Origin of the sequence: Fodinicurvata sediminis DSM 21159 (assembly GCF_000420625.1) — a bacterium.
Classification (GTDB): Bacteria; Pseudomonadota; Alphaproteobacteria; order Kiloniellales; family DSM-21159; genus Fodinicurvata; species Fodinicurvata sediminis.
Genome location: NZ_ATVH01000015.1, coordinates 168,316 through 225,681 on the forward strand (window position 1 = coordinate 168,316; position 57,366 = coordinate 225,681).

The 57,366-nt window shown below is 62.1% G+C and carries 49 protein-coding genes and 1 pseudogene (2 of these 50 cut by a window edge); 34 read left to right on the forward strand and 16 right to left on the reverse strand.

What is annotated here, in order from left to right:
- Positions 1-1,470 carry the 5' end (the start) of a peptidoglycan-binding protein gene (locus tag G502_RS21510; protein WP_081649774.1) on the reverse strand. It extends 1,968 nt beyond the left edge of the window, so only the first 1,470 of its 3,438 coding nucleotides appear in the window; the start codon lies at positions 1,468-1,470; its stop codon lies beyond the left edge, outside the window.
- Between the two features lie 203 nt (positions 1,471-1,673).
- Between G502_RS21510 and G502_RS19850 the strand changes: the two genes are divergently transcribed.
- Entirely contained in the window at positions 1,674-2,447 is a 774-nt protein-coding gene (locus tag G502_RS19850) for a YdcF family protein (protein ID WP_022728770.1), read from the forward strand.
- Here the strand turns inward: G502_RS19850 and G502_RS0111270 are convergent.
- Positions 2,437-2,994 carry a L,D-transpeptidase family protein gene (locus tag G502_RS0111270; protein ID WP_022728771.1) on the reverse strand — a complete coding sequence of 186 codons (558 nt, stop codon included), beginning with the start codon at positions 2,992-2,994 and terminating at the stop codon, positions 2,437-2,439. The two genes, G502_RS19850 and G502_RS0111270, sit on opposite strands and share 11 nt — an antisense overlap.
- 163 nt (positions 2,995-3,157) lie before the next feature.
- Between G502_RS0111270 and G502_RS19855 the strand changes: the two genes are divergently transcribed.
- Both G502_RS19855 and G502_RS0111280 read left to right on the forward strand, forming a co-directional pair.
- Positions 3,158-4,258 carry an efflux RND transporter periplasmic adaptor subunit gene (locus tag G502_RS19855; RefSeq protein WP_022728772.1) on the forward strand — a complete coding sequence of 367 codons (1,101 nt, stop codon included), beginning with the start codon at positions 3,158-3,160 and terminating at the stop codon, positions 4,256-4,258.
- A gap of 24 nt (positions 4,259-4,282) precedes the next feature.
- The gene (locus tag G502_RS0111280; protein ID WP_026989372.1) at positions 4,283-7,411 is read left to right on the forward strand and encodes an efflux RND transporter permease subunit; all 3,129 of its coding nucleotides are present in this window, start codon (positions 4,283-4,285) and stop codon (positions 7,409-7,411) included.
- Positions 7,412-7,440: 29 nt separating this feature from the next.
- On the opposite strand, the gene tldD is transcribed toward G502_RS0111280, so the two are convergent.
- Positions 7,441-8,874, reverse strand: coding sequence for a metalloprotease TldD (tldD, locus tag G502_RS0111285; RefSeq protein WP_022728774.1), 1,434 nt, complete (start codon positions 8,872-8,874; stop codon positions 7,441-7,443).
- Between the two features lie 113 nt (positions 8,875-8,987).
- Here tldD and G502_RS19860 point away from each other — a divergent pair, with 113 nt between their 5' ends.
- The 9 genes from G502_RS19860 to G502_RS19870 all read left to right on the forward strand — a co-directional run bounded on the left by G502_RS19860 (position 8,988) and on the right by G502_RS19870 (position 17,003).
- On the forward strand, positions 8,988-10,349 hold the full coding sequence (locus tag G502_RS19860; RefSeq protein ID WP_022728775.1) for a DUF3422 family protein: 1,362 nt from the start codon (positions 8,988-8,990) through the stop codon (positions 10,347-10,349).
- 274 nt (positions 10,350-10,623) lie between these two features.
- A complete protein-coding gene (coxB, locus tag G502_RS0111295) occupies positions 10,624-11,490 on the forward strand; it encodes a cytochrome c oxidase subunit II (protein WP_026989373.1) in 867 nt (288 codons plus the stop codon).
- 23 nt (positions 11,491-11,513) lie between these two features.
- Positions 11,514-13,124: a cytochrome c oxidase subunit I gene (gene ctaD / locus G502_RS0111300; protein ID WP_022728777.1), complete on the forward strand. Its 1,611-nt coding sequence runs from the start codon at positions 11,514-11,516 to the stop codon at positions 13,122-13,124.
- Between the two features lie 57 nt (positions 13,125-13,181).
- Entirely contained in the window at positions 13,182-14,105 is a 924-nt protein-coding gene (locus G502_RS0111305; RefSeq protein ID WP_022728778.1) for a heme o synthase, read from the forward strand.
- A gap of 9 nt (positions 14,106-14,114) precedes the next feature.
- Positions 14,115-14,258, forward strand: a complete 144-nt coding sequence (locus G502_RS22450) for a cytochrome c oxidase system small membrane protein (protein WP_022728779.1) — start codon at positions 14,115-14,117, stop codon at positions 14,256-14,258.
- A gap of 3 nt (positions 14,259-14,261) precedes the next feature.
- Entirely contained in the window at positions 14,262-14,879 is a 618-nt protein-coding gene (locus G502_RS19865; RefSeq protein ID WP_022728780.1) for a cytochrome c oxidase assembly protein, read from the forward strand.
- Positions 14,880-14,940: 61 nt separating this feature from the next.
- Positions 14,941-15,774 (forward strand): cytochrome c oxidase subunit 3, encoded by an 834-nt coding sequence (locus tag G502_RS0111320; RefSeq protein WP_022728781.1) that lies wholly within the window; start codon positions 14,941-14,943, stop codon positions 15,772-15,774.
- A 132-nt stretch (positions 15,775-15,906) separates the two neighbouring features.
- Entirely contained in the window at positions 15,907-16,206 is a 300-nt protein-coding gene (locus G502_RS0111325; RefSeq protein WP_322098904.1) for a DUF983 domain-containing protein, read from the forward strand.
- Positions 16,207-16,211: 5 nt separating this feature from the next.
- Positions 16,212-17,003 (forward strand): SURF1 family protein, encoded by a 792-nt coding sequence (locus G502_RS19870; protein ID WP_162140974.1) that lies wholly within the window; start codon positions 16,212-16,214, stop codon positions 17,001-17,003.
- On the opposite strand, the gene G502_RS0111335 is transcribed toward G502_RS19870, so the two are convergent.
- Entirely contained in the window at positions 16,915-17,463 is a 549-nt protein-coding gene (locus G502_RS0111335; RefSeq protein ID WP_022728784.1) for a hypothetical protein, read from the reverse strand. The two genes, G502_RS19870 and G502_RS0111335, sit on opposite strands and share 89 nt — an antisense overlap.
- Positions 17,464-17,487: 24 nt before the next feature.
- Here G502_RS0111335 and G502_RS0111340 point away from each other — a divergent pair, with 24 nt between their 5' ends.
- From G502_RS0111340 to G502_RS0111355, 4 genes are all read left to right on the forward strand, one after another.
- Positions 17,488-18,999 (forward strand): carboxypeptidase M32, encoded by a 1,512-nt coding sequence (locus G502_RS0111340; protein WP_026989376.1) that lies wholly within the window; start codon positions 17,488-17,490, stop codon positions 18,997-18,999.
- Between the two features lie 106 nt (positions 19,000-19,105).
- Positions 19,106-20,512, forward strand: a complete 1,407-nt coding sequence (gene thrC, locus G502_RS0111345) for a threonine synthase (protein WP_022728786.1) — start codon at positions 19,106-19,108, stop codon at positions 20,510-20,512.
- Positions 20,509-21,807: a M16 family metallopeptidase gene (locus G502_RS19875; RefSeq protein WP_022728787.1), complete on the forward strand. Its 1,299-nt coding sequence runs from the start codon at positions 20,509-20,511 to the stop codon at positions 21,805-21,807. The genes thrC and G502_RS19875 overlap by 4 nt, the downstream gene beginning before the upstream one ends.
- An 8-nt stretch (positions 21,808-21,815) precedes the next feature.
- Positions 21,816-22,427 (forward strand): GNAT family N-acetyltransferase, encoded by a 612-nt coding sequence (locus tag G502_RS0111355; protein WP_022728788.1) that lies wholly within the window; start codon positions 21,816-21,818, stop codon positions 22,425-22,427.
- Between the two features lie 46 nt (positions 22,428-22,473).
- Here the strand turns inward: G502_RS0111355 and G502_RS0111360 are convergent, their stop codons facing one another.
- Positions 22,474-23,052 carry a YqgE/AlgH family protein gene (locus G502_RS0111360; protein ID WP_022728789.1) on the reverse strand — a complete coding sequence of 193 codons (579 nt, stop codon included), beginning with the start codon at positions 23,050-23,052 and terminating at the stop codon, positions 22,474-22,476.
- 160 nt (positions 23,053-23,212) lie between these two features.
- On the opposite strand from G502_RS0111360, the gene G502_RS0111365 reads away from it, so the two are divergent.
- A complete protein-coding gene (locus G502_RS0111365; protein ID WP_022728790.1) occupies positions 23,213-25,390 on the forward strand; it encodes a protein-disulfide reductase DsbD family protein in 2,178 nt (725 codons plus the stop codon).
- 111 nt (positions 25,391-25,501) lie between these two features.
- Positions 25,502-25,984 (forward strand): peroxiredoxin, encoded by a 483-nt coding sequence (locus tag G502_RS0111370; RefSeq protein WP_022728791.1) that lies wholly within the window; start codon positions 25,502-25,504, stop codon positions 25,982-25,984.
- A gap of 270 nt (positions 25,985-26,254) precedes the next feature.
- Here G502_RS0111370 and rnhA read toward each other — a convergent pair whose 3' ends face one another.
- From rnhA to ispH, 3 genes are read right to left on the reverse strand one after another with little or no spacing between them, the layout of a single operon-like run.
- Positions 26,255-26,722 (reverse strand): ribonuclease HI, encoded by a 468-nt coding sequence (gene rnhA / locus G502_RS0111375; protein ID WP_022728792.1) that lies wholly within the window; start codon positions 26,720-26,722, stop codon positions 26,255-26,257.
- Positions 26,719-27,684: a homoserine kinase gene (locus G502_RS0111380; RefSeq protein WP_022728793.1), complete on the reverse strand. Its 966-nt coding sequence runs from the start codon at positions 27,682-27,684 to the stop codon at positions 26,719-26,721. Before G502_RS0111380 ends, rnhA begins: the two co-directional genes overlap by 4 nt.
- 15 nt (positions 27,685-27,699) lie before the next feature.
- A complete protein-coding gene (gene ispH / locus G502_RS0111385; RefSeq protein ID WP_022728794.1) occupies positions 27,700-28,659 on the reverse strand; it encodes a 4-hydroxy-3-methylbut-2-enyl diphosphate reductase in 960 nt (319 codons plus the stop codon).
- A 211-nt stretch (positions 28,660-28,870) separates the two neighbouring features.
- Between ispH and G502_RS0111395 the strand changes: the two genes are divergently transcribed.
- Entirely contained in the window at positions 28,871-29,404 is a 534-nt protein-coding gene (locus tag G502_RS0111395; protein ID WP_022728796.1) for a hypothetical protein, read from the forward strand.
- A 70-nt stretch (positions 29,405-29,474) separates the two neighbouring features.
- Positions 29,475-30,038 (forward strand): hypothetical protein, encoded by a 564-nt coding sequence (locus G502_RS0111400; protein ID WP_022728797.1) that lies wholly within the window; start codon positions 29,475-29,477, stop codon positions 30,036-30,038.
- 41 nt (positions 30,039-30,079) lie between these two features.
- On the opposite strand, the gene G502_RS0111405 is transcribed toward G502_RS0111400, so the two are convergent.
- The 4 genes from G502_RS0111405 to G502_RS19890 all read right to left on the reverse strand — a co-directional run bounded on the left by G502_RS0111405 (position 30,080) and on the right by G502_RS19890 (position 36,870).
- Positions 30,080-30,310, reverse strand: a complete 231-nt coding sequence (locus tag G502_RS0111405) for a hypothetical protein (protein WP_022728798.1) — start codon at positions 30,308-30,310, stop codon at positions 30,080-30,082.
- A gap of 972 nt (positions 30,311-31,282) precedes the next feature.
- Positions 31,283-32,005 carry a Crp/Fnr family transcriptional regulator gene (locus tag G502_RS19885; protein ID WP_022728800.1) on the reverse strand — a complete coding sequence of 241 codons (723 nt, stop codon included), beginning with the start codon at positions 32,003-32,005 and terminating at the stop codon, positions 31,283-31,285.
- 71 nt (positions 32,006-32,076) lie between these two features.
- Positions 32,077-35,505, reverse strand: coding sequence for an adenylate/guanylate cyclase domain-containing protein (locus tag G502_RS0111415; protein ID WP_022728801.1), 3,429 nt, complete (start codon positions 35,503-35,505; stop codon positions 32,077-32,079).
- Positions 35,506-35,634: 129 nt separating this feature from the next.
- A complete protein-coding gene (locus tag G502_RS19890; protein WP_022728802.1) occupies positions 35,635-36,870 on the reverse strand; it encodes an MFS transporter in 1,236 nt (411 codons plus the stop codon).
- Positions 36,871-37,221: 351 nt separating this feature from the next.
- Between G502_RS19890 and G502_RS21515 the strand changes: the two genes are divergently transcribed.
- From G502_RS21515 to G502_RS0111440, 4 genes are all read left to right on the forward strand, one after another.
- Positions 37,222-39,258: a methyl-accepting chemotaxis protein gene (locus G502_RS21515; RefSeq protein ID WP_022728803.1), complete on the forward strand. Its 2,037-nt coding sequence runs from the start codon at positions 37,222-37,224 to the stop codon at positions 39,256-39,258.
- A gap of 223 nt (positions 39,259-39,481) precedes the next feature.
- Positions 39,482-41,518: a HAMP domain-containing methyl-accepting chemotaxis protein gene (locus tag G502_RS21520; protein WP_022728804.1), complete on the forward strand. Its 2,037-nt coding sequence runs from the start codon at positions 39,482-39,484 to the stop codon at positions 41,516-41,518.
- A gap of 240 nt (positions 41,519-41,758) precedes the next feature.
- On the forward strand, positions 41,759-41,914 hold the full coding sequence (locus tag G502_RS22455; protein ID WP_022728805.1) for a DUF5993 family protein: 156 nt from the start codon (positions 41,759-41,761) through the stop codon (positions 41,912-41,914).
- Positions 41,915-41,924: 10 nt separating this feature from the next.
- Positions 41,925-42,491, forward strand: coding sequence for a disulfide bond formation protein B (locus G502_RS0111440; RefSeq protein ID WP_022728806.1), 567 nt, complete (start codon positions 41,925-41,927; stop codon positions 42,489-42,491).
- A gap of 28 nt (positions 42,492-42,519) precedes the next feature.
- Here the strand turns inward: G502_RS0111440 and G502_RS19905 are convergent, their stop codons facing one another.
- Positions 42,520-43,626 carry an acyclic terpene utilization AtuA family protein gene (locus G502_RS19905; protein ID WP_081649795.1) on the reverse strand — a complete coding sequence of 369 codons (1,107 nt, stop codon included), beginning with the start codon at positions 43,624-43,626 and terminating at the stop codon, positions 42,520-42,522.
- On the opposite strand from G502_RS19905, the pseudogene G502_RS19910 reads away from it, so the two are divergent.
- From G502_RS19910 to G502_RS0111465, 4 genes and pseudogenes are all read left to right on the forward strand, one after another.
- Positions 43,533-45,221, forward strand: a pseudogene (locus G502_RS19910) (TRAP transporter permease); the annotation flags it as partial. The gene G502_RS19905 and the pseudogene G502_RS19910 sit on opposite strands and share 94 nt — an antisense overlap.
- 107 nt (positions 45,222-45,328) lie before the next feature.
- Positions 45,329-46,162 (forward strand): aldo/keto reductase, encoded by an 834-nt coding sequence (locus tag G502_RS0111455; RefSeq protein ID WP_022728809.1) that lies wholly within the window; start codon positions 45,329-45,331, stop codon positions 46,160-46,162.
- Between the two features lie 168 nt (positions 46,163-46,330).
- Positions 46,331-47,089, forward strand: a complete 759-nt coding sequence (locus tag G502_RS0111460; protein WP_022728810.1) for an SDR family NAD(P)-dependent oxidoreductase — start codon at positions 46,331-46,333, stop codon at positions 47,087-47,089.
- 18 nt (positions 47,090-47,107) lie between these two features.
- Positions 47,108-48,400 carry an MgtC/SapB family protein gene (locus G502_RS0111465; protein ID WP_022728811.1) on the forward strand — a complete coding sequence of 431 codons (1,293 nt, stop codon included), beginning with the start codon at positions 47,108-47,110 and terminating at the stop codon, positions 48,398-48,400.
- 78 nt (positions 48,401-48,478) lie between these two features.
- Here the strand turns inward: G502_RS0111465 and G502_RS0111470 are convergent, their stop codons facing one another.
- Positions 48,479-49,468 (reverse strand): hypothetical protein, encoded by a 990-nt coding sequence (locus tag G502_RS0111470; protein ID WP_022728812.1) that lies wholly within the window; start codon positions 49,466-49,468, stop codon positions 48,479-48,481.
- A gap of 26 nt (positions 49,469-49,494) precedes the next feature.
- Between G502_RS0111470 and G502_RS0111475 the strand changes: the two genes are divergently transcribed.
- Positions 49,495-50,463, forward strand: coding sequence for an IS5 family transposase (locus G502_RS0111475; protein ID WP_022728813.1), 969 nt, complete (start codon positions 49,495-49,497; stop codon positions 50,461-50,463).
- 370 nt (positions 50,464-50,833) lie between these two features.
- Here the strand turns inward: G502_RS0111475 and G502_RS0111485 are convergent, their stop codons facing one another.
- Positions 50,834-52,420: an APC family permease gene (locus G502_RS0111485; protein WP_022728815.1), complete on the reverse strand. Its 1,587-nt coding sequence runs from the start codon at positions 52,418-52,420 to the stop codon at positions 50,834-50,836.
- A gap of 180 nt (positions 52,421-52,600) precedes the next feature.
- Between G502_RS0111485 and G502_RS19915 the strand changes: the two genes are divergently transcribed.
- The gene (locus G502_RS19915) at positions 52,601-53,359 is read left to right on the forward strand and encodes a FadR/GntR family transcriptional regulator (protein ID WP_022728816.1); all 759 of its coding nucleotides are present in this window, start codon (positions 52,601-52,603) and stop codon (positions 53,357-53,359) included.
- On the opposite strand, the gene G502_RS0111495 is transcribed toward G502_RS19915, so the two are convergent.
- Positions 53,312-54,157 carry a sulfite exporter TauE/SafE family protein gene (locus tag G502_RS0111495; protein ID WP_022728817.1) on the reverse strand — a complete coding sequence of 282 codons (846 nt, stop codon included), beginning with the start codon at positions 54,155-54,157 and terminating at the stop codon, positions 53,312-53,314. The genes G502_RS19915 and G502_RS0111495 overlap by 48 nt on opposite strands.
- On the opposite strand from G502_RS0111495, the gene G502_RS22290 reads away from it, so the two are divergent.
- From G502_RS22290 to G502_RS0111510, 4 genes are all read left to right on the forward strand, one after another.
- Positions 54,150-54,335 (forward strand): hypothetical protein, encoded by a 186-nt coding sequence (locus tag G502_RS22290; RefSeq protein ID WP_155957843.1) that lies wholly within the window; start codon positions 54,150-54,152, stop codon positions 54,333-54,335. The genes G502_RS0111495 and G502_RS22290 overlap by 8 nt on opposite strands.
- A gap of 98 nt (positions 54,336-54,433) precedes the next feature.
- Positions 54,434-55,390: a Bug family tripartite tricarboxylate transporter substrate binding protein gene (locus G502_RS0111500; protein ID WP_026989380.1), complete on the forward strand. Its 957-nt coding sequence runs from the start codon at positions 54,434-54,436 to the stop codon at positions 55,388-55,390.
- The gene (locus tag G502_RS0111505; RefSeq protein WP_022728819.1) at positions 55,390-55,968 is read left to right on the forward strand and encodes a tripartite tricarboxylate transporter TctB family protein; all 579 of its coding nucleotides are present in this window, start codon (positions 55,390-55,392) and stop codon (positions 55,966-55,968) included. Before G502_RS0111500 ends, G502_RS0111505 begins: the two co-directional genes overlap by 1 nt.
- 62 nt (positions 55,969-56,030) lie before the next feature.
- Positions 56,031-57,366: the 5' portion of a tripartite tricarboxylate transporter permease gene (locus G502_RS0111510; protein WP_022728820.1), read on the forward strand. Its footprint extends 176 nt past the window's final position; the window shows 1,336 of its 1,512 coding nt (coding positions 1-1,336); its start codon is at positions 56,031-56,033; the stop codon falls past the right edge of the window.

Sequence of the window (57,366 nt, forward strand, 5' to 3'; positions counted from 1 at the left end):
GACAACGGGTGGCGTCAGCGCCAGATCGGCAAACGCCCTGTCCCACCTGTCGAGATATTGATCGGCCAAAAATTCCGGATCGCGGTCCCTGATTTCGTTCTCGGCGAATATCTCCGTTGCTCCGTAGTTCCCGTTTGACCGTAAGTTGCGAATGTAGCCGACGAAGGCTTCAAGCCTGTCTTCGCGCGGTGCAATTTCCAGATGCACGGGAACGTACAAGCGTCGCAACGCATCTTTGTCCTCACTGGGCGGCAGCGCTTCCAGCGGCGCGCCGGATGCCGCCGTTGCAGTGAGTTCTTCTGTACCGGTCGCCTCGGCGATCTGGGTGATTTCAAGCGAGTCTGGGTCGCCAGCGGTTTCGAGACCAAACTTCAGTTTTTTCAGGCATGTGCCTGAAGTGACTATAAACGTGTTGTCACCGTAAACTTTCAAGATGGTGGGGAGGTTACTTGCCGGAAGGAATGTTGGGCCAGTCATGTGTGCACCAAGGACTTGTTCCATGGTTGGCCGCAGGGCTTCGATTTCATCCTGTTCCAGACATGCTGCAACCGCCGGATAAGAATTCATGCCCTCCTGGAAGCGAGCCGATTTCACCAGGAATACATCCTGAGCCAGAATGGCAGACTGCATTCCATTCTCGACGGTCGGCCTGTTTGTTGTGCCGGAAATTCCTGTCGTTGCGGAGCCACTGCCGGCGGCGGGCCGTTGCCCCGAGTGAATGCTCGCGATCTGGGGCACCTTTCCGTCGAGCTTTCCTATACGCTCACGCATTTGCTGTTCGAGACAGGTCGCATTGCTTCCGCAGGTATTCCTGTCGGAAAGCCATTGCCGCTGCGCTTCGCTTAGCATATTCCGTCGGGCGTCAAGCTCCCGCCCCGAATATTCGTTTGCAAGGCTTCCTCGGTAGTTCTTGTAGGCTTGGGTGAGCGCCACATCCAGTTGCGCCAATGCCGGCGAGGCGCAGATTGCTCGTTCGCTCGGAATCATTGCTCGGGCGCAATCGAAGCTCGGCTGTGTTGCTGCTTGCGCGGGTGTTGGTGCGTTTTTTCCCGCATTCCTGAGCGCGGTCAGCAGATCGTCGTCGATCTGGCCGGTCGGGGCCAGACCGGAATCCTGTTCGAACCGACGAATGGCGCTCACCGTCTTGCTGCCCATCATTCCGTCGATTGGTCCAGGGCTATAGCCAAGATTGCTCAGGCGTTCCTGGACTTCATTTACTTCGACGGAATTATGTGCCGGTCTTGAAGGAGACGGTGTAGAGGCTGGTGCAGTGGTGTCAGGGGAAACTGATGTTGCACTCTGCGGCGTTTGCGAGGGTGCAGTCTGTGGCTGTTGCCTCTGTGGCTGCTGTGACTCGATGATCTCCTTTCCGAGGTTGAGAAAGGATCCGATGTCTCCAGAATCAAAGCTTTGTGCGAGTGCCAGTCCAGGGACCCAGAGCAATGCGCCAGCATACAGAATGGCCCTCATGTCGCATGCCCCTCTTTCTGCGAGATGTACTCTTGTGTATGTATATCACAGGAGATAGAAAAATTATGAATTCAAAAAGAAATACCCCTAAAGTGTAGTATAGATATTGTATTCTGCTGCACATGTGCGGTCTGCCTTCAGAAATATTACTACTTTCTTCGCGACCTGTTCAGCCGGATGCCGATGTTGACCTGTGAACTGCAATGTTCTTTCTGAAGAAGCTGCTGGGCGCGTTGCTGTCGCCGGTCGGGCTTGTGCTGGTGCTGTTGCTGGCCGGCGTGGTCCTGATGCTGGTGGGCGGTGCGCCGCGCCTGGCACGGGGGCTGCTGGCCTGTTCGCTGCTGCTTTTCCTGGCCTTTTCCCTGCCCTGGCTACCCAATGCCTTGCTCCGCCCGCTGGAAAGCCAAGTAGCGCCCCTTGCAGGGTTTCAGGAGGCACCGCCTCGACCGAGACCGAAAGCCATCGTGGTGCTGGGGGCCGGCCATCATGTACGGCCGGGCCAGCCGCCGGCGGACTGGCTGGGGCGTGCAGCCTCGGCGCGCTTGATGGAAGCCCTGCGCCTGCGGGGCCTGGCCGGGCTTTCGGATCTGCCGCTGATCTTCACGGGCGACACCGGGCGGGAGTCCTTGCCCGTGGCCGAGGCGATGAAGCGCGCGGCCTTGTCCCTGGGTGTGCCGGAGGCGACCATCGTTTCCGAAACGGCCCCGCGCGACACGGCGGAGGAAATGACAGTGCTGTCCCGCAGGCTGGGGAAGAGCCCCTTTGTCCTGGTGACCTCCGCCGCACACATGCCGCGGGCACTCAGGTTGGCGGAAGGGGCGGGACTGAACCCGATTCCGGCGCCAACGGACTATCGGCTGGTGCAGGCTTCTGCAGCCAGTTGGCAGGCCTGGCTGCCTTCAGCGGGAAACCTGCAGCGTGCCGACCACGCGCTGCACGAGTGGCTCGGTCTGCTGTGGCTGCGCATCAAGGCTTGATGCGGATGGGCGTACCGACCTCGACCGACTCCCAGATCTGCAGCATGTGGTGATCGCGCAGCGCGATGCAGCCGTTGGTCCAGTTGGGTTCGTTGAAGACCTCCTTGCGGTATTCCGTGTCGTTGGGCATGCCGTGCAGCATGATCTGCCCGCCCGGGCTGACGCCATAGCGTTCGGCATAGGCCTTGTCCTCTTCGTTGGGATAGGTGATGCCCAGCGAGAGGAAGAAGCTGCTTTCCGGATTGCGCCAGCCGATGCGATAGGTGCCTTCGGGTGTGCGCTTGTCGCCCTCGAAGCGTTTGTGGCCCTCGGGCCGTTTGCCGAGCTGAATCGGATAGCTGGCAAGGACCTCGCCATCACGATAGAGTTCCAGAACCCGCTCGCTCTTGCGAACCTCGATGTAATCCACCCCGGCTTCCAGGGCGGCCAACTGGCGGTCCTTCGGATTGCCCTGTCCCGCCGTTTCGCCCTGGGCCACCGCCAGGCCAGGCAGCAGACAGAGTATGATGCTGGCCAGCATCAAGCTTCTGCGCGCGACTCTGCACATGATATTCCCCCCAGAATGACTTTCCGGGTGGAATGTGTAACACATTGCCACTAGTTTTCAGCAGCGGATTTCGTCGCGTCCGGACCGATTTTTGCGGAGACTCCGCACGAAAGGGTGTTGCGGCGGAATGGTCCGAACAGGAATCGAGCTCGTAAAACACCCGATGATTCGCACAGTCTTCCAAATTCTCTTCATTCTGCTGCTGGCCGGTGGCGGATATTATGCATGGCAGAGCTTTTCTCCCGGCGACCCCGGGGGTGCGGGCGGTGGCCCGCCGGGCGGTGGTGAGGCCAGCCCTGTGGTGGTCAGCGACGTGCGAATCGGCCTTGTTGCGGAGCGCGTGGAGGCCGTAGGCACGGCCGAGGCCCGGGAATCCATCGAGGTGGTTCCCGAAGTGGCCGGGCGCATTGAAACCATTCACTTCGAACAAGGCCAGGAGGTTGCCGCCGAGGATATCCTGCTGGAACTCGACAGCACGCGCCAGCAGGCCTTGCTGCGCGAAGCCGAGGCAAATCAACGGGACATGGCGCGCCAGCTGGAGCGGGCACGCCAATTGCTGAGCAGCCAGAATGTTCCACAGGCCCGCGTGGACGAGTTGCAGGCTGGGCTGGAAGCCGCCTCGGCCCGCGCGGCCGCAATCGAGACCGATATTGCGGACCGCAAGATCAGGGCCCCCTTCGAGGGCGTGGTGGGGCTGCGGCGCGTTTCGCCGGGAGCCTACATCGACAGCCAGACCATCGTGACCACCCTGGACGACCTGTCCGAAATCAAGATGGAGTTTTCGGTTCCGGAACGCTTCATGGGGGTGCTTTCGCGCGGCCTGCCGGTGGAGGCCACCTCTGCGGCCTGGCCGGGTGAAACCTTCGAGGGCGTGGTCAGCGACGTGGACACCCGCGTGGACCCGGCCACCCGCTCCCTGCGCGTGGAGGCAACGCTGCCCAACGAGGATCGTCGCCTGCGCCCGGGCATGTTCATGGCCGTGCGCCTGCTGGTCAGCCAGCGCGAGAATGCCGTCCTGGTGCCCGAAATGGCGGTCGTGGCCGAAGGCGATCGCCCGCATGTCTATGTCCTGGAAGAAAGCGAGGATCAGGACAGCGTGCGCCGCGTCGATGTGCAGATCGGAACGCGCCTGCCCGGCGAGGTCGAGATCCAGGAAGGGCTGTCCGAGGGCGATCGTGTGGTGACCTATGGCCTGCAGCGCCTTCAGGATGGGGCAACGGTGCGTGTGGTCGGGACCGGCGACGGCCCCGATGCCGGCAGCTGACCAGGCAATGGGGCGGGCAGACTGATGTTTCTTTCCGATATCTCGATTAAGCGCCCCGTCCTGGCAACGGTGATCAGCCTGCTGATCGTGGTGCTGGGTGTTGCCTTCCTGATGCAGATGGCGGTGCGCGAGAATCCCGACATCGACCCGCCGGTGGTGTCCATCGACACGACATACACGGGAGCGGCTCCGCAGGTGGTCGACAGCGAGATTACGGAAGTGATCGAAAGCGCGATCAGCGGCGTCGAGGGCATCCGAAACATCCAGTCGGAGAGCCGCGACGGGCGCGCCGAGACGACGATCGAGTTCAACACCTCGCAGGATGTGGACCTGGCGGCCAACGATGTGCGCGATGCGGTCGGACGGGTGCTGTCGCAACTGCCAGAGGAGGCTGAAGACCCTGTTGTCCGCAAGGCCGATGCCAATGCACGGCCGATGATGTGGATTACCTTGACCAGCGATCGTCTGGATCCCTCGGAGCTGAGCGATTATGCGGAGCGGACGCTGGAGGATCGCCTGTCCATCCTGGATGGTGTGGCGCGCGTTCGTATCGGCGGCGATCGCCGCTATGCCATGCGCATCTGGTTGGACCGGCAGGCCATGGCGGCGCGTGATCTGACGGTCTCCGATGTGGAGCAGGCCTTGCGGGCTGGGAACCTGGAGCTGCCAGCCGGGCGCCTGGAATCCGAGGCGCGCGAACTGACGGTGCGCACCGAAAGCCGGCTGAGCGACCCGGAGGAGTTCGCCAGCCTGGTGGTGAAGCAGGAAGACGGCTACCAGATCCGTCTGGGCGAGGTGGCCCGCGTCGAACGGGGGGTGGAAAGCGAACGTTCCATCCTGCGCTCCAATGGCGAGAGTGCCATTGGCCTGGGCATCATCCGGCAGTCCAAGGCCAACACCATCGATGTCTCGGACCGGGTGCGTGCGGAAATCGACGCAATCCGGGGTGATTTGCCCGCAGGCGTCGAGCTGAATGCCAGCTATGACGAATCGCTGTTCATACGCGAAGCGATCAAGGAAGTGGTCAAGACCCTGCTGCTGGCCATCGGCCTGGTGGTGGTGATCATCTTCCTGTTCCTGCGCACCATCCGCGCCACCTTCATTCCCGCCGTCACCATCCCCGTCTCGCTGATCGGCGCCTTCATCATCATGGCGCCACTGGGATTCTCCATCAATGTGCTGACCCTGCTGGCCATGATCCTGGCCGTGGGCCTGGTGGTGGATGACGCCATCGTGGTGCTGGAGAATGTGCAGCGGCGTATCGAGGAGGGCGAGCCGCCCCTGGTGGCCGCTTTCCATGGCACGCGCCAGGTGGGGTTTGCCGTGATTGCCACCAGCTTGACCCTGATCGCGGTCTTCATTCCCATCGCCTTCCTGGAGGGCAGTGTCGGGCGCCTGTTCGAGGAATTCGGGCTGACCATGGCGGCGGCTGTCGCCTTTTCCAGCCTGATCGCGCTGACCCTGGCGCCCATGCTCTGCTCCAAGTGGCTGAAGGCGCCAGACCACAGTCGCCGGCCGAACCTGTTCATGCGCAGCACGGAAGCCGTCCTGGAGGGGCTGACCCGCGGCTATCGCTGGCTGCTGGAACGCGTGATCGTCCTGCCCCTGGCGGTGCTGGGCGTCGCCCTGCTGGTGGCGCTGATTGCCTTGCCGCTGTTCTCGCTGCTGCCCAACGAGTTGACGCCGACCGAGGATCGCGGCGTGATCATCATTCCCAGCACGGCGCCGGAGGGGGCGACGCCGCAGGAGACTTTCCGCAGCGTCCTGCAGGTGGAGGAAGCGATCCGCCCGGTCTATGAGCGCGGGGACGCGAACAGGATCTTCTCCATTGTCGGATGGGGCAATGTCCCCAACAGCGGCTTCACGATCCTGGGGCTAGCGCCCTGGGACGAGCGTGACATGAAGCAGCAGGAGATCACGCAGGAGATCTTCCCCAAGATCCTGTCCGTTCCGGGCTTGCGCGCCTTTGCCGTCAATCCGCCGGGTCTGGGCCAGAGCTCGTTCGAGCAGCCGGTCCAGATCGTGGTGGGCGGCTCCGATTACGAGACCGTGGGGACCTGGGCCAACCGCCTGGTGGAGCGGGCTTCCGAAAACCAGCGCATCGTGAACCTGGACAGCGATTACAAGGAAACCCGGCCGCTATTGAGCGTGTCCATCGACCGCAAGCGGGCCGCGGATCTGGGCATTCGCGTGCGGGACATCTCCACCACGCTCGAGAGCATGATCGCCTCGCGCGTGGTGGGCAGTTACCTGGATCGCGGGCGCGAATACGACGTGATCGTGCAGCTGGAGGACAGCGCCCGCATGACGCCAAACGACTTGGAGAACATCTTCGTTCGGGCCGAGAGCGACGAACTGGTGCCGCTCAGCAGTCTGGTGACCCTGACAGAGCGCGGGGCGCCGCCGTCCCTGACCCGTGTGGACCGCCTGCCGTCCGTGACGATCACGGCCTCGCTGGCGTCAGGCTACGACCTGGGCGAGGCCCTGGCCTATTTCGAGGGGCTTGCGGAGGAGGAGCTGCCCGAGGCGGCACGCCTGAGCTACCTGGGGCAATCGCAGGAGTTCCAGGATACCTCGAACGAGATCTACTTTACCTTCCTGCTGGCCCTGGTCATCGTCTTCCTGGTCCTGGCCGCCCAGTTCGAGAGCTTCGTCCATCCGGCCATCATCATGCTGGTGGTGCCCCTGGCGGTGACCGGCGCGCTTCTGGCGCTCTGGCTGACCGGCATGTCGATCAACATTTACAGCCAGATCGGGGCGATCCTGCTGATCGGCCTGATGGCGAAGAACGGCATCCTGATCGTGGAGTTCGCCAACCAGCTGCGTGACGAGGGGCGCTCCGTTCGCGAATCCATTGTCGAAGGCTCGGTCCTGCGCTTCCGGCCCATCCTGATGACGGCGATCTCGACGGTGGTGGGGGCGGTTCCTCTGGTCCTGTCCACGGGCGCCGGAGCTGAAAGCCGCGGCGCCATCGGCGTGGTGGTGATCGGCGGCCTGGTCCTGGCCACCCTGCTGACCCTCTTCGTGGTCCCCGTGCTCTATGACCTGCTGGCGCGCTTCACCACTTCACGCAATGCCGTGGCAAAGCAGCTGGAAGCACAGAGCGAGAGCGTCACGGCTACCCCCCGGGAAGAGGGGCACCCGGCCGAATAGGCCGGGTGTAGCCGTGCTTCTGCCAGAACTCAGGCGGCCGTGCCGCCCACGGTGATGGAATCGACCAGCAGGCTTGGCTGGCCGACGCCCACGGGTACGCCCTGGCCCTCCTTGCCGCAGGTGCCGATGCCGGGGTCGAGCTGCATGTCGTTGCCGACCATCTTCACCTTGGTCAGCACGTCGGGACCGTTGCCGATCAGGGTGGCGCCCTTGACCGCTGGGCCGATCTTGCCGTCCTCAATCATGTAGGCCTCGGTACAGGAGAAGGTGAACTTGCCGCTGGTAATGTCCACCTGGCCGCCGCCGAAGTTCACGGCATAGAGCCCCTTCTTCACGGAGGCGAACATCTCGCCGGGATCCTTGTCGCCGTTCAGCATCACGGTGTTTGTCATGCGCGGCATGGGGATGTGGGCATAGGATTCGCGCCGTCCGTTGCCGGTGGGCGTCATGCCCATGAGCCGCGCGTTCTGCCGGTCCTGCATGTAGCCGGTCAGGATGCCGTCCTCGATCAGGGTGGTGCGCGCGGTGGGCGTACCTTCGTCGTCGATGGTGAGCGATCCGCGCCGATCGGCCATGGTGCCGTCGTCGATGACCGTCACGCCAGGGGACGCCACGCGCTGTCCCATCAGGCCGGCGAAGGCCGAGGTCTTTTTCCGGTTGAAGTCGCCTTCCAGGCCGTGGCCGATGGCCTCGTGCAAAAGGATGCCGGGCCAGCCGGGACCCAAAATCACCGGCATCTCGCCGGCGGGGGTGTCGATGGAGCCCAGGTTGACCTCGGCCTGGCGCAAAGCCTCGTCGGCGAGCGCCTTCCAGGAACCTTCCTCAATCAGGCCGCTGTAGCCGACGCGGCCGCCACCGCCGGCACTGCCGGTTTCCATGCGGCCGTCCTCCTCCAGCGCCACCGAGACGTTCAGACGGACGAGGGGGCGGATGTCCGCCTGCCGCTCGCCGCCGGCGCGGATGATCTGGACGGCCTGCCAATTGCCGGCGAGCGAGGCGGAGACCTGCTTCACCCGCGGATCCTTGGCCCGCAGGTAGCTGTCGATCTCGCCCAGCAGGGCGACCTTAGTCTCGAACGCCACGTCGTTGAGAGGGTTGTCGCTTTCATAAAGACGCCGGTTGGTGCCCTGGGGCGGTTCCGCCATGACGCCTCCCTGTCCGCGGTGCACGGCACGCACGGTCTCGGCCGCCCGGTCCAGGGCGGCTTCCGAAAGCTCGCCGGCATGGGCATAGCCGGCGGCCTCGCCGCTGACGGAGCGCAGGCCAAAACCCTGGGAGGTGTCGAAGGACGCGCTTTTCAGCCGTCCATCGTCCCAGCCGAGTGCCTCCGACTGCCGGTATTCCAGGAACAGCTCGCCATCGTCGGCACCGTTCAGGGCCTCGTCGACCTGTCCCTGGGTGCGTGTGCGATCCATGCCGGCACGTTCGAAGAACAGCGAATCGGTTTCGGCGATCAATGACATGAAGGTTATCCTCAAACTCGGTGGAACAGTCTGCCCTTGTTGATATAGCGTTGCTAAGCGTAAATAACAGCATCGGAATCCAAGGATTCCGCAATCGGGGGGTCTTGAAAAGCATGAGCTTCGATCTGCCACTGTCGGACCATCCGCTGCGTCAGGAGCTTTCGGCCGAGGTGCACGCCCGCCCCTACATGCACCTGGACAAGAACGAGCGGGCCACGCACCTGGCGTTCCTGACCGGAGAGCGCGGTGCGGAGGAAGAACGCGCTCTGGTGGCGGAGCTTTGCCAGCAGCAGGGAGTCGAGCCCCCAGCCGAGGGCAGCAACTTCCATGCGGCCGACCTGGGGCACTATCGCCTGCGCTGGGAGCGGCACACCGAATTCACAAGTTACAGCTTCTTTGCGCGCGCCGAGGCTTTCGAAGGCAATGGCGCGCGCGAGCGCTTTGCCCGCACGGCCATGGAGTTCGTGCCGCAGGACTGGCTTTCGCGGCTGCCCGGACAGGTTTTGGCCGGCCTTCACATGGAGATGGAGGAAGGCAGTGCGGACGAAGCCGATGCAGACAAGGCCGATGCGGACGAGATCGAGCGCATCCTGGAGATACAGAACTTTGCCGGTTCGGCCGTGTCCGGTGGTGCCGCGCGGGTCTGGATGAACTTCACCATCAACTCCGACGGGTTCGGGCGTATCCTGGTGCGGGACCATTACTTGCGTCCGCGCCAGGCCGGGCGCCTGATCCAACGGCTTTTCGAGATCGAGACCTATCGCATGCTTTCGCTTCTGGCGCTGCCATTGGCGCGCCGGCATGGCGTCGAGCTGACCGAGCTCGGTCACAGCCTGATGGACATTACGGCCCAGTTCTCCGAATGCGATGCACTGGAGAGCGAGCAGCGGCTGTTGGCACAGTTGACCGACCTGTCCGCAGAGATCGAGCGGATTGCTGCGGCCACGAATTTCCGGTTCGGAGCGACGCGGGCCTACTACGAGTTGGTGCGCCGGCGAATCACGGAGCTGCGCGAGGAACGGATCGAAGGAATCCAGACCATTGGCGAGTTCATGGACCGGCGCCTGGCACCGGCCGCAAACACCTGCGTGGCCGTGGCCGAGCGCCTGGACACGTTGTCCAAGCGCGTGGCACGGGCCAGCCAGCTTCTGCGCACGCGGGTGGATATCAAGGTGGAGGCCCAGAATCGCGACCTGCTGCAGACCATGAGCCGGAGGGCCAAGCTGCAGCTCCTTTTGCAGGAGACCGTTGAGGGACTGTCCGTGGCGGCGATCACCTACTATGGCGTGGGACTGGTTTCCTATGCCGCAGAGAGCCTGAAGGCCAGCGGCCTCGCTGTGCCCGAGTCCTATCTGGAAATGACGCCGGGCGTTGCCATTCCCGTGGTGGCCGGCCTGGTCTGGTTCGGCATGCGACGGGTGCGCCGCATCATCGGGCGCGAGGTCGAGGACGAGATCCGGCACGAGGAGAATTAACCCTCTCACAGCCACTTCGTGATTTTGCGGCAAAACGCCGCATAACCTCGGGAGGGCCTGGGGCATCCGCTATAGTGAAGCAATTGTAAAACGATCTGGAAAGAGGTGCCGTAAGCCGGGAAGCCGCTTGAGAGGCGGCAGGGAGTAAGCTAGGTTGCGCACCTCGAAAGTGGGGCGGACGGCTCGTATGACGAACATCCGGGATCAATTTGCTGCAGGACTGCAGCGGGCGGTGCCGGGTCCGCACATTCAGGCGAAGACGGGAAAAGATAAGATGGCGCTTGTTTCTCGATGGGCCACTACCCTGATGGTGGCATTCTATGCACTTCTGGCACTGGCCGTGCCGGCCAATGCCCAGGGCAAGGGGCAGCCGGTGGACTGGGGTCTGGGACTGCAGGAGGCTGCGACGGTGATCAAGTCGCAGATGGAGGGCTTCCACAACATGCTGCTGGTCATCATCACGGCCATCACGCTGTTCGTGCTGGCGCTGATGATCTACGTGATGATCCGATTCCGGGCCCGGGCCAATCCGAACCCTTCCAAGACCACGCACAACACGATGATCGAGATCGTCTGGACCGTGGTTCCGGTGCTGATCCTGGTGATCATAGCGGTGCCCTCCTTCAAGCTGCTCTATGCCAGCGACCAGATCCCCGAGTCGGAGATGACCATCAAGGCCACGGGCAAGCAGTGGTTCTGGACCTATGAATACGAGCACCCCGAAGATGGACTGTTCCAGTTCGATTCCTTCATGCTGACGGACGAAGAGGCGGCCGAGGCCGACCTGCCCCGTCTGCTGGCCACCGATACGACCGTCGTGTTGCCCGTCGACACCAACATCCGGATCCTGGTGACCGCCGGAGACGTGCTGCACTCCTTTGCCGTTCCGGCCTTTGGCGTGAAGACGGACGCCGTGCCCGGGCGCATCAACGAGACCTGGGTCAATATCGAGGAAGAAGGCACCTACTATGGGCAGTGCTCGGAGATCTGCGGCCAGGGCCACGCCTACATGCCGATCATGATCAAGGCCGTTTCCAAGGAAGAGTACGAGGAATGGCTGGACGAGGCTGCCGAGGAATACGCAGCTGCGCCAGAGCAGGGCCGGTCCGTGCAGTTGGCCCAGGCCGAACGCGCAGAATGATCCGCTAGCAGGGAATGAGAGATATGGCTGAAGCCAAGACACACGATTCGCACGATCATCACGATCACAAGCCGGGTTTCATTACCCGCTGGTTCTTCTCAACGAACCACAAGGACATCGGCACGCTCTACCTGCTGTTCGCGATCATCACGGGTCTGATCGGTGGACTCTTCTCCGTCATCATGCGGATGGAGCTGCAGGATCCGGGGGTGCAGTTCCTGACCCAGGGCGGAAGTCCCGACGGGCAGCTCTGGAACGTGCTGATTTCGGCACATGGCCTGATCATGGTCTTCTTCGTGGTCATGCCGGCCTTGATCGGCGGTTTCGGCAACTGGTTCGTGCCCTTGATGATCGGGGCGCCGGACATGGCCTTCCCGCGCATGAACAACATCTCGTTCTGGCTGCTGGTTCCGGCCTTCCTTCTGGTCTTGGCCTCTGCATTCGTCGGCAGCGGCGCCGGCACGGGCTGGACGATCTATCCGCCACTTTCATCGAGTCTGGGGCATCCCGGCATGTCTGTGGACATGGCGATCTTCGGACTCCACCTGGCCGGTGCCTCCTCGATCCTGGGCGCGATCAACTTCATCACCACGATCTTCAACATGCGCGCGCCGGGCATGACGCTGCACAAGATGCCGCTGTTCGTCTGGGCCATGCTGGTGACCGCCTTCCTGCTTCTGCTGGCTCTTCCCGTTCTGGGTGGTGCCATCACCATGCTGCTGACCGACCGCAACTTCGGGACGAGTTTCTTCGATCCGGCGGGCGGGGGCGACCCGATCCTGTTCCAGCATCTCTTCTGGTTCTTCGGACACCCGGAAGTCTACATCATGATCCTGCCGGCCTTCGGCATCGTCAGCCACGTGGTCTCGACCTTCTCCAAGAAGCCGGTCTTCGGCTATCTGGGCATGGCCTATGCCATGGTCGCCATCGGCGTGGTCGGCTTCGTGGTCTGGGCGCATCACATGTTCACGGTGGGCCTGGATGTGGACACCAAGGCCTACTTCACCATGGCGACCCTGATCATCGCGGTGCCGACGGGCGTGAAGATCTTCAGCTGGATCGCCACCATGTGGGGCGGGTCCATCGAGTTCAAGACGCCCATGCTCTGGGCCCTGGGCTTCATCTTCCTGTTCACCATCGGCGGCGTGACGGGCGTCGTGCTGGCCAATGCCGGCATCGACACCGTGCTGCATGACACCTACTACGTGGTCGCCCACTTCCACTATGTGCTGAGCCTGGGGGCGGTCTTCGGCATCTTCGCCGGCATGTACTACTGGCTGGGCAAGATGAGCGGCCGGACCTATCCGGAATGGGCCGGGAAGCTGCACTTCTGGACGACCTTCATCGGCGTCAATCTGGTCTTCTTCCCGCAGCACTTCCTGGGCCTGCAGGGCATGCCGCGCCGCTATATCGACTATCCCGATGCCTATGCCGGCTGGAACTACGTCTCCTCCATCGGGGCCTACATCTCCTTTGCCTCCACCCTGTTCTTCATCGGCCTGCTGATCTGGGTGCTGGCCGCCGGCCGCAAGGTTGGCGAGAACTACTGGGGTGAGGGCGCGACGACCCTGGAGTGGACCGTCAGCTCACCGCCGCCGTTCCACACCTTCGAGGAACTGCCGCGTATCAAGTAAGGCGAATGAGGCCGTCCCTTCTGGGGGCGGCCTCGCCTAAGCGAAAGGAAAGCGTTCGTGGTGGATACAACCGTCAGCCTGGACCAGGAGACAGACGCAAAGGGGCGTGTGCAGGATTATGTTACCCTGCTGAAGCCCCGTGTCATGTCGTTGGTGGTCTTTTCCGGCCTGGCCGGGCTGCTGGTGGCACCGGGTAGCCTTCATCCCCTGATCATGGCCGTGGCCGTGCTTTGCATCGCCATTGGTGCGGGTGCGGCCGGTGCCATCAACATGTGGTATGATCGCGATATCGATTCCGTCATGGAGCGCACGCGCGGACGCCCCATTGTCCTGGGACATGTGGCTCCACCCGAAGCACTTGCCTTTGGGGTGGTGCTATCATTGTTTTCCGTGATGCTGATGGGGCTGGCCGTCAACTGGACGGCAGCGGCCCTGCTGGCGTTGGCCAATGCCTTCTATGTCTTCGTCTATACGATCTGGCTGAAGCGGCGCACGCCGCAGAACATCGTGATCGGAGGTGCCGCCGGCGCCTTCCCGCCGATGATCGGCTGGGCTGCGGTGACGGGCGGCGTATCCCTGGAATCGGTGGTGCTGTTCCTGATGATCTTCCTCTGGACCCCGCCGCATTTCTGGGCACTCGCCCTCTATCGCTCCGGCGATTATGCGCGAGCCAACGTCCCCATGATGCCCGTGGTGGCTGGCGCCGATTCCACGAAATGGCAGATGCTGCTCTATACCCTGGTGCTGCTGCCCGTGGCTGTCCTGCCCAGCATTCTGGGAACCGCCGGCTGGATCTATGGGACTGCCGCCCTGGGACTTGGCGGGCTGTTCGTCCTCTGTGCCCTGCGGGTTCTGCGCGATGAAAGCCATCGCGCAGCCAAGCAGATGTTTGCCTTTTCCATCCTGTATCTTTTCCTGCTGTTCGCTCTGCTGATCCTGGACCGCGCTCCAGGGCTTCTGAGTGGAAGCCTGCTGGCATAGGGAGCGGTCATGTCCGGAGACGACAGGAACAGGCGTCCGGGAGATTCCAAGGTGCACCGTGCCAAGCGCGGCAAGAACCTTGCGATCCTGGCGGTGCTGGTTGCCTTTATCGTGATTGTCTACTTCGTCGCCGTCGTCAGGATGGGGGGCTAGACCATGTCCGCTTCGTCCGGAAAGAACACGCGCATCGCCCTGCTGCTGTCGGGGATTGTCTTCGGCATGGTTGGCCTCTCCTTCGCCGCTGTTCCGCTCTATGAGCTGTTTTGCCAGGTGACGGGCTTCGGGGGCACGACGCAGCGCGCCGAGGCAGGCGCTGATGCTGTTTCCGAGCGGGAGATGAAGGTTCGTTTCAACGCCGACGTGAACGGTGACCTGCCCTGGAGCTTTGCCGCCGAAGAACGCGAGGTGAAGGTGCGGGTTGGCGAGAACCGGCTGACCTTCTACAAGGCACGCAATGAATCGGACCAGGCGGTTACCGGGGTGGCCACCTTCAACGTGACGCCCACCAAGGCCGGACAGTACTTCAACAAGGTGGCCTGCTTCTGCTTTGACGAACAGAAGCTGCAGCCGGGCCAGGAAATGGAAATGGGGGTCAGCTTCTTCGTCGACCCGGCGATCGAGGAGGATCCTAACCTGGACAACGTGAAGACCATTACATTGTCCTATACCTTTTTCCGCAGCCTTGACGAGATCGAGGATCCCGGCGAGGAAACGGAAATCAGCCGCCGTGAGGAGACCTCCGGCAAGACGGGCCGGGTGGCCAAAGTGAATTGAGTGAGCAACAGCGCGCGGCCTCTTGCCCAGGGGGCAGCGCCGACTGGGGGAACGAAGGAACATGAGTGAAGCACACGGCAAACCGAACCATCCCTATCACCTGGTTGATCCCAGCCCCTGGCCGCTGATCGGCGCGATCTCGGGGGGTGTCCTGGCCGTTGGGACCGTGTTCTTCATGCACGGGGAAGGGGCCTGGCTGATGGCCCTGGGGATCCTGATGGTCATTGCCACCATGGTTGGCTGGTGGGCCCAGGTCATTCGCGAGGCGGTCGTGGAAGGCCATCACACCCCGGTCGTCCAGATCGGCCTGCGCTATGGCATGCTGCTGTTCATCGCCTCGGAGGTCATGTTTTTCGCAGCCTTCTTCTGGGCTTATTTCGACGCCAGCCTTTTTGCCGGCGAGGCCGCGCAACAGGCACGCGTGCAGCATACCGGCGGTGTCTGGCCGCCGGAGGGCGTCATCACCTTCAATCCCTGGGACCTGCCCTTCCTGAACACGCTGATCCTGCTGCTGTCCGGGTGCACCGTCACCTGGGCGCACCATGCGCTGCGCGAAGGCGACCGCAAGGGGCTGCTTCAGGGCCTTGGACTGACGGTCATCCTGGGTGTTCTCTTCACCTCGCTGCAGGCCTATGAGTACAGCCATGCCGCCTTCGGCTTCAGTGACGGCATCTATTCCTCGACCTTCTACATGGCCACCGGCTTCCACGGCTTCCACGTGATCGTCGGCACGATCTTCCTAGCGGTCTGCTGGCTGCGCGCCTATCGCGGGCATTTCAAGCCGGACCACCATTTCGGCTTCGAGGCCGCGGCCTGGTACTGGCACTTCGTTGACGTTGTCTGGTTGTTCCTGTTTGTCAGCATCTACTGGTGGGGTGCCGGCGTAACCCACTAGCATCCTGATACTGCCCGTCTGCCGGAGAGATTCCTTCGTCAGACGGGCTGGAGTTTCCTTATGCATGACACGACTGTCTCTCCGCTTGGCGCAGGTCTTTCCTGCCGTTGTCCGCGGTGTGGCAGAGGGCGCTTGTTCAAAGGGTTCCTGACGGTCGTTGAGCATTGCTCCATCTGTAACCTGGACCTCAGAAAAGCCGACAGTGGCGATGGACCGGCGGTTTTCCTGACCCTTGTCCTCGGGACTCTTCTGGTCCCTTCCGCCCTGTTGCTGGAAGTCTCGACGGAACCGCCCCTGTGGGTTCATGCCCTGATCTGGCCTGTCGCGATCACGCTGGTTGCCAGCCTGTTGCTGCGCCCGTTCAAGGCCACGATGATCGCCTTGCAGTACAGGCACAGGGCCAGTGATTCCGGCACCGAGACCTACGACTGACTGCCGTGTCCTTCCGTCTTTCCCACTTGGCCTTTCGCCCGCGTCTCTGGCCCACGCTCCTGACCCTGCCGGTCTTGGCCGCGTTGCTGACCCTGGGATTCTGGCAGCTTGAGCGGCTTGCGTGGAAAGAGGCCCTGATTGCTGAACTGGCGGAACGTCGGGAAGCCGCGCCTATGCCTTTGGACGCCGCGCTGGAAGCGCCGCAGGAGCACGAATACCGCTCGGTCGCCTTGCAGGGGGAGTACCTACATGATGGTGAGCTTTACTGGCTGGCGCGCACCCACGATTCCAAAAGCGGCTACCATGTCCTGACGCCCTTGAGACTGGCCGATGGGCGCGAGATTCTGGTGGACCGTGGATGGATGCCGGGTTCCGACCCCCAGGCGACGGTAGCGGAGATTGCACGTCCCGAGGGGCCACAGGAGTTGACCGCAGTTCTGCGTCAGGGGGGCTGGGGCGGCTCGAGCTGGTTGACCGATTTCCTGCGTCCGGAGAACCGCCCGGCGGCGAACGAATGGCTCTGGTCCGACCTGCCGGCAATGGCCGAGGCGGCTGGACTGGAAGATCCGGTCACCCGCGCCTATGTCACCCTACTGCCCGAATCTTCCTCCTCGGACCGGCCGCTGGCGCAGGCCCCGCCGATCAACCTGAAGAACGACCATCTGGGTTATGCCATCACCTGGTTCATCCTGGCTGGCGCCCTGGCTGTCATCTATCTTCTGTTTCATCTTCGCCCGCGATCTCGCCCTGGTCCTCGCGACGACGGGCCTCGGCCTTCCGGGCGGCATGCTGGATGAAGCTTATGACCTGAAGCGGAGTGCCCTGGAGAAAGGTCATGTCGATGTCAGCGCGTCCGCCGTCGCTGAGCACGACCTTGACCCCGCGCATGAGAATCTGGCGCTTGGGGCTGGCCTCTTCCACCTCGTGCCAGGAAACCCAATCCCTGTCATCCAGGCGGCGATCCCGGAAGCCGTCCTGGGTCATCTCGAGGATTGGTTTTTCCAGCCGCTGGTCCAGGATCAGCTTGACGATCAGGTAGCCGGGCATGGAGATCAGGATGAGCGCGACCAGCCAACTGATCTGTTCTTCCTCGTTGCCGCCGGAGGGTCCCACGATGGCGGCTACTCCGAAGATGACCAAGGCTGTAAGGATCACGAGGTGCGAGATGACCTTCACCTGGTCGAAGTTGAGTTCGAGGCTGTAGGGTTGCGGGGCATTGCGCGCCGAAGACTTGGTGTTAAACAGCGGAAGCTCCATCTGGCTGCGTGAAAACCGAACGGGATGAGGAAAGGGTACAGCGTGTCCGCATATCAGCAATTGCAACAGCGTTTCAAGCGCCATGGCTGCCTTGATGACGTTCTGGCCGTCCTGGGCTGGGATACGGCGGCCAACATGCCGACCGGCGGCGCCGAGGTGCGTTCGGAACAATCAGCAGAGCTGGAGGTCCTGCAGCATGAACTGCTGACCGCAGCGGAAACCGGAGAATTGCTGGCCCAGGCAAAAGAGGAGCATGACCAGCTTGATGCTTGGCAGGCCGCGAATCTGCACGAAATGGAACGCCTCTGGCGCCACGCCACGGCTGTGCCGGCCGACCTGGTCGATGCCTTGTCGCGGGCGTCCCAGCGTTGCGAGATGGTCTGGCGCGAAGCGCGCCCCGCCTCGGATTTTACGCGCGTGCAGCCAGCCCTTCAGGAAGTATTGGAGCTTACCCGTCAATCGGCGCAGGCCAAGGCGCAGGCGCTTGACTGCAGCCTGTATGACGCCCTGTTGGACCAGTACGAACCGGGTGGCAGCAGTGCGGAAGTGGACACGATCTTTCAGGACCTGGCAGGCTTCCTGCCGGATTTCCTGCCCCAGGTGCTGAAACAGCAGGCCCAACAGCCCGAGGCGACCCTGCCGGACGGACCTTTCCCCCTGGACCGGCAGGAGGCCCTGGGGCGGCGTCTGATGCAGCAGGTGGGGTTCGATTTCACCCATGGCCGCCTGGACCGTTCGCTGCATCCCTTCTGCGGCGGTGTGCCCGATGACATACGCCTGACCACGCGCTATGACGAGGCCGATTTCGTCTCCTCGCTGATGGGCATCCTGCACGAGACGGGGCACGCCATGTACGAGCGGGGACTTCCCCCCGACTGGCGGCACCAGCCCGTGGGCATGGCGCGGGGTATGGCCCTGCACGAAAGCCAGAGCCTGATGGTCGAGATGCAGGCCTGCCGCAGCGATGCCTTCCTGAGCTATCTGGGGCCCTTGCTGGCCGAGACTTTCGCTGGCCCATCAGAGGTCTGGCAGACAGACAATCTGGCGCGCATCTATCGCAAGGTGGAGCCGGGCTTCATCCGTGTGGATGCGGATGAGGTGACCTATCCCGCCCATGTGATCCTGCGCTATCGCCTCGAGAAGGCGTTGATCGAGGGAGACATGTCCCTGGCCGACCTTCCGGCGGCCTGGAACGACGGCATGAGGGAACTTCTCGGAATCACCCCGCCCGAGGACCGTGTGGGCTGCCTGCAGGACATTCACTGGTATGCCGGCGAGTGGGGCTATTTCCCCACCTATACCCTGGGGGCCATGATCGCCACCCAGTTGTTCGATGCTGCACGCCAGGAGGTACCGGATGTGGAACAGTGCCTGAGGCAGGGGGATTTTGCACCGCTTATGGGATGGTTGAGACAGAACGTGCACGCCTGGGGCTCCTTCATGGAGACCGGCGCACTGCTGGAGGAAGTCACCGGCCGTCCGTTGGACCCCGAAACCTTCAAGGCGCATCTTCGCAATCGCTACCTGGAAAAATGAGGCCTTGTCTCGACAGGTCCGGACAGGCCTGCCGCGCAGGGGACAGCGTGACTCCAGGGTCCAGCGTGACTAGAGTAACCGGCATTTCAGACGGGCAGAGGGTATCTTGCGCTATTTCTCCACACGCGGCCATGCGCCGGTCCTGAGTTTCGACGACGTCCTGCTGACAGGACTGGCGCGCGACGGCGGTCTTTACCTGCCGGAGAGCTGGCCCCAGTTGTCACCCGAGATGCTGCGATCACTTTCGGGGGCGCCCTACGCCGAAGTGGCGCGACAGGTTATGGCGCCCTTCGTGGCCGGCTCCGCCATCGAGGAAGACTTCGGGCAACTGGTAGCGGAGGCCTATGCCGACTTCGAGCATGCCAGCGTGACACCCTTGCGTCAGCTGGATCCCGATCTCTGGCTGATGGAGCTTTTCAACGGGCCGACGCTCGCCTTCAAGGACGTGGCCCTGCAGTTGCTGGGGCGCTTGTTCGACGCTGTCCTTGAGGCGCGCGGCGAGCGCCTGACCATCGTGGGCGCGACGTCAGGCGACACCGGATCGGCGGCCATAGAGGCCTGCCGCGACCGGGAGCGGGTGGATATCTTCATCCTGCACCCCCATGGCCGGACTTCGGAGGTCCAGCGCCGGCAGATGACCACGGTGGAGGCGTCCAACGTCCACAACATTGCGGTCGAGGGCACCTTCGACGACTGCCAGGACCTGGTGAAGGCCATGTTCAACGATGGGTCCTTCCGCGACCGCTTGCAGCTTTCGGCGGTGAATTCCATCAACTGGGCACGGATCATGGCCCAGATCGTCTACTACGTTCAGGCGGCGGTCAGCCTTGGGGCGCCGGAGCGCCGACTTTCCTTTTCGGTGCCCACGGGCAACTTCGGAAACGTCTTCGCCGGCTATGCCGCCCGGCGCATGGGCGTTCCGATCGAACGGCTGCTCGTCGGTTCCAACAGCAACGATATCCTGACCCGCTTTTTCGACAGCGGCATCATGGCCGTGGAAGAGGTGCAGCCGACCCTGTCGCCCTCGATGGATATCCAGGTTTCCAGCAATTTCGAGCGCCTGCTCTGCGACCTTTATGAGCGCGACGGCGATCGCTTGACGCAAACGCTGGAGGGCTTTCGCAGGGAAGGACAGTTCCGGATCGATCCGGAACTGTTTGCCGCATTGCCCTTCGAAGGGCACCGTCTGGACGATACGGAAACCCTGGCCGAAATCGAACGGGCCTATCAGGTCTATGGCGAGCTGCTCGATCCGCACACCGCCATCGGCGTGGCTTCGGCCCGGACATCCGCGACCCGGCGCCCGGACATTCCCAGCGTGGCCTTGGCGACGGCGCATCCCGCCAAGTTCCCCGATGCGGTTTTCAAGGCCACCGGCAAGCGGCCCGAACTGCCGGAACGCCTGGCCGACCTTTACGAGCGGGAGGAGCGCTATGTGACCCTGCCCGGTGAACTGGACGGACTGCAGACCTATATCGAGGGGCACGCTCGAATTACAAAGGAAGTTGCATGACGGTACAGGTTTCCCGACTGGACAATGGACTGACGGTGGCCACGGACCGGATGGAAGAGGCCGAGACGGTCTCTCTCGGTGTCTGGATCGGTGTCGGCACCCGTCACGAAGTGCCCGAACAGAATGGTGTGGCGCACCTGCTGGAACACATGATGTTCAAGGGGACGAGGCGCCGCAGTGCCCGCGCCATCGCCGAGGAAATAGAGGCCGTGGGCGGCCTGCTGAATGCCTATACAGGCCGCGAGACCACAGCCTATCATGCCAAGGTCCTGACCGACGACCTGCCCCTGGCGCTCGACCTGGTCGCGGACATCCTGCAGGAGTCCCGCCATGATGCCACGGAGCTGGAACGCGAACGCTCGGTGGTGCTGCAGGAGATCGGGCAGGCCGAGGACACCCCCGATGACATCATCTTCGATCTGTTCCAGGAAACGGCCTATCCGGAGCAGGGCATAGGACGGCCGGTGCTGGGGCGGCCCGACATTGTTCAGAGCCTGCAACGGGATGACCTGGTCGGCTTCCAATCCCAGCGTTATGGAGCGGAGCGCATGGTACTTTCGGCGGCCGGGAAGGTGGATCACGAAGACTTCGTGGCCCGTGCTGCGGCTGCCTTTGGCACTTTGCCCAGCCGCAGTCATCTGCCGCATGAGGGGGCGCGCTATCAGGGCGGCGACCTGCGGATCCAGCGCGATCTCGAACAGGTTCACGTCCTGCTGGGCTTTGACGGCGTGGGCTATGCCGATCCGGATTACTACGCGGCTGCCGTCTTTTCCTCGCTGTTGGGCGGGGGCATGTCCTCGCGTTTGTTCCAGGAGGTTCGCGAAGTTCGGGGTCTGGTCTACAGCATTTTCGCCTTTCATGGCGGGCAGACGGACAGTGGTCTGTTCGGGGTTTATGCCGGGACCGGTGAATCCGAGGCCGGGGAATTGATGCCCGTGATCTGCGATGAAATCCTGAAAGCAGCCGAGGCGCCCATTGCCGACGAGGAACTGGCACGTGCCAAGGCGCAGCTGAAAGCCGGAATCCTGATGGGACGCGAGCGCAGCGACAACCGGGCCGAACACCTGGCCAGCCAGATCCTGGTCCACGGACGCCCGCTGGAGACCGAGGAGATCGTGGCCGAAGTCGAGGGTGTGACGCAGCAGGAGATCCAGCGTTTTGCCGCACGCATGCTGTCCTGCACGCCGACCCTGACGACGCTGGGGCCCATTTCGCGCATCGAAAGCCACGACAGTGTGACAGCGCGCTTGAAGCCGGCTGCCGGTCCAGTCGTGCAGCAGACTGCCGGAGTCTGAGGCTGGGCATGTTGCGGCCGTTGTTCGCCACGGACGCGCCCGGACCCGTACTTTCGTCCCGAAACCTTTTGCTGCGCTTGCCGGAGAACAAGGATTACCGTCAGTGGTCTGCCCTGCGTGAACGCAGCCGCGAATTCCTGAAGCCCTGGGAACCGAGCTGGCCGCGCGACAGCCTGACGCGCCGGGCCTATCGGGCCCGTGTACGCCAGAGCGCGATCGATGTCCGCGAGGACACTGCCTACAGTTTCCTGATTTTTCGGCGCAGGGACGAGGTGCTGCTGGGCGGGGTGACGGTCGGCCATATTCGGCGGGGTGCGGCGCAGTCCGCCAGCATTGGCTATTGGATCGGCGTTGATCACGTACGCCAGGGCTACATGTCAGAAACCCTGAGCTCGGTCCTGAAGTTCTGCTTCGATGCCCTGCGTTTGAACCGGGTCGAGGCTGCCTGCCTACCGCACAATACGGCCAGCCGTGGCTTGTTGGAGAAGGTTGGCTTCGTGGAGGAAGGCCTGGCCCGTGAATACTTCCGAATCGACGGCATCTGGCAGGACCATGTCCTCTATGCCTTCCTGGAACGCGACCGGCGGTTCAAGACTGTCCTCGAGGCCGCAACACAGTGACGCCATGGAATTTCAGGACGCCATGGCCTCCAGTACACTTTGGAATTCAGGCGTGTCCGGCCGCCCCCGACAGCTTGCTGACATCGAAGCCAAGCTTGCCGATGGCCTTGTTCCACTTTTCCTCCAGGTCAGGCTGGAAGATCAGGTCCGGGTCGGGGTCGACCGTCAGCCAGCCATTGGCCTGGAGCTCCTCGTCGAGTTGTCCGGGTCCCCAGCCCGCATAGCCGATGGCCAGCAGGCTGTGCTGCGGGCCCTGGCCATTGGCCATGTCCTTGAGAATGTCGACCGTGGCCGTCAGGGCCACTTCCTCGCGAATGCGCAGGCTGCTTTCCTGAAGGTACTCGGAACTGTGCAGCACGAAACCGCGACCGGTTTCCACGGGACCACCGAAATGCACACGGATGGTTTCGTCCGCATTGCTGCTGTCGATGCTGAGCTGCTGCAGAAGATCCGGAAAGCTCAGGCTCTCCACCAACTGATTGATGACAATCCCCATTGCGCCCTCGGCGCTATGGGCGCAGAGGTAGATGACGCTGCGCTCGAAACGCGGGTCGCTCATGCCGGGCATTGCGACGAGAAGCTGGCCTTCCAGGTAATTTGCCTGGTCTGTCTCGGAACTTGTCATGCCTGGATACCGGTCTCCTGCGCTTTTCCTGTGCCGCTTCACGCGACGCTTCGCCACGTGTCAGCTGTCTTGCTGGATAACGGCTGTAACACCATGATTATACAGATAGTGCCTCCAAGCGTTAACGCCAGGGAAAGACGTGGCAAGAACTAAATTTCTCATGCATGCCCTTAGCCGGCCATGGGCCATGCTGCCCTGGCTGCTGCTCGCCCTCCTGTTGCCCCTGTCGAATGCCTTGGCGGAAGCTGGCGATTGGGCGGAGAACGAGCACAGCCGGATTCGCCTGATTTCCGCCCAGAATGCCGTCGGCGACAGCGATGCGCTTTCGCTGGGCGTGCAGGTGGAGCTCGATCCCGGCTGGAAGACCTATTGGCGCGCGCCCGGCGATGCCGGTTATCCCATCAGCCTGGATTGGAGTGGCTCGGAGAACCTGAAGGACACCCGGCTGGACTGGCCGGTGCCGCACCGTTTCGAGCTGTTCGACCTGCAGACCTTCGGCTACGAGGAGGAAGTGGTCTTTCCGCTGAGTGTCGTGCCGGAAACGCCGGGCGAACCCGTGAAACTGCGTGCCACGGCGGATTACCTGGTCTGCGAGGAAGTCTGCATTCCCTTCGAGGAGCAGCTTTCGCTGGACCTGCTCGCCGGCGAGGCGGGCCCCGCCCGCGAATCCTTCCTGATCGAGCTTTACCGCGCGCGCGTACCCCAGGGGCCTGAGACAAGCCCGCTGCAGATCGAGCGCGCCAGTTTTGTGCAAAAAGATGGCAGCGCGCATCGCCAGTTGGTGGTTGAAGCGGCGTCCGAGCAGCCGATGGAGGCTCCGGACCTGCTGGTCGAGGGTGCAGAGGGGTACCGCTTCGGCAAGCCGGAGGTCAGCCTGCAGCAGGATCGGCACGCCGCGCGCCTGGTCCTGCCGGTGCTGGAGCGATCGGCATCGGCCGCCTCGGACCTGACGGGACGTGAGTTGACGCTGACCCTGACCGACGAGGACCATGGCCTGGAGCAGCGTCTGGTTCCGAGCCAGGCCCAGGCAGCACCCACGACAGCGGCAGGGCCGGCGACGGCGGGCGGTTCGGGTGGGAACCTGTTGCTTTATCTGGGGATCGCGCTGCTGGGGGGCCTGATCCTGAATGTCATGCCCTGTGTCCTGCCGGTGCTGTCGATCAAGCTGCTCTCGCTGGTGCGCCACGGCGGGGCCGAGCGCCACAGAATCCGACTGTCCTTCCTGGCCAGTACGGCGGGCATCCTGTCCTTCTTCCTCTTGCTGGCGCTCGGGGCCATTGCCCTGAAGCTGGCCGGCGCGTCGGTGGGCTGGGGAATCCAGTTCCAGCAGCCGCTGTTCCTTCTGGCGATCGCACTGGTTCTGGTGCTCTTCGCAGCCAACCTGTTCGGCCTGTTCGAGATCACCCTGCCGGGGCGTCTTGGTTCGGCTGCGGCTCAGGTGGGACAGGGACGCGAGGGGCTGACAGGCGCCTATCTGACGGGCGCCTTCGCCGCCGTTCTGGCCACACCCTGCTCCGCACCCTTCGTCGGTACGGCCGTGGGGTTTGCGCTGACCCGCGGCCCGCTGGAAATCCTGGCGATCTTCCTGGCACTGGGGATGGGGTTGGCCATGCCCTATCTGCTGGTTGCGGCCTGGCCGGCCCTGGCAGCCGCCTTGCCGAAACCGGGACGCTGGATGGTGATCCTGCGCCGCATCCTGGGCCTTGCCCTGCTGGCCTCTGCCTTCTGGGTGCTGATGGTCCTGTCGGTACAGCTGTCGTCCCTGGCGGCCTGGATGGCCGGCATCCTTTTCGGCCTGCTTTTGTTTGTGCTCTGGCTGCGGCACAGGCATCAGCTGTCCTATGGCCCGACGATCGGCATCGGTGGACTCATAGCCCTTGGCGCAGTGGGAATCGCCCTGCCGGGCATGCCGTTCGGTGCAGGGCCCGAGTCTCCGGCAGCAGAGTCGCGGCGTTCGATTTCCGGTGAAATTGCCTGGCGCAGCTTTGCGCCAGACGAGATTGCTCAGAAGGTCGAGCGGGGCCAGGTGGTCTTTGTCGATGTGACAGCCGAGTGGTGCATTACCTGCCAGGTCAACAAGACGCTGGTGCTTGATCGTGCACCCGTTGCCGATCTGTTGGCCAAGGAGGTGGTGGTGGCCATGCGCGGCGACTGGACGAAACCGGACCAGGAGATTTCCGACTACCTGGCTCGTTATGGCCGCTATGGGATTCCCTTCAACATCGTTTACGGCCCCGGCGCCCCTGAGGGAATCGTCCTGCCCGAGGTCCTGAGCGAAGGGGCTGTCCTTGATGCCTTCGAGGAGGCCGCCGGGGACGAGGTGGCGGCGCTGCAGTGAATGGAAACCATGGATCAGGAGCCTTGGCAGCTGGCGCCCACTCGCCTAGGGTCCCGGTGACATATCAACCGCCAGCCATGCGTGGCGCAGACAAAAAGGAATATTGATAGGATGACCATCTCTGTAGGGGAACAGCTGCCCAGCGGGAAACTCTGGATGAAGACCGAAGACGGTGTGCAGGAGATCGACACCGACGATTTCTTCGCCAACAAGAAGGTAGTGGTTTTCGCCCTGCCGGGGGCCTTCACCCCGACCTGCTCGGCCAAGCACCTGCCGGGTTACGTGGAGCATGCCCAGGAATTCTTCGACAAGGGCGTTGACGCCATCGTCTGCCTGTCGGTGAACGATGCCTTCGTCATGGATGCCTGGGGCAAGGACCAGAAGGTGAACGGCAAGGTCATGATGGTGGCCGACGGCAACGCCGACTTCTCCAAGGCGCTGGGCCTGTCCATGGACGTCAGTGCCCGGGGGATGGGCATCCGCTCGCAGCGCTATGCCATGCTGGTGGAAAACGGCGTCGTGAAACTGCTGAACGTGGAAGAACCGGGCGCTTTCGAGGTTTCCGGCGCCGAGGCGATGCTGCGGGCGCTGTAGGAGCCAGGAACGAAAAAAGGTAAGGGCGCCGCCGTTGGCCTGTGCCTACCACACCGCCCGTGCCAGGGTGCTTCGAGGCTCCGCGCTTACGCGCTCCGCACCTCAGCATGAGGGTCGTAAGTGATTGATTCAAAAACGCTCTTATCCTGAGGTGCCCTGCCAAAGGCAGGGCCTCGAAGGGGCTTTGCGCTGCCGGCGCCGTTTGCCTGTGATTACTCCGCAGTCTGTGTCGAATCTCCTGAAGTATACTTCGGTACTTTCAGGAGATGCTCAAGAAGGCGTGCCCTCCGGCTTGTAGGCCTTGAGGGCTTCGCGGGCCAGGGCGTCGCAGCGTTCGTTCTCCGCGTGGCCGCTGTGGCCCTTGATCCAGTGCCAGTCGATCTCGTGCTGTTGTGTGGCCTCCAACAGACGCTCCCAGAGGTCGCGGTTCTTCACCGCCTTCTTGCCGGCGGTCTTCCAGCCGTTGCGCTGCCAGGAATGGATCCATTTGGTGATGCCGTCGCGCAGATAGACGCTGTCGGTTGTCAGCTCCACCCTGGATGGCCGCTTGAGGGCCTCGAGCGCGGCCACGGCGGCCATCAGTTCCATGCGGTTGTTGGTGGTCTCGGGCTCGCCGCCGGAGAGTTCCTTCTCGTGGCCGCGCCAGCGCAGGACGGCGCCCCAGCCCCCGGGACCGGGATTGCCGCTGCAGGCCCCGTCCGTGAAGATCTCGATCCGGTCGCTTTCCGGCGCACTCATACCTCGAGCCCATAGGCGCCGGGACCGGAAATGTCGCGGTGGAAGCGCAGCTTGCGCCAGTATTCCAGTGGGTCCTTCGGTTCCACGAAGGCGCCGGGCGGGTGATTCAGCCAGTCATAGAGCCGGGTCAGCAGAAAGCGCAGCGCCGATCCGCGCGCCATCAGGGGCAGGGCCGTCAGCTCCTCCGCGGAGAAGGGACGGACCTTGCGATAGGCGGCTAGCAGCAGGCGCGCCTTGGTGGCGTTGAAGGCGCCGTCCGACTCGAAACACCAGGCGTTCATGCAGGTGGCCACGTCATAGGCATAGAAGTCGTTGCAGGCGAAATAGAAGTCGATCAGGCCCGAAAGCCGCTCGTCCCGGAAGAAGACATTGTCGGGGAAAAGGTCGGCATGGATGATTCCGCTGGGCAGATCCTGGGGCCAGCGTGCCTCCAGGTCCTGCAGCTCGCTTTCCAGTTCTCCGCCAAGGCCCGAGAAGACCTCGTCGGCGCGCGCCCGGCAGGTGTCCAGCAGGCCGCGCCAGCCGTCGATGGACAGGCGGTTGCGGCGATGGCCCTCGAAATCGCTTCCAGCCAGATGCAGGTGGGCCAGATGGTGGCCCACCTCCTGGCAGTGGAAGGGGTGGATGCGTCGCGGCCAGAGGCCATTCAGGAAGGTGATGACAGCGGCCGGCCGGCCGTTCAGCTCCTGCAGGGTTTCGCCGTCGCGGCTGTGGACCGGCGTGGGGCAGGGAATGCCACGCTGGGCCAGGTGCTCCATCAGGTTGACGAAGAACGGAAGCTCACTGCGTTCCACGCGCTTTTCATAGAGCGTCAGGATATAGCGCCCGCGATCGGTCTGCAGGAGGTAGTTGGAATTCTCCACGCCCTCGGCAATGCCCTTGAAAGAGAGAATCTCGCCCAGGTCATAACGCGACAGGAAAGCGCGCAGGTCGGCATCCGTAACTTCTGTGTAAACGGCCATGGGCTAAAAGGAATCTCAGGCGGCGTCGGTGTCGGCGAGGAGCCGGGGAAGCTTGAAGTGCACGTTCTCGCGCGATTGGTCGTTCAGTTCAACCTGAACGCGCTCGAACCGCGCGCGAAAAGCATCGATCACCTCTTCCACCAGAGCTTCGGGAGCCGAGGCGCCGGCCGTGATGCCGACAGTGGAGATATCCTGCAGCTTGTCCCAGGGAATGTCGCCGGCGCGCTCGATCAGGCAGGCATAGGGGCAGCCCGAGCGCTGTGCCACCTCGACAAGCCGCTGGGAATTCGAGGAGTTGGGCGCACCCACCACCAGCAGGGCATCGCATTGTCCGGCAATCTCCTTCACCGCCTGCTGGCGATTCGTGGTGGCGTAGCAGATATCCTCGCGCGCTGGCCCCTCGATATCGGGAAAGCGCGCCTGGAGCGCCTCCACGATGCCGGCCGTGTCGTCCACGGACAGGGTCGTCTGGGTGGCGTAGGCCAGTTTTTCGGGATCCTCTACCGTTATGCTGCGGGCATCCTCGATGGTTTCCACCAGCAGGATGGCGCCCTCGGGCAATTGGCCCATGGTGCCAATGACCTCCGGATGGCCGCGATGGCCGATCAGGATGACCTGGCGTCCGTTGCGATGGTGGCGCTCCGCCTCGCGATGGACCTTGCTGACCAGGGGGCAGGTGGCATCGATGTAGAGCAGTTCCCGCTCTGAGGCTTCCTCGGGCACGGCCTTGGGAACGCCGTGCGCGGAGAAGATCACGGGCACGTCGTCGGGTACTTCCGTCAGCTCGTCCACGAAGACGGCCCCCTTGGACTCGAGCGAATCCACGACGAAACGGTTGTGGACGATCTCGTGGCGCACATAGACAGGGGGGCCGTACTTGGCCAGGGCGCGCTCGACGATCTCGATGGCCCGCTCCACGCCGGCGCAGAAGCCGCGCGGGTTGGCCAGCAGCAGGGTCAGGGATGAGGTGCTCATGAATCGTGCTCGCGCCAAAGTCTTGACTGTTCCGACCCTACTCCAGGCCGGGGTTACATAAAAGAGATCATGATGATCCGGGGCTTTCGCAAGGGCGGGAAGGGAAGGCAGGCTTGCGCTGCGTTGCGGGACGTGCGAGACCAGACATCACGTTCAAGCACCCAGCGGTCGTTCAGAAGCTGCTGGCGATCCGTTATCAGGGAAGGCAAAGATGCGAAAGATCTTGAGTGCGGTTGCGATTGTTCCCCTGCTTTCGGCCTGTTCGATCCTTGGCAAGGAGGAAAACCAGGCGAGCGAGCAGGACTGCCCCGGCGTGGTGGCGCTGGAGGAGACACGGGAGCAGGTCAGTTTCGTGGGCGAAAGCCGGGACCTGACCCAGGTGGATTACAGCGCCGAGCTGGTGGACGTGCGCTATGGCTGCGAATACCGGGACGGTGGCAGCGAGATCGCCATGGAAATGGATGTGATTCTGGCCGCCAGTCGTGGGCCCGCCAATCAGGACCGTCAGGCCGAACTGAGTTATTACCTGGCGATCGGGCATCCGGGCAATCCGCCGGAGATTCTTGTGCGTGAAGCCTACAGGGCCCCGGTCAGCTTCGAGGGCAACGAGAACACCGTGGATCTGACTGACGAAGTCAGCATGACGCTGCCCCTGGCTGAGGGAGAAACTGCCAGCGACTATCGGGTTTTCGTGGGCCTGGTGCTGAGCCGCGACGAAGTGGAGTACAACCGCAACAGCCGTTGACCTGCCACGGCATGTGAGGCAACGGGTCCGCGGGTGACGACGCAAGCAACTGTCGAAGGGAAATAGGTTGATGAAAATACTCTCCTGGTCATTGAGCGCCTTTTTGCTGGCGACCCCGGCCGCCGTGGCCGCCGAGACCATGCCGCTGCCCGAAACCGACTTCGAAGGCGAATGGGCCGATCCGGGTGCAGACTCCAGCGGTATGAAGGTCCGCTATTCCAGCGACCTCGAGACCATGCGCGTCGAGGGCCAGTCCGAAGGGGCTTCCGGTGGCATGCTGCGCAACATGCGCAACGGCGAGATGACGATCTGGAGCGACCAGATGGGCGAGCAGGCCCTGCAGGGACAGATCGACGACATGGGCCTGATGGAAGGCGAGAACACCGGCGAGACCAAGACGGTGAACGGCGAGACCTGTACCATCTGGGAGGTTCAGGGCTCACAGACCTGCCTGACCGACGATCACATCCCCATGGAAGTCGAGCATCAACAGGGCCATGCCGTGCTGCGCAACCTGCAACGCACCGCCCAGGACGACAGCTATTTCTCGCCGCCGGAGGGCCTCGAGATCGTGCCGATGCCCGATGCCATGAAGAAGATGATGGAGCAGGCCGGCGAAGAGGCGCCGTTCTGAGGACCGATCCTTACAGGAACCGCTCCGCAGAGGGGCGGTTCCTAAAGTTTCCTTTGTGAAGCGATGACTTCTTGAGAGACTTGGGTGATGTCGCTTCGATCCAGGCCGATCTTCTCCAGGCTTGCATCATCGAAAGTATGCAAAACCCGCGCTGTGGCAGCGATTTGACCACGGCACAGCGCAGCTTTTGCGATTGCGATGAAGCTATAGCTTTGACGGGATGTGCTTTGTGCCAGGCCGTCAACAGAGTTGATAAAGGGGTCTGCAGTCATTGGTTTTCCCTTTCCTGCCGTTCAGATGGAGCTAAGCGGGCCGGCAACTTGCCAGGCAGGTCATCATCTGGCGTGCGGCGGCTCAGCAGCGCTCCGACTGGCAATTGTCAGGGTGCTGGGTAGATCGAGAGCAATTCCGACAAACCAACCCCTCTCCGGATAACGCCTTGAGGCACAGGAATGGGCCGCACAGGAAAAGGTCCCATTGTCTCGCACCGCAGCCAGATGATGAACTCAAGCAGGGTTGGTATTGTCGCCCCCGCCATCTCTATCGTTTCTAGAAAAGCACCTTTATGGCTTTTGAAATAAAAGCATGGCATTTGGCTGGGAACGAACGCTGTGAGATTTCTCACACTGGTTCATGAAAAAATGGCTGAATATCAGCCTGGGAAGGTGGATCAGAGTGGCTGTCGATTTTTTGTGATGCCTTCCTCCCGAGTCAGTCGTGACTCACGGCTGATGCTCAGATCTCAGAAGCCTGTACTTGGGCGTAGCTGACCCACATCGGGGCGCTTTTGCCATACGACTTGGAGAATATGCATGGTGCATGCACAAACGCGGTTCTGGAAAAACACAGCACGTGCATATGACCTGATGGTGCAGGCCAGGATTATCGTTGTTCCCCGTATAAAGTCTGTCTTCAGGGTAAAAGTCTGCCGTCAGGTTCGTTTTGACTGACTGTATAGATCCACCCTTTCCTGGTAGCGGAGTCTGGGCTTGTTGATCTGGGCTTCACAGAGGCCAATATCCTCGAGCAAATGCACGCTGAGTTTGTGCAAACCGGTTCGATTGCTGTAACGGAGTGGCGCGCTTGGAATCACGGCGTTTGCTCGCTTCGAGCGACTGTTCTCGATTTCCATCTCGATGCCTCCTTATGCTCAGAGAAGTGTCCTTGAGGACCATGAGCAGAAAGCATCACACCTAATCTTCTCTGCGCGCTGTGAGATTTAACACAGTGCTTGGAAGTTCTTCTCAACTCTTTCGTGGTGTCCCGAGAGAGGGCTCCCTGGCATTGAGAAGCAGACGGGACAGGGCCTCCACGTCGTTGATGACCAGGGCCTTCTTGCCCTGACGTTCCAGAAACCCGTGCTGCCTCAATTGGGAAAGTTCGCGTGAAACGGCTTCCCGATGGGTGGAAACGCGTGCGGCAATCTGCTCCTGGGTTGGCGCTTCAGCGATCATGGCCTTGTTATTTCTGATACCGCTCTGATGCGCCATGCGCAGCAGCTCAGCCTGGATACGCCGGTTCACCCCCAGTGTGGAGAATTCGAAAATTCGGGCTGAAAGTTGGCGTATGACGGCAGCCATCTCCTGAAGCAGATGCTCCATGATAATCGGGTAAGCATGGCAGAAAGCCCTGAAATCCGTGTGGGAAAGACAGGCAAGCTGGCAGTCGCTGCCTGCCGTTACGGAAGCCGAGCGTGGAGCGCCGTCCAGGGCGGAAAATTCACCGAATTGCTGACCCGGTCCCAATTCGCGGAAGTCCACTTGCCGGCCATCCATGCTGAAAACCAGGACAGATACAAGTCCGTGGACAATGAAGAAGACGGTTCTGGATGCATCGAACTGGCCAATGATCTCTTCGCCCGCCCGATGAGTCTGCCAGTGGCATTTATCCTCAATCTGTGTGATAACCTGCGCGGGCAGGCCACGGAACAACTTGATGTGCGATAAAGTGCGATCGGGGTCGTTCATTTTACCATCCCGCCCTTTTCATCGGGTGATGGAGCGTTGCTGCCTCGCTCGCAGATTTGCGGGCGAGTCAATCATGACAGTTTTGACAGGTACGCGGCGGCACGCTTTACGTCTTCTGTCTCTCCTCCTTCCGTAAACCAGTCGTGAAGCGGCTGCAGCAATTGCTGCGCTTGCCTGAACCTGCCCTGCCGGATCCAGAGATTCGCCAAGCGGTTTGCCGCACGGAGTTCCAGGAGTCTCGCCTGCTGGTGTCCTGCAACTGTCATGGAGTCTCGAAGCAGGTTTTCTGCGGTTTCCAGGGGTTCGTTCTGCTGCGCCAAGTACAGTTCCCCCTGCAGCCGGCGAAGATTGGCATCAAGGTGCCCAACAGCCGTCCCTTCCAGCTCGCTTTCGATTCGCTCGGCCAATTCCAGTCCTTCGGTGGTGCGTCCATCTTCGGCCAGGGCTTTGAGGAGAAGTATCTGAGAATGAAGCATCAGAAGCTTCTGGTTTTTGCCATCAAGTCTGGCAATTCCCTCGCGAATCTGTGTGATGCCGGCGTTTCGCTCACCCAGGGAGAAGCGGGCACTGCCACCAAGAACAACAGCCAAGCCTGCCCAGAGTGGCAGGCCGTATCTTGTTGCCGTCTGGAGAGCAGAGTCCGCGAATTCACAAGCCTTGGAATAGTCTCCCCTTTCGAAGGCGACCTCTGCACGCCAGGTCATGGCCTCCACGTAACTCATGGTGTGGGCGGCGTTCTCGGCATAGATTTGGGCGTGCCTAGTCCAGTCGACGGCTTGATCTAGATAGCCGAGTTGCAGGAGCGCGCGTCCTCGATAGGCAGCGCAGGTCATGCAAGCGTCATTCTCGTAGCAGGGCCCCAGATCCTGCGCGGCCTGATTTGCGTAATTATCCAAACCTCTGGAGACAAGATCATGGGCTTGCACAAAATCTCCGGCGAAATAGGCAACGACGGCAGAGGCTCTGTAGGCCTCAAGTTGGTGCCTTGGAGCACACTGGTCGGAGACGGTTTCCATAAGACGATTGGCCATTTCACTTGCCGTCTTGAGGTCGGCGCGTTCCTGGAAGTGAAGCCGTAAGCCCTGGAAAATCGGTACGGCAGCTGTGCGTACACCAAGCTTTCGCGCCAGCTCGGCGGCCTTTTCGTGTGCCGTGGCCACGGTCTTTGCGCCAGCACCTTGCGTGCTGATAAGGCTGGAGCCCAGAAGGGTCAGAAGCTCCAGTTCCTCATGGTCTCGTGGTTCGCTTTCCGGCAGATCCGCGAGGCAATCCAGGGCATTCTGGAAGTGGGCCGCGGCTTCACTTGCGGAAGAGCGCTCAGAGGCCAGCAGGCCTGCTTTCTTCCAATACAGCAAGGCTTCGCGTGTACGCTTGCCTTCGGTGAAATGCTGCGCAACCAGTTCGGGCTGCTCAGCCACAAGCTCCGGGAAGTCCTCAAGCAGGATATCTGCAAGGCGGGCATGAAGCTGCTGGCGCCGGCTTCTAAGCAGGCTCTTGTAAGCGGTGTCCTGAATAAAGGCATGCTTGAACCGAAAGCTGGCTTCCGGAGGGGTGCCGCGCGTGATGACCAGATCCGAATCCATGAGTTGCTGTGTGATGTCCAAAAGGACGGGTTCCTGATAGGGGGCAAGTTGTGCAATCAGGTCATAGGTGAACTCACGACCGATGACGGCTCCGATCTGCGCCAGCTCCTTGACGACAGGGTCACGGTCCAGACGCGCCATAAGAAGGTCCTGCAAGGTAGAAGGTATCGATAGCAGATCTGCCTGGTATGCAGCGTTCTGTCCTTCTTCGCGATGTTGCGGGTAATTCATTTCCAGCAGCATCTTGGTCAACTCTTCTATGAAGAACGGTATGCCGTCAGTCTTGACCAGGATGTGCTGTATGACCTCCTGAGGCAGCTGTCGCTCGCCACTGACCCTACGAATCATTGTCACGACTTCTTTGCGGCTGAGGCGGGTGAGGCTGATTGAGGTAAGATGGGCATGGCTGCCGATCTGGGCAGGCTCATGACTGCGTGATGTCGCCAGAAGCAAGACGGGAAGATGCTGCAGGCGATCGGCAATCTGACTGAAGAACTCGGCAGATGTCGGGTCCAACCAGTGTGAGTCTTCCAGGACCATGATCACAGGACAGCTTTTTGATAATCCGGCAATCTGCTCGAAGAGGAACTCGAAGATACGCGCTTTCTTTGCATCCGCAGAAAGCTCAAGTGAGCTGTAAGGAGGGGCAAAAGGCACTGCAAGCAAGGAAGCAAGCAGGGGAACCACTTGCGCACTGTCTGCATGAGTCTTCTGCACCATTTCCTCAAGCCGTTGGAGTTTGAGCTCCTCCGGCTCTTCGCTGGTCATGCCGGCGGCATGCTTGAGGGATTCTATGACCGGATGGAGCGCGCTGTTCGTATGATAAGGGGAGCAGTGATACTGCAGGCGGTGGAATTTTTCCTGCCCAAGTCTTTCGACCAGGGCGCCAATCAGACGTGACTTACCAATTCCTGGCGGGCCGGTCAGCAGCACGACCTGCCCCTCACCGTTCTTTGCCAGAGCCAAGCGGTTCAGCAGGAGCTCCATCTCGCTCGTGCGCCCGACCAGTGGTGTGGGCTGATACCCGTGCATGGCTTCGAAGCGGCTTCGAACATCGCTTTCGCCTGCAACTTCCCAGATATGCAGGTTCTGCGAGAAACCCTTGAGTTCATGAAGGCCCAGATCGGCCAGTTCAAATAGGCCACCCAGGAGCCGCCGTGTATGCGGACTGATCACCACTGTATCTGGGTGCGCGAGACTCTGAAGACGGGCCGCAAGATTCGGCGTTTCTCCAAAGGCGGCCTCTTCCCATGTCTCATCGCTCGTATCGCCGACGACGACGAGACCTGTTGCAATGCCAATGCGGCAACTCAACTTCTCCGTCATGTCGGGGTAAAGCATCAGGCCTCCGGAGATGATCTCCAAAGCGGCCCGCACAGCCCGTTCTCCATCATCTTCATGCACGCGCGGCCAGCCGAAATAGACCATGATTCCGTCCCCCATGTAGCTGGCGATATGTCCGTCCCAGCGCTTGATCACTTGGGCACAGGCCTTGTGATATTGCCTGATGACCTGGCGCATTTCCTCGGGATCCAGCCTGGCGGCGAGCGAACTGGATCCGACAAGGTCACAGAACATCACGGTGATCTGCCGCCTTTCGGCACGTGTGCCTTGGGATGGTCCGTCCTCGTCCTCTTGGGAGGGCGCGCTTCTGCTCTGCGCTGTTGCAATTCCATCCTGCTGCGCCAGGGCTCTCAGGAGTTTCTTTCTGGGGCCGAGCGGAAGGCCCAGGGATTTCAGGTCCTGCTCCCCGAGTTCCGGCAGGATATCCAGATCGATTTCCTGTTGCCGGAACAGACTCTCATAGTGTTCCAGTCCCAATCCCTGCAGCCAGATGCTCAGATCCAGTGTCCCCTCCCAGCCCTGTTTCTTGTTGAATAATATCTGCACACAGGCATTGAAAGAAGCTGTCGCCATGCAATTTTCAGATGCTAAAGGGAGAATCTTGCAGCCCGGAGCAAGCGATAACTATCTGTCAGCGAAGAAAAAAACCTGTACAGCTAAGCTATGCAGATTATTGGAAGATGTCTGAGATAATCGAAGTTACTACTTTTGCGTCGCTCTGAAATCCCGCCGAAAGGCGAGCCCATAAAGCGTTATGCCGACCAGGCAATAGGCGGCACAGCCGGCCAGAAGGGCGTTGACGCTGACGCCGAAGTCGATCAGCAGGCCCAGCAGGCCGGGGGCAAGGGCTGTTGAAATGACCATCAGGGCGGCCGCAACAGCACGAATGGAGCCCAGGTGGCTGGTGCCGTAGGTCTCGGCCCACATGGCCGTGGTGACGGAGGTGTTGGAGCCGGCAGTGAGGCCGGCCAGCAGCATGTAGACCAGGGCGATCCAGGGCGAATTGCCAAGCGAGATAACCAGGCAGGCCAGGGCCAGAGGAATCAGATAGAAGGGCATCAGGCGGCGCGCCGTCAGGCGGTCGATCAGGGCGCCCGAGGCCAGGTTGGCGCAGACCGAGCTGATGGCAAAGGCGACGAAGCAGGTGGCGAACCAGGCGAGTGCCCAGCCCTTCACCTCTGTGATGTGGATCTGGTGAAAGAAGACACCGGTGTTGATGAAGCCGGAGGCCATGAGACCCGGCAGCATCATCAGGAAGAGCGGCTGGCGCACGAAGGGCCCGAGCCGGAAACTGGCGCCGCCCTTCGGCTGAAAACTACCGGCCCGCCCGCCGTGCAGCAGGAACAACACCAGAGGCAGCAGCACGCAGAGCAGGAAGAGCGCGGCCAGCAGCCAGGTGGTGCGCCAGCCGACGGCCGCTGTTACCAGCACGACGGTCAGCGGGAAGACGGCTTCGCCGGCGGGATTGCCCATGGAGGCAAAGGCGATGGCCTTGCCGCGGCTGCGTTCGAAGTGGCGGGCCATACTGGTGATGGCGGCGTGCACCATCAGCCCCTGTCCACAGAGCCGCAACAGGAAAAGCGCGATGCCCAGCATGATGACGCTCTGCACCGAAAAGGTCAGCAGGCAGGCGAGTGCGAGGCCCAGGAGTGTGGCGATGACGAAGCGGCGCAGCGGCATGCGGTCGAGCTGGGCGCCCAGCTTGATCATGCAGAGTCCGCTGGCCAGCGTGGCAATGGAGTAGACCGTGCCTATGCCGCCATGGCTGAGGTCGAAGGCGGCGCGGAAATCGGCATTGAACAGCGAGATGAAGAAGGTCTGGCCGAAGCTGGAGAAGAAGGCCAGGAGGAAACCGAAGGCCAGCAACTTGAGGCGCTCGGGGAGCGCAAAGGCGGTTTCGGCCGCGCCAGTGGAGGAAGGTTCCTGTTCGAGTGACATGGGCCCTTGGTGTAGCGGGCCTGCCCCGGGGAGCCAAGGGCAATGACCCCAACAAGGGGATCACAGGAAGCTTGTTGAGGCAGGAAAGACCGTGCGTGATCGGTTTCGAATTGTTCGGACTGTAGTACTTTCAAGGCTTTATGGGTGAATGCTCACCTGCGCTATCTATGTGATGATTTAAGAGTACAACTGTTCTTTATTTGCTATTTTTTGTGTTTCACAAGAATTCAAAATTAAAAAAGCCATGTTGTTTTTGAATACGAGGTATTCGCGCAGTTTTCTTAACCAATTCAAAACGAATAAGGAGCATAAACCGGGTATCTTTAATCCCTCCTTCCCTAAGGGCATACGATGACAACGACGACAGGACGTCCCGCCGTTTCTTTCAAGAACCTGAAAGTCGGTTCGAAGATCTTCAGTGGCTTTGCCGTGATTCTGGCCTTTCTGCTTATCCTGGGTGGGGCCGCTTACTATAGCTCCATTCAGTCTTCCGAAAATCTCTCACTTTACAGGAACGAAAGCAGGATCGCGGAGTTGAGCGGTCAGGCGGATGCAGAGCTGCTGCGTGCGCGCCTTTCCGCCAGCACCTTCCTGTCTTCAGGCGGGGAAGACTATATTGAGGCTTTCCAGGAAGCGGATCGCAAGCTGAGCCAGAATTTCACCAGCGCCCGCGAGTTGATGGCGAAGGAGGAAAGTCGTGCCGCCGTCGACCAGATCCTGGATATCCAGCAGAACTACACCGGCAACTTTGAACGCCTGGTGGAACTGCGAGGTCTGCGGGAGCAACTGACCAGCGACATCATCAACGACATCGGGGCCGAAACGCGCGCCCTGATCACGAGCATTCAGGAAGCGGAACTGAATGGCGAAAACCTGCGCAACATCGCGATTGCCGCCGACATCAACAACGATTTTCAGATGCTGCGCGCTGTCGCGGCGCGTTTTCTCCAGGACCAGAATGCGGCCGCGCGCGAAGAGGTGACGTCTGGACTGCCCGATCTGCAGTCCCGCCTGAGTGGCCTTAGGGAGCAGACACTCGTTCCCGGCCAGGAGGACCGAATCGGCAAGGCCCTTGCTCTTATGGACGAATACCAGGAAGGCTTTTCCGAACTCAGTTCGACAATCGCACAGATGAATGACACGGTCGCCACCATGCTGGACCAGGGGGCGCAGGTTATTTCTTTTTCCGGAAACATCCGTGAGGTGGCGGCCAGGGAGCAGGACAGGGCGTCTGCCCAGGCCGAAAGTGCCGCGGACATGGCCGAGCAGCTTTCCCTTGGCCTTTCCGGTGGCGCCCTCGTCCTGGGCCTGCTGGTGGCCTGGCTGATTGCGCGTGCCATTACCCGGCCGGTGGTGTCCATGACCGGCGCCATGAACCGCCTTGCGAGTGGAGACGAGAGCGTCGAGATCCCGGCGGTCGGCCAGCGTGACGAGATCGGCCAGATGGCCGGAGCGGTCCAGGTCTTCAAGGACAACATGATCCGTTCGCGTGAGCAGGAAGCCAAGGCGGCTGAGCAGGAAAAGCGGGCCGAAGAGGAGCAGAAGCGTGCCATGAATGCCATGGCGGACCGTTTCGAGGAGACGGTGGGACAGATGGTTCAGGCCATCGGCTCCATGGCCAACGAGCTGGAAGCAGCGGCGCAGACCATGACCTCCTCGGCCGAGGAGACCAACTCCCAGGCGGCAAGTGTGTCGGCGTCCTCGCTGCAGGCCTCCACCAATGTACAGACCGTGGCCAGTTCGGCCGAGGAGATGGCGGCCTCCATCCGGGAGATCAGCCAACAGGTTTCCACGTCCGCCAGGACGGCCAATGCCGCGGTCGAGGACGCGGACCGTACCTCGGAAACGGTGAACGTGCTGGCCGGCTCGGCCGAGAAGATCGGCGATGTGGTGAAGCTGATCCAGGACATTGCCGAGCAGACGAACCTGCTGGCGCTGAACGCCACCATCGAAGCGGCGCGGGCCGGTGAGGCCGGCAAGGGCTTTGCCGTGGTGGCCAGCGAGGTGAAGAACCTGGCCAACCAGACCGCCAAGGCGACCGAGGAGATTTCCCAGCAGATCTCCGGCATGCAGGGAGTCACCAGCGAGACGGTCGGGGCGATCGACAAGATCAGCCAGCGCATCCGGGAGAGCCAGGAGATCGCCAGTTCCATCGCAGCCGCGATGGAGGAGCAGGATGCGGCCACCGGCGAGATTACCCGCAACGTTCAGCAGGCGGCCGAAGGCACCAACGAGGTGACCAGTGCTATCGAGCAGGTCAGCCAGGCGGCCGCCGAGGGTGGCTCTGCCGCCGAACAGGTGCTGTCCAGCGCCCGTCAGTTGGGCGAGACAGCCGGCCAATTGCAGAAGGGCGTCGATGACTTCCTGAAGAACGTCCGGGCCGCTTGACCCCGGGCTTGGATTATCCCATTGCGCCTAAGAGAAGGGGGGCTGCTGATCAGCAGCCCCCCTTCTCGTTTCCATTACCAGGTCATCTTGCAGAGGTTGCTTTGGTGGAGACAGAGCAGGGTTGCACGCAAAAGGGGAATTTCTCTCGCTTAACCTTTTCAAAAGGATTCAGGGGCATCCTTCAGTGACCTAACTCTATTATCCGTAGCAGGCTGTAAGACACATGAGTGAGAAGAAAACTTCGCGCGCAGGCTTTTTTGCAAACCTCAGGATCAGCACCAAGATCTTCACCGGCTTTGCCATCGTCCTGGTCCTGATGGCAACACTGGGTATCGTGTCATTTTTGAGTTCCAAGCAGGGTTCGGAGAACCTGGCGACTTATTCCGCGCAAGGAGAGATCGTCGAGCTGACGGGATCCGCGCAATCCGAGATTGTCCGTGCGCGCCTGGCGGTGACGAGCTTCATGAACTCGGGCGCCAGCGCTGATGTCGAGGCCTTCAGGGAAGCAAACCAGGGTGCGATCGAAGATTTCGAGGCGGCCCAGAAGCTGATGCAGACCCAGGAAAACCAGGCGACGGTCGAGCAGATCCTGAGCAACCAGCGCAGTTACAGCGACCTCTTCGAATACCTGGTTAGCCTGCGCAAGCAGCGGGAAGGCATCATCGCCGCGACCCTGAACGCCCTGGGCGCCCAAGCGCGCGCCAGCATCACGGAATTGCAGGAAGCCGAGGTTGCGGGCGAGAACTTGCGCAACATCGGGATCATCGCTGGTGTCAACAACGACTTCCAGATGCTGCGCACGGTCGCGGCGCGCTATCTTCAGGGTGAGAATACAGCCGATCGTGACGAGGTCCTGGAGCTGTTGCCGGATCTGCGTGAACGCTTGGGCCAGTTGGCGGAGACCACGCTGGTTCCAGACCAACCCCAGAAGATCAATGCCACGATCGCCATGCTGGAAAGCTATGAACGTGGCTTTGGCCGCCTGGCAGACACCCTGGACTCTCTGAACGAGCAGGCAGCCGAGATGACGGAGCTGGGACAGGAAACCCTGGCTCTGGCCACAGATATTCAGACTGTTGCCAGAGGCGAGCAGACTCAGGTTGCGGAGGCAGCCGAAACGCAGTCGACCCTGGCTGAACAGCTGGCATTGGGCTTGACGGCGGGGGCCGTTGTCCTGGGCCTGATCGTGGCTTGGCTGATTGCGCGGGTGATTACCCGGCCGGTCAAGGCCATGACGGGAACGATGGACAGCCTGGCTGATGGTGACCTTTCGGTCGAAATCCCGGCGGTGGGACAGAAGGACGAGATCGGCCAGATGGCAGAATCGGTCCAGGTCTTCAAGGACAACCTGGTTCGCACACGGGAAATGGAGGCCGAGGCCGAAGCTCAGAAGCACAAGGCCGAGGAAGAGAAGAAGCAGGCCATGAACGACATGGCGAATCGCTTCGAGGAGACGGTCGGTCAGATGGTTCAGGCCATCGGCTCCATGGCCAACGAACTGGAGGCCGCGGCACAGACCATGACGTCTTCGGCCGAGGAAACGAACTCCCAGGCCACCAGTGTCGCAGCTTCGGCAACCCAGGCCTCGACCAACGTGCAGACGGTGGCGAGTTCGGCCGAGGAGATGTCCGCCTCGATCAAGGAGATCAACCAGCAGGTCTCGACCTCGTCCAAGACGGCAGATTCGGCGGTCGAGGATGCCGATCGTACCTCCGAGACGGTGAATGTGCTGGCCGGATCGGCCGACAAGATCGGCGATGTGGTGAAGCTGATCCAGGACATTGCCGAGCAGACGAACCTGCTGGCGCTGAACGCCACCATCGAGGCGGCGCGGGCCGGTGAGGCCGGCAAGGGCTTTGCCGTGGTGGCCAGTGAAGTGAAGAATCTGGCCAACCAGACGGCCAAGGCCACCGAGGACATCTCGCAGCAGATATCCGAGATGCAGGGCGTGACCAGCGAGACGGTCGAGGCAATCCAGAAGATCAGCCAGCGCATCCGGGAGAGCCAGGAGATTGCCGGTTCCATCGCAGCCGCAATGGAGGAGCAGGATGCCGCCACTGACGAGATCTCGCGCAACGTTCAGCAGGCCGCCGAGGGTACCAATGAGGTCTCCAGTGCCATCGAGCAAGTCAGCCAGGCGGCCTCCGAGGGCGGCTCTGCCGCCGAACAGGTGCTGTCCAGCGCCCGTCAGTTGGGCGAGACGGCTGGTCAATTGCAGAAGGGCGTCGATGACTTCCTGAAGAACGTGCGGGCTGCATGATGGCAGGGCTGTGCATGATGGAAGGGCGGTTCTGAACTTGTCCAAAGGCGGGAGGGTTCGACTGGGATCCTCCCGTCCTGTTTTCGTGGCCTCCCTGCCCACAAGGCTGGAAAACGACAGGGTTAATGTTCCCCATGACAGCCACAGGGGGACTGTGTTAGGCGAAAGAGACAGCCGCCGACTCAAAATAGATGAAATACAAGAATCTAGGCTGCTCGAAACGAATGGGGATCTGATTTCATGATGGTGCTGCCGTTCCTACTGCTGTTTGCCGGGCTGGTCGCCGTGGCCGGCAACAAGCGGGAACTTGGTATGGGGTTGTGGTTCCTGAGTCTGCTGGTGACGCTGGGCCTGTTTGCCATGCATGCCACCGATACACTGTCGCTGCAGTGGTGAGGACAGCCCCATGATCACACCTGAAATGTCGCGCCAACTGAATGCGCTGATCCTGCTGGGGATTGCCGCTATCCTGGGCTTTGCCTTCCTGGATCAGTTCGTGATGGATGACCTGCCGTGTCCGCTTTGCCTGTTGCAGCGGGTCGGTTTTGTCCTGGCTGGCTTCGGTTTCGCATTGAACGTGGTGATTGGGCCGCGTCCCAGCCACTATGGCGTGGCAATCCTGGGGGCGGCCGTCGGTGCGGGTGTGGCGACGCGCCAGGTGCTGCTGCATATCGTGCCGGGAAGCGGGTCCTACGGCGATCCGCTCTTCGGCCTGCACTTCTATACCTGGGCCTTGATCGCCTTCTGCCTGATCATCGTGGTTGCAGCCCTGTTGCTGTTGTTCGAGGACCAGTTCCGGCCCACGCCCGGCATGATCAAGCGGGAAGGCTGGCGCGGCGCGACGGGACTGGGCTTGGTGGCCCTGTTTTTCTTTACGCTGCTGACCCTCGTGAACGCCGGCTCTACCTTCGTCGAGTGCGAATTGGGTCTCTGCCCGGACAATCAGGAAAGCTACCAACTGCTCCAGGAGTGAGCCTCTTCCCTTTCGGCCTATCCGGACATCACAGGAAACGGTATCCAGTCTGCACGAGATCCCGCGGCACCATGTAGGAACGGGTTTCGATGCGCGGGCTGATGCGGCTGCGCTGGCCACCGCCGCCGGCCGGGCCACAGCAGTAAAGCGCCAGGACTTCCTGAAGGGCGGCGGCCACCTGTTCACGTTCCATGGCGCTGACCGCGAGGCGTACGCGCAGGTCTTCGGGCAGGAGGTCCGGATCCTGGTGTGCAGCTTCCTGCCAGAGGGTACCTGAATCGCTGTCGAAGGCGCTGCTGATCCCGATAATGTCCAGACGATGCCGCAGGGTCAGGTTGCGCCTGGCCAGGCGTTTTTCGATGGTTTCCGCGGCCAGCCTGGCTCGCGCAAAGGCATTGGGGCCGGCATAGGAAATCTCGGCCTCGCCCAACCAGTCACCGATGAAGCCCACAGTGGTCTTCAGGCTTTCAGGGCGTTCCTGTCCGCGTGCCCCGCTGACGGCCACGCGGTCCGGGCCAAGCTGTTCCAGTGCCACATCACGGATGTCCAGGACCACATCGGGGGTCATGTAGTGGCCCGGGTCATGGATTTCATAGAGCATCTGCTCCTTGACGGTTCTGAGATCAACAAGGCCGCCTGTCCCCTCGGGCTTCGTCAGGATAAAGCGGCCGTCGGCCTCGACCTGGGCGATGGGAAAGCCGATGTTGTCTGGCTCGGGCACGTCCTTCCAGCCGGGATCCGCAAAGTAGCCGCCGGTGACCTGGGCTCCGCATTCCAACAGGTGCCCGGCCAGGGTGCCGGCGGCAAGCCGGTCGTCGTCCTGCCACGACCAGCCGAAGTGGGCCACCAGAGGGCCGAGGACCAGGGCCGGATCGGCCACCCGGCCCGTGACAACCACCTGCGCGCCGGCGTCTATCGCCTCGGCTATGGCGGCGGCGCCGATATAGGCATTGGCCGAAACCATCTCGCCCTGGGGCGAGGGCTGGTCGCGGTCCGCGTCCCAGAGCGCGTGTTGCTCCAGGTCGATGGACGCGCGGATTCGATGCCCTGCTCTGGTTGGTGAGCTGTGCAGCCTGCCTGCATGTAACCTGGACGGCCAATGAAATCCTGACGACCCTGCCCTGGGCGGAGCCATCGGACATGGTCCTGATCGGGGTTCTGGTCGTCACCATTCTGGAACTGGCCCGGCGCGCCGTCGGCATCATCTTTCCGATACTTGTCATAACCGGACTGGCCTATGCCTTTCTTGGAAACCTGCTGCCCGGGCGGCTGGGGCACAGTGGCTTCGATATCTATACCATCACCGAGACGCTCTATCTCAGCGATATCGGGCTCTGGGGCACGCTGACCGGCATTGCCGCCACGGTCATCGCGGCTTTCGTGCTGTTTGGTGCGGTGCTGCTGCATACGGGTGGCGGGCAGACCTTCATGGACCTGGCCCTGCTGATCTCGGGACGCTCTGTCGGGGGCGCCGCCAAGATGGCGACCGTGGCGTCCGCCTCGTTCGGCACGGTCAACGGCAGCGCCGTGGCCAATGTGGCGACCACGGGCACCATGACCATTCCGTTGATGCAGCGCATCGGTTATCCGGCCCCCTTTGCCGCTGCGGTGGAGGCGGTGGCCTCAACGGGCGGACAGATCACGCCGCCGATCCTGGGGGCGGCAGCCTTCATCATGGCCGAGATGATCGGCATGGAATACCTGCGCATCGCCTTGGCGGCCCTGATTCCGGCAATCCTATTCTACATCGGGGTCTTTCTGACCATCGACCTGGTGGCCCTGCGAAAGCAGGTCGGTTTCGTGCCGCGCGAGGAAATTCCTTCTGCGCGCCAGGCGCTCAATCCTGTGCGGTTGCTGCCAGTGGTTGGGGGCCTGACGGGCCTGATCTGGATGCTGGTGGCCGGGCGCTCCGTGGCCTTTTCAGCGGCGTTCGGGATGGCCTGTATCGTCGTGCCCTACATAGTATTGAATCTGGCCATCTACCGCCGGCCCAGAGAAACCCTTCGGGCGCTTCTGGATGCCCTCGTTGCAGGTGGCAACGGAGTGATCATCATCGCCCTGATGTTGGCCGGTGCACAGATACTCGTTTCGCTGATCAACATGACGGGTATTGGCGTGAAACTCTCGTCCCTGACGGTCGCGCTTGGGGGAGAGAGCACGGTGCTGGTGGGTCTGATTGTGGCCGTTGCCTGCCTGATCCTGGGGATGGGCATTCCCACCACGGCGGCTTACGTTCTGGTTGCAGCCGTCATGGCTCCAGCCCTGATCGCGATTGGCATCGAACCGTTGATCGCGCACATGTTCGTTTTCTATTACGCGACGATCTCGGTCATTACGCCGCCCGTCTGTATCGCGGTTTTCGTCGCCGCTTCCCTGGCCTCCACGCGATGGTGGCCGGTGGCGGTCAATGCCGTACGCCTGGCCGCCGTGACCTACATCATACCCTTCATGCTGCTTTCCTATCCGGGTCTGGTCTGGTCCGGCAGCGGTCTGGATATCTTCGAGGCCGCGCTTTCGGGGAGTGTCCTGGTGGTTTGCTCGTCCATCCTGCTTTCCGGCATGCCAACACGCGGGCGCTGGGTGTTCTCACTGGCCTTGTATGGTCCAGCTGCCGTTCTTGCCCTGGTACCCGCCCATTGGGCACTTGTGGGGGCCGTGGCATTGACGATTCTTGGCCTGACCGTCGGGCGACCGTTCAGCCGTGCACAGATACGTCAGTCTGCTGGATAACCGTGTGGTTGGAAAAACAGGCCCATTACCCCATTTCAGTAACAGGCCGCCGCATTCAAGCTGTTCTTGCGGCAAGTCATCAGTAGTGAACATAACGGGGTAGATCCATGGATTCAGTTGAAGCAAACGGCGCACGCATTCCCAAGATCGGTTTCGGGACCTTCCAGCTGGATGCGGATGTGGCGCGTGCACGGGTGCGCGATGCGCTGGATGCCGGCTATCGGCACATCGATACGGCACAGATGTACAAGAACGAGGATGCCGTTGGTGCTGGCCTGCGGGACAGTGGCCTGCAGCGCAAGGATATCTTCCTGACTACCAAGGTCTGGCCGGACCGCTTTGCCGATGGCGACCTGCAACGTTCGGTGAACGAGAGCCTGGACCGCCTGAAGCTGGATTACGTGGACCTGCTGCTGCTGCACTGGCCCAATCCGGAGATTCCCCTGTCGGAAACCATCGGGGCACTGAACGATGTGCGCAAGCGCGGCCTGGCCAAGCACATCGGCATCAGCAACTTCAACGTTGCCCTGATCCGCGAGGCTGTGGCCGCTTCAGAGGCGCCGCTGGTAACCAACCAGGTGGAGTATCATCCTTGGCTGTCCCAGGACCCGGTGCGCCAGGAACTGGAACGTCACGGCATGGCACTGACCGCCTATTGCCCCATCGGTCAGGGCAAGCTGCTTGAAGAAGCGGTGATCCAGCGCATTGCCAAGGCCCACGGCAAGGAGCCGGGGCAGGTTGTCCTGCGCTGGCACTACCAGCAGCCGGATGTGATCGCCATTCCGCGCAGCTCGAAGGCCGAGCGGGTGCGCAGCAACCTGGACATCTTCGACTTCGAATTGAGCGAGGCCGAGATGCAGCAAATCTCGGGCATGGCGCGTTCGGACGGACGCATCATCAATCCGGCGCACCTGGCACCCGCTTGGGATAATGCCGCCTGACTCTTACGAGGGTACATACTGGATGCTGAACAAAAGGCCTCCCGGACGGGAGGCCTTTTTGCATGAAACTGCGCCCAAATGGCTCACTTCATTGCAGGACAACTTCCTGTAGACTGCGCGAGATTCGAGCGATCCGGCATCACCAGGATCATGGAGGGAGATTGAGCCATGCCAAAAGGTCTGTTTGACAACAAGGTGGCCATCGTCACGGGCGCTGGTTCCGGCATCGGGGCGGCGATTGCCCGCGAGCTGGGCCGCGAAGGCGCGGTCGTGGTCGTGAGCGACGTCGAGGCCAAGTCTTCCGAAGCGGTGGCCGAAGAGATCCGCAAGGCCGGGGGCAGGGCAGAAGTTTGTACCGCGGACGTGGCCGATGCCGGGGCCGTGGAAGCCCTGGTGGACTTCGCGGTCAAGGAATGCGGCGGCCTGCACCTGGCGGTGAACAATGCCGGCATCGGCGGGCCCAGCGAGAAGACTGGCGACTATCCCCTGGACGGCTGGCGCCAGGTCATCGACATCAACCTGAACGGCGTGTTCTATGGCCTGCGCTACCAGATACCGGCGATGCTGCAGAGCGGCGGCGGCGCCATCGTGAACATGGCCTCCATCCTGGGCTCCGTGGGCTTTGCCAAGGCCTCGGCCTACGTGGCGGCCAAGCATGCCCTGGTCGGTCTGACGAAGACTGCGGCCATGGAGTATGCCACCGAGGGCGTTCGCATCAATGCCGTGGGGCCGGCCTTCATCGACACGCCGCTGTTGTCGAAGAATCTGGATGAAGAGACCCTGGGCCAATTGGCAAGCCTGCATCCGGTGCAGCGCCTGGGCACTGCGGAGGAGGTTTCCGCGCTGACCTGCTTCCTGCTGTCCGAGCGGGCAAGCTTCATCACGGGCAGCTATCACCTGGTCGACGGTGGATACACCGCCCCGTAGGGTTCAGAGGGCAATGGCGTGAACCTTGGCGACGCCATCATTCCCCTGGCCCTGTCTCTGGCGGCGGGTCTGCTGATCGGTCTCGAGCGCGGATGGCACGCGCGTGCGGCGGCGGAAGGCAGCCGTGTGGCTGGTGTGCGTACCTTCGCCCTGCTGGGTTTGCTGGGCGGCTTTGTCGGGCTGTTGGCTGAAGCCAGCGAACTGGCCGTGATCGGCTATGGCTTTGTCGCCGTGGCGGCCGTCCTGGTGGCTGGGTACGTCGTAAGCGGCCGGCAAGGTGGCGATGTCGGCGTCACAAGTCTGATCGCCGCCTTGCTGACTTTCGCCTTCGGGGTGGCGGCAAGCCTGGGCTACATGTTGGAAGCGGCCATGGCGGCGGTCGCGACAGCCCTGCTGCTCGGTTACAAGTCTTTGCTACACCGCTGGGTCGGTGCGCTGGAACCCGTGGAACTGCGGGCTACACTGAAGCTGTTGGCCATCTCGGTCATCGTGCTGCCGCTGCTGCCCGATCGGGGTTATGGCCCTTGGCAGGTCCTGAACCCCTTCGAAATCTGGTGGATGGTGGTGCTGATCGCCGGGATTTCCTTCAGTGGTTATTTCGCCATGCGGATTGCCGGGCCGGAAAAGGGCGCGCTGTTGACCGGCCTGTTCGCCGGTTTGGCCTCCTCGACGGCACTGACCCTGCATTTCTCCCGCCTGGCGCAACGTCATCGCGGTACTGCCGCAACCGCCAGCTATTCCCTTCTCTCGGCCGGGATACTTGTGGCCTGCGGCACCATGTTCCCAAGGATGCTGGTGGTGGTGGCCATCATCCATCCAGCACTGCTTCCGTCCTTGCTGCTGCCGGGCCTGCTCATGGCCTGCGTGACCTATGCCGCGGTGCTGTTGCTCTGGTGGAAGGGAAAACACGCCGCAGAGGACAAGGCCCCGGCGCAGCTCAGGAATCCCCTGGAACTGGGTTCAGCCCTGGTGTTCGGGGCCCTGTTGGCCCTGATCCTGCTGGTGGCAACGGCCCTCGAACAGTCTCTGGGGGAGAGCGGGTTGCTCGCTGTCGCCGCGGTCTCTGGGGTGACCGACGTGGACGCCATAACCCTGGCGTTGGCCCGGATGAGCCGAGAGGGGACGACGCTGGAGCTGGCCGCTCTGGGCATCCTGCTGGCCAGTGCCGTGAACAGCCTGGCCAAGGGTGCCCTGGCGGCAGGTATCGGAGGGATGGCCCTGGCCTGGCGCGTGAGCCTTCCTCTTGGCCTGGCTGCGGCCGGCGGCCTCCTGCTGTTCTGGGTACTGGGAGGGGCCGTCGTTCATCTGTGACGCCGGTTGTCAGGCAGTCATTCACCCTTCAAACCGGGACAGGGCACCTGGAAGCGTCCCGGTCCCAGGGAAACCACCTCACGCGTGCGGTCGAAGAATTCGCCGCTGCCTGTAAGCGTGGTTCCCTCCAGGTACAGGAGCGGGCTGTCCAACGGCGCGCCGAAGGGATCGTTCCAGCCGTCTCGGTGATCTCCTCGATATGGACTTCCCCTCCAGACGCCCGCCCACCAGGGTGACCTCTCCCTGGAAGGCCTGGCCCTCACCTGTCTGGGCCATGCGCGCCAGATCTAGCCCCTTCATGCCCGCGGGCAGGGAGAAATCGCGCTGGATTTCTCGCAATATCCGGGCGCCCAGGGGATTGGCGCGCTCGGGGTTCTGGAAGCGCTGGAACTGGCCGTTCCAAGAGGTATGGAACGCCATGAGCGTGGGCATGGCGTCAGGTTCGGTTCCGTCGATGGGGGCCAGGGCCGTGGCTTTGTAGCTCTTGCCGGGCTGCAGGTCGTCCTGTGTGGTGCCGGGCAACTGAATGACGAAATGACTGGCAGTCCGTGGGCTCCAGCCCGTTGCGCCGCTGTGCTGGATCCAGATGGGATTGCCGAGCTGTCCGCTATCCAGCGTGAAGGCGTTGGGGTTGGAAACCTCCAGGATCACATCGCGTTGCTGCTCGTCCTGGGGGATCAGGACATTGAGCGGATCGAAGTCGTTGCCACCTCCGGACTTCGGGTCACCGGATGCCCGGCCCATCAAATCCATCAAGGCATCGACCTGATCTTCGGCATTGCCGGCGTCCCGGATCTCTTCGGCGCGTTTCTTCAATGTCTCGGCCCGTTCCTGGACGCTCTTCTTGGCCTTTTCTCCCGAAAGGGCGCCGCTCATCAACAGGCCGTCGCTGGTGAGTGTCGCCACGGGCTGGGCACAAGCCGAGCCCGTCTCCGTGACCAGGCCGGAGAGGGAGAGCCGGGCCTGGCCCGGAGGCGTGCGGCCTTCGGCATAGAGCTCTTCTGGTGCGCGGGGCCCTGTGATGGAGACCTTTGCACGGAAATCAGGGATGTGATTCAATTCGGGCATGCACATTGCTGATTGGGGGGGCGGTTATGGCGCAGAAATCGGTTGGTCAGCTGGGTTTCGGGGATGCCATGGTTGCGGAGAGTCGAGTGCGGCGAGAGGATCGCCTGGGACGGATCGAAGGGCTCCTCGACTGGTCCCGCTTCGAAGCTCTTTTGTCGGGCCTGTATCCCTCTCGCCGTGGCGAGCCGGCTTATCCACCGCTCTTGATGTTCAAGGCCCTGCTGCTGCAGCGCTGGTACGGCTTGTCGGATCCGGGCCTTGAGGAGGCTTTGGACGACCGCTTGTCGTTCCGGCGCTTTGTGGGTTTGAGCCTGAGCGACCCGACGCCCGATCATACCACCCTGCACCGCTTTCGGGACCGCCTGGAGCGGGCGGAGTTACTGGAGAAACTGACGGCCGAGCTGGCGCGCCAACTGGACGAGAAGGGTGTAATCCTGCGTCAGGGAACGCTGATCGACGCCTCGCTGGTCACCTCTGCGGCACGGCGCCCGCGCATGTCCGAGGGCCGCACCAGTCCCGTGGACCCTGACGCAACCTTTGGCACCAACAATGAGCGACGCCGGTATGAGTTCGGCTACAAGCTGCATATCGCTGTGGACCAGACAAGTGGCCTGGTTCGTGACCTGCGGGTTTCGCCGGCCAATCGCCAGGAGATCGACTTTGCCTGTGATCTGGTTCAGGGGGACGAGGCGATGGTTTATGCCGATCGCGGGTATGACAGCCGGCGCCTGCATGACTATCTGGAGGAGCGGGAGATCAAGAACGGCGTGATGCGGCGCAACCGGCGTGACAAGCCGCTCAACCAGATGGAGACCTTGCGCAACTACGCCCTGGTCCTGGCCAGGCGGCCGGTGGAGAAGGTCTTTGGTACGCTCAAACGCTCCTATCGCCTGAACCGCCTGCCGCACTTCTCGCTGTCGCGCAACACAGCCTGCCTCACGCTGGCCTGCTTTGCCTACAACCTCAGACGCCTGGACAGGTTGCTTGCGGGATGAGTCTGCCTGGAATTCGCTCAAACGGGCCACAACAAGCCCCCATCAAGGCCAAATCACCAAAAAGCTCCTCATAAACCCGCCTGATCGAGGGTGTGTTATGGGGTTCATGTCTTAGCTCAGCACCAAGTACCTACCGCGCAAAGGTCTCGTGATGAGGAGGTCCTCGTTGAGGGCGTCAAGCATGGCATCGGACGCGCATTCGGCCAGTTTCGGCACCGCGGCTGGTTCGCAGACCTCTTCAGCCGCCAGAGCTGGCTGCAGGGAAAGGCAAAAGGGCAAGAGGACGAACAGCCCTCTTTATAGGAAATGACGACACTTCATCGGGCAACCCTTCCCTGTTTAGGATCCGCTGTGTGGAGAGCGTGCGAGCTCAGCTGTCTGCTCTTGACCCTTCCAGCTCGGTGGTCAGATCCGGATTGCGTGCTGAAAAGGTCCCCCTGTCCAGGCGCAGGCGAACGGCCCAGAGGATCGTGCCCATGGCCAGCAGGCTGCCCAGCAGGATGTCCCAGCCGAAGGGGATGACATCCAGTCCGCCGCCGAAGCCGCCCAGCCAGGAGAGCAGGGTGAGGCCGACCAGGTAGGGCACCAGCCAGAGCGCGCTCCGGGCATCCACGTTCCACTGTCCGCTACGGGTTTGAACGATCGTGAACAAAACACCGCCCAGGGCCAGTGCGAGCACGAGGCGCCAGGTGTTGTCCCAGCCAGACCAGTAGATCACCAGGGTGGCGACGATGAAGGCCAGGCTTGCCACCGGCCAGGCGAGCGGCAGGCGGAACCCGCGCTCGGCCTCGGGCATCTGATAGCGCAGGGCCAGCAGGGCGATGGGCCCGATGGTCAGCGACAGGGTGATGGCCGAAGAGTTGAGGGCCACCAGTTCCTGGAAAGGCAGAGCCAAGAAGGCCGCGATGCCCAGTGCCAGGTTGAGCAGCAGGGCATTGAGCGGGACCTGGCGTTCGGACAGGCGGGTCATGAGTTTGGGGAAGAAGCCGTTGCGCGCCAGGGCCAGGGTGATGCGCGCATTGGAACCGGTGGCCACGAGCGCACCGCCGAAGGGCGCGATCACGGCCCCGGCCAGGATGACGCTGGACAGCCAGACCATGCCGAGCGCAACGGCCAGGGCGCCCAGCGGCCCCAGCTGATGGCCGCTTTCAAGCTGGGCCCAGCCCTTGGCCAGGGAGTCCTCGGATAGCGCCCCGATGAAGGAGACCTGCAGCAGGAGATAGAGCAGCAGGCAGATCAGAACCGAAAGTCCCAGGGCCACGGGCATGGTGACCTGAGGGCGGCGCACCTCGCCGGCCATGTCGATGGCGTGCCGGAAGCCCAGGAAGGCGAAGAGCACGCCCCCGGCGGGTATGGCCGAAAGCACACCCTCCCAGCCCATGGGGGCGAAGGAGGGGCTGGTGGTGAAGTTGGCGCCCTGGAAGCGATCGGCGATGATCAGGACCGCCACCACGATGGGCACGATCACCTTGAAAACGGTCAGTCCGGCGTTGAGCTTGGCGAAGAGCGCGGCGCCGAAGGCATTGATCACCGTCATGATGGCCAGGAAGACGATGGCAAAGGCGATCCCCAGGTAACTTAGTCCGTGACTGGCTGAACCGCCAGACAGCCAGGGCAGGGGCCCCTGCAGGTACTGCAGCATCACGGTGACCTCAATGGGGGCGGCCAGGACATAGCCCAACCAGGCCGTCCAGCCCATGGCGGCGGCCGCCAGCTGGCCATGACTGTAGTAGGGAATGCGTCCCAGGCCGCCGGCCACCGGAAGGCAGGTGCAGACCTCGGCAAAGGTCAAAGCCAGCAGCATCACGGCCACGCCGCAGATAATCCAGGACAGCATGGCGGCCGGTCCGGCATGCTGTGCGGCATTGATCGGTGCGAACAGCCAGCCGGAGCCGACGACACCGCCCACTCCGATGCAGGTCAGACCGACGACGCCGATCGAGCGCTTGAGTTCCATGGAGCCCCCCGAATTCTTTGAAACCCTTGTATTTTTGTCGGCACTATAACGCCTTGAGAGTCACGGGTCATCCGAAGCATGGGCAGCGCAGTGCGCGCATGGGACTTCCGTGCGCTCAGGGGACCTGATATCAGGGGATAGAAGCTAGATTACGGGAGCGGGGAAGGATCCCCGGCCAGGATGTCGCAGTACGAACATGCGCTCAAAAGCCTGCGCGCCGCGCTGGATGACGGCACCTATGCTCCGGGCAAGCGCCTGCCGCCCGAGCGGGAGCTGGCCGCCATCCTGGGTGTGGGCCGCCGGACCCTGCGACGGGCCCTTGACCTGCTGGAAGCTGAAGGGCGTGTCTGGCGCCATGTGGGACAGGGAACCTTTGCCGGCCCGCGCCCGCAGCGGCAGGTTGCGGACATCGCGCAGCTGACCGAAAGCACCAATCCCTCGGAGATCATGGAGGTCAGGCTTGAGGTCGAACCCCGCCTGGCCGCCTTTGCGGCACTGCGCGCCACACAGCGCGAAATTGACGAGATCTGCTATTACGCCGAGAAGAGCGAGTCCTCCACCAATATCGAAGCCTATGAAATCTGGGACAGCAAGCTGCACAGGGCGATTGCGCTGGCTGCCCACAACAGCCTGTTCCTGGGTCTGTTCGACACACTCAATGCCGTGCGGGCGCAGACGGCCTGGGGGCGCTTGCGCGAGACCGTGATCGATGACCGCCGCCGGAAGCGCTACGCCGCGGATCACTCCCGCCTGGCCGAAGCCATTGCCGAACGTTTGCCGGAGAAGGCCGCCGCCTGCATGCAGGCGCATTTGCGCATGGTGCAGAATGATCTGGTCGGCGGCGCAGACCTGTGGACCGGGCCGCGGCAGGATAAGCCGCGGCCCGGTGACTCATCCGGCCTGGAAGGCCGTGAAAAGGTCGTAGAACAGTCTGAGTGACGTGGCCAGGAGGAAGAGCGCGAAGGCGATCTTCAATTTGCCGGGCTTGATGGTGTGGGCCAGGCGCGCGCCATAGGGTGCCAGCAGCGTTGTCGTCGGCACAATCAGGCAGAAAGCCACCAGGTTGACGTAGCCGATGGTCAGCGGCGGACGCCCTTCGACCCCCTGGCCACTGATCAGGAAGCCGATGGCACCGGGAATGGCAATGACGATGCCGACAGCGGCGGCCGTGCCGACGGCGCGGCGGATCGGATAATTGCAGGCCGAGAGCAGCGGGACGGTCAGGGTTCCGCCGCCAATGCCCATCATGGTCGAGATCATGCCTATGAAGCTGCCAAGCAGGCTTCGCAGGGGTTCGCCGGGAAGGGATTCCGCCAGGTTCAGCGTATTCTCGCCACGCAGCATGCGCAGGGAGACCAGCAGGGCCACCACCGCGAAGACGGCTGCCAGTATATTGCCGTTCAGGTAGGCGGCCACGACGGTTCCTATGACGACCCCTCCCAGAAGCGGGGCCACCCAGCGCTTTAGCAGCGGCAGGTCCACAGCCTCACGGCGATAGTGCGAGCGGGCCGAGATGATGCTGGTGGGAATGATGATGGCCAGCGAACTGCCAACCGCGACATGCATGCGAATGGCTTCCCCGACATCCATCAGGGCCAGGACGTGATAGAGGGCAGGGACGATCACGATTCCGCCGCCAACCCCAAGCAGACCTGCGATCAGGCCGGCAAAGGCGCCGACCCCGAGCATGGCGAGTGCCCAGAAGATCAGGAGAAGCGGCTCGTTGAGGATGTCCATTGGCGAGAATCCCGAAGATGCAACCGTCCGCAAAGGCGGGGAAGGTGTATGTGGCAAACAAGGGGTTTATGATAGCAATAACAAATTGGTTCTCAAGGCTGGAGCCAGAATTTCGGAGAAAAACTTGAAATCCTGTGCCCTGATGGCTAATCATGACGGTGAAAAGCAAGAAGAATAATGAACCAATATAATATTGGTTCCTACCTTACCATCAGACTGTTGTCTGCGGTACAGTGGATGGCAGTGTACAAGGAGCACAATCGGGAGATGGCAATCATGAGTTTTCGAAAGACATCACTGACTCTCGCCTGCACGTTGGCCGCCGGCCTGGTGCTGGGCGGTGCTGCTGCGGCACAGGATTTTCCTGATGGCCCCGTCGAGATGATCGTGCCCTGGGGTCCTGGCGGTGGCAGTGACACGCTGATGCGGATTGTCGCCAACCACGGCGAAGAGTACCTGGGTGCGTCCATTCCGGTGATCAACCTGCCGGGTGTCAGCGGTACACAGGGGCTGGAAGAAGCCCGCGAGCGCGACGCGGATGGCTATACCATGGCCCAGATTCACGAAGGCCTGCTGGTCTCGCACTACACGGGCGTTACCGACGTTCACCCGGATGACTTCGAACCGGTCGCCTCGTTCACCCTGTCGCCGCAGTATGTGGTGGTGAACGCGGACACACCCTGGGAAACCTTCGACGAATTCGTGGAATACGCCAAGGAAAACCCGGGTGAAGTGACCTTCGGGGTGACCATGGCGGGCGTGCCGCACCTGCATGCCGCCATGATCGAGGATGCCACCGGCGCTGAATTCTCCTATGTCGGTTATGAAGGCACCGGCGAGCGCATCCAGGCCCTGGTCGGCGGTCATATCGATGCCGCGATCGGCGATATCGCTTCGTCGCTGGAGTTCGTGAAGAACGACGATCTGCGCTTCCTGGCCACGGGTGCCACGGAGCGTATCGAAGCCACCCCGGATGTTCCAACCTTGCAGGAACTCGGCCACGATCTCGAGCTGACGATCAACCGTGGCCTCTTCGTGCCCAAGGGTACGCCGGAGGAGCGGATCGAAGTGCTCGAGGAAAGCCTGAGCAAGCTTGGGGATGACGAGGAATTCGTCGAGCAGGTGAATGCCGCCGGTGCTGAGGTGGTCATCCGCAATCGGGAGGACTATGCCGAATATATGGATGACCTCGACCAGACCGTTTCCAACCTGGCCGAACACATCAAGCAGTGATGACGACATCGTCTGACCGGACCTCCTCCGCTTCCGTCACGGAAACGGAGGAGGGGCCGGCAAAGCAGGACAGGAGTGCAGGGGGCGCCAGCAGATCGGCGCTCCTTCACCTGTTGTTGAACCTGGCCATGCTGGTCATTTTCGCGTTCCTCTTCGTGGTGGCCGGGGACCTGCCCGATTCCGCCTGGGAGCCGCTTGGGGCCTGGGCCTTTCCGCGCTTCGTCCTGGGCGCACTGATCCTGCTCAATCTCGCCATGATCGGGCAGAACCTGCCAGGCGCCGTAAAAGAAGTGCAGGCGCGGCACGGTGAGATGGCGGGGATCGTGGCCACTGGGGTTGCGGAAAAGAAACTGGTCATCCTGATGCTGGCCCTTTTCGGCGTCTACGTCGCCGCTTTCGGGCTGGTGGGCTATGCGGTGGCGACCTTCCTGTTCATCGTGATCGCCCAGTTTGCCGTGGGTCCCAAGACCCTGGCGAATGGGGTAACAGCCGTGATCATCGCGTTGGTTGCCTCCGTGGGCGTGGAGTATTTCTTTGCACGTGCGCTCAGCGTTTTCTTGCCGGGCGGATTCTTCTAGGCAGGACGGGGCGAAGGCCATGATCTTGTACCGGTTCGGGACAACAGGGAGCCGAGAACGCCATGTTTGAGGGTTTGGGAGGCGCGCTGGGGCAGATTTTCCAGTTGGCGACGATTGCCACGATGTTGATCGGGGTCGTGGCCGGCCTCGTTGCCTCGGCCATTCCGGGATTCACGATCACCATGGCCATCGTGCTGACCTTGCCGCTGACCTTCTACATGCCGGCAATACAGGGGGTGGCCACTATGCTGGCCGTTTATGTCGGCGGCCTTTGTGGCGGCATGATATCGGCCGCGCTGCTGAGCATTCCGGGAACCCCCTCAGCGGTTGCGACCACATTCGATGCCTTCCCAATGGCGCGCAATGGCGATCCCGGACGCGCACTCGGCCTGGGCATCTGGGCCTCGTTCTTCGGAACCATCATCTCGGTCATCGTTCTGGTCCTTGCGGCTCCACCGCTGGCGCTCATCGCCATCGAGCTGGGCCCCTGGGAGTACTTCTCCCTGATCGTCTTTGCCATGACGGTGATTGCCAGCCTGGTGGGGGAATCCATGCTCAGGGGCTTGATCGCGGGCATCCTGGGCATGTTCCTGGCGACCATCGGGGACGACCCAATGATGGGCGCCCAGCGCTTCAGCTTCGATCTGCGCATGCTGCAGGCCGGCCTGCCTTTCCTGGCCGTGCTGATCGGCATCTTCGCGGTCAGCCAGCTGTTGAGCGAACTGGAGGATGTCGGTCGGGTCCAGCGTGGCAAGGCGCTGGTCGACAGCCCCATCGTATTTCGGCCCTTCCAGTTCATGCGCGAGGTTCTCTCGCGGCCTGTGAATCTGATCCGCTCGTCCCTGATCGGTGTCTTCATCGGTGCCGTTCCTGGCGCCGGCGGTTCCATCGCCAATCTGCTGGCCTATGACCAGGCGCGGCAGGCCTCGAAGACACCGGAGAAGTTCGGCACCGGGATCCCCGAAGGCGTCGTGGCCTCGGAATCCGGCAATTCCTCGACCGCCGGCGGCGGCCTGATTCCCATGATCGCGCTGGGCATTCCCGGCAGCGCCGTTGATGCCGTTCTGATCGCGGCCCTGATGGTCCACGGCATCAGCGTCGGGCCGCGCCTGATGGTGGACAACCCGGAACTGGTCCAGAGCATTTTCGTTGCCATGGTCGTGGCCGCGGTGATGATGCTGGTGATCGCATTGATGACCATGCGCTATTTCCTGATGGTCACCAAGGTGCCAAAGCACATCATCGTGCCTCTGGTGCTGGTCTTCTGTGCCGTTGGTGTGTTTGCGCTCAACAACCGCGTCACCGACGTCCACCTGCTGTTCTTCGTGGGCGCGCTGGGCTACCTGCTGAAGAAGATGGACTATCCGCTGGCGCCGCTGGTGCTGGGCGTGATCCTGG

Bases quoted from the DNA above. Each gene is read 5' to 3' on its own strand.
- G502_RS19850 (WP_022728770.1), top strand. From the start codon at position 1,674: ATGTTCTTTCTGAAGAAGCTGCTGGGCGCGTTGCTGTCGCCGGTCGGG.
- G502_RS0111270 (WP_022728771.1), bottom strand. From the start codon at position 2,994: ATGTGCAGAGTCGCGCGCAGAAGCTTGATGCTGGCCAGCATCATACTC.
- G502_RS19855 (WP_022728772.1), top strand. From the start codon at position 3,158: ATGATTCGCACAGTCTTCCAAATTCTCTTCATTCTGCTGCTGGCCGGT.
- G502_RS0111280 (WP_026989372.1), top strand. From the start codon at position 4,283: ATGTTTCTTTCCGATATCTCGATTAAGCGCCCCGTCCTGGCAACGGTG.
- tldD (WP_022728774.1), bottom strand. From the start codon at position 8,874: ATGTCATTGATCGCCGAAACCGATTCGCTGTTCTTCGAACGTGCCGGC.
- G502_RS19860 (WP_022728775.1), top strand. From the start codon at position 8,988: ATGAGCTTCGATCTGCCACTGTCGGACCATCCGCTGCGTCAGGAGCTT.
- coxB (WP_026989373.1), top strand. From the start codon at position 10,624: ATGGCGCTTGTTTCTCGATGGGCCACTACCCTGATGGTGGCATTCTAT.
- ctaD (WP_022728777.1), top strand. From the start codon at position 11,514: ATGGCTGAAGCCAAGACACACGATTCGCACGATCATCACGATCACAAG.
- G502_RS22450 (WP_022728779.1), top strand. From the start codon at position 14,115: ATGTCCGGAGACGACAGGAACAGGCGTCCGGGAGATTCCAAGGTGCAC.
- G502_RS19865 (WP_022728780.1), top strand. From the start codon at position 14,262: ATGTCCGCTTCGTCCGGAAAGAACACGCGCATCGCCCTGCTGCTGTCG.
- G502_RS0111320 (WP_022728781.1), top strand. From the start codon at position 14,941: ATGAGTGAAGCACACGGCAAACCGAACCATCCCTATCACCTGGTTGAT.
- G502_RS0111335 (WP_022728784.1), bottom strand. From the start codon at position 17,463: ATGGAGCTTCCGCTGTTTAACACCAAGTCTTCGGCGCGCAATGCCCCG.
- G502_RS0111340 (WP_026989376.1), top strand. From the start codon at position 17,488: ATGAGGAAAGGGTACAGCGTGTCCGCATATCAGCAATTGCAACAGCGT.
- G502_RS19875 (WP_022728787.1), top strand. From the start codon at position 20,509: ATGACGGTACAGGTTTCCCGACTGGACAATGGACTGACGGTGGCCACG.
- G502_RS0111355 (WP_022728788.1), top strand. From the start codon at position 21,816: ATGTTGCGGCCGTTGTTCGCCACGGACGCGCCCGGACCCGTACTTTCG.
- G502_RS0111360 (WP_022728789.1), bottom strand. From the start codon at position 23,052: ATGACAAGTTCCGAGACAGACCAGGCAAATTACCTGGAAGGCCAGCTT.
- G502_RS0111365 (WP_022728790.1), top strand. From the start codon at position 23,213: ATGCATGCCCTTAGCCGGCCATGGGCCATGCTGCCCTGGCTGCTGCTC.
- G502_RS0111370 (WP_022728791.1), top strand. From the start codon at position 25,502: ATGACCATCTCTGTAGGGGAACAGCTGCCCAGCGGGAAACTCTGGATG.
- rnhA (WP_022728792.1), bottom strand. From the start codon at position 26,722: ATGAGTGCGCCGGAAAGCGACCGGATCGAGATCTTCACGGACGGGGCC.
- G502_RS0111380 (WP_022728793.1), bottom strand. From the start codon at position 27,684: ATGGCCGTTTACACAGAAGTTACGGATGCCGACCTGCGCGCTTTCCTG.
- ispH (WP_022728794.1), bottom strand. From the start codon at position 28,659: ATGAGCACCTCATCCCTGACCCTGCTGCTGGCCAACCCGCGCGGCTTC.
- G502_RS0111395 (WP_022728796.1), top strand. From the start codon at position 28,871: ATGCGAAAGATCTTGAGTGCGGTTGCGATTGTTCCCCTGCTTTCGGCC.
- G502_RS0111400 (WP_022728797.1), top strand. From the start codon at position 29,475: ATGAAAATACTCTCCTGGTCATTGAGCGCCTTTTTGCTGGCGACCCCG.
- G502_RS0111405 (WP_022728798.1), bottom strand. From the start codon at position 30,310: ATGACTGCAGACCCCTTTATCAACTCTGTTGACGGCCTGGCACAAAGC.
- G502_RS19885 (WP_022728800.1), bottom strand. From the start codon at position 32,005: ATGAACGACCCCGATCGCACTTTATCGCACATCAAGTTGTTCCGTGGC.
- G502_RS0111415 (WP_022728801.1), bottom strand. From the start codon at position 35,505: ATGGCGACAGCTTCTTTCAATGCCTGTGTGCAGATATTATTCAACAAG.
- G502_RS19890 (WP_022728802.1), bottom strand. From the start codon at position 36,870: ATGTCACTCGAACAGGAACCTTCCTCCACTGGCGCGGCCGAAACCGCC.
- G502_RS21515 (WP_022728803.1), top strand. From the start codon at position 37,222: ATGACAACGACGACAGGACGTCCCGCCGTTTCTTTCAAGAACCTGAAA.
- G502_RS21520 (WP_022728804.1), top strand. From the start codon at position 39,482: ATGAGTGAGAAGAAAACTTCGCGCGCAGGCTTTTTTGCAAACCTCAGG.
- G502_RS22455 (WP_022728805.1), top strand. From the start codon at position 41,759: ATGATGGTGCTGCCGTTCCTACTGCTGTTTGCCGGGCTGGTCGCCGTG.
- G502_RS0111440 (WP_022728806.1), top strand. From the start codon at position 41,925: ATGATCACACCTGAAATGTCGCGCCAACTGAATGCGCTGATCCTGCTG.
- G502_RS19905 (WP_081649795.1), bottom strand. From the start codon at position 43,626: ATGGCTCCGCCCAGGGCAGGGTCGTCAGGATTTCATTGGCCGTCCAGG.
- G502_RS0111455 (WP_022728809.1), top strand. From the start codon at position 45,329: ATGGATTCAGTTGAAGCAAACGGCGCACGCATTCCCAAGATCGGTTTC.
- G502_RS0111460 (WP_022728810.1), top strand. From the start codon at position 46,331: ATGCCAAAAGGTCTGTTTGACAACAAGGTGGCCATCGTCACGGGCGCT.
- G502_RS0111470 (WP_022728812.1), bottom strand. From the start codon at position 49,468: ATGCCCGAATTGAATCACATCCCTGATTTCCGTGCAAAGGTCTCCATC.
- G502_RS0111475 (WP_022728813.1), top strand. From the start codon at position 49,495: ATGGCGCAGAAATCGGTTGGTCAGCTGGGTTTCGGGGATGCCATGGTT.
- G502_RS0111485 (WP_022728815.1), bottom strand. From the start codon at position 52,420: ATGGAACTCAAGCGCTCGATCGGCGTCGTCGGTCTGACCTGCATCGGA.
- G502_RS19915 (WP_022728816.1), top strand. From the start codon at position 52,601: ATGTCGCAGTACGAACATGCGCTCAAAAGCCTGCGCGCCGCGCTGGAT.
- G502_RS22290 (WP_155957843.1), top strand. From the start codon at position 54,150: ATGTCCATTGGCGAGAATCCCGAAGATGCAACCGTCCGCAAAGGCGGG.
- G502_RS0111495 (WP_022728817.1), bottom strand. From the start codon at position 54,157: ATGGACATCCTCAACGAGCCGCTTCTCCTGATCTTCTGGGCACTCGCC.
- G502_RS0111500 (WP_026989380.1), top strand. From the start codon at position 54,434: ATGAGTTTTCGAAAGACATCACTGACTCTCGCCTGCACGTTGGCCGCC.
- G502_RS0111505 (WP_022728819.1), top strand. From the start codon at position 55,390: ATGACGACATCGTCTGACCGGACCTCCTCCGCTTCCGTCACGGAAACG.